Source organism: Pseudomonas sp. AK181, assembly GCF_051122975.1.
Classification (GTDB): Bacteria; Pseudomonadota; Gammaproteobacteria; order Pseudomonadales; family Pseudomonadaceae; genus Aquipseudomonas; species Aquipseudomonas lactis.
In genome coordinates, this window is record NZ_CP146348.1 from 4,914,516 (window position 1) to 4,972,186 (window position 57,671).

At 58.7% G+C, this 57,671-nt stretch carries 42 protein-coding genes, 1 tRNA gene and 1 pseudogene (1 of these 44 only partly in view); 13 read left to right on the forward strand and 31 right to left on the reverse strand.

The window, feature by feature from the left end; translation table 11 throughout:
* The first annotated feature begins 81 nt into the window (after positions 1-81).
* The 4 genes from V8689_RS22530 (at position 82) to V8689_RS22545 (ending at position 3,817) form a co-directional block, all read left to right on the forward strand.
* Entirely contained in the window at positions 82-1,458 is a 1,377-nt protein-coding gene (locus V8689_RS22530; RefSeq protein WP_032895533.1) for an L-serine ammonia-lyase, read from the forward strand.
* Positions 1,459-1,497: 39 nt separating this feature from the next.
* The gene (gene gcvT / locus V8689_RS22535) at positions 1,498-2,622 is read left to right on the forward strand and encodes a glycine cleavage system aminomethyltransferase GcvT (protein ID WP_056791406.1); all 1,125 of its coding nucleotides are present in this window, start codon (positions 1,498-1,500) and stop codon (positions 2,620-2,622) included.
* 393 nt (positions 2,623-3,015) lie between these two features.
* Positions 3,016-3,234, forward strand: coding sequence for a cold-shock protein (locus V8689_RS22540; protein WP_003193835.1), 219 nt, complete (start codon positions 3,016-3,018; stop codon positions 3,232-3,234).
* A gap of 94 nt (positions 3,235-3,328) precedes the next feature.
* Positions 3,329-3,817 (forward strand): RDD family protein, encoded by a 489-nt coding sequence (locus V8689_RS22545; protein ID WP_014719703.1) that lies wholly within the window; start codon positions 3,329-3,331, stop codon positions 3,815-3,817.
* 666 nt (positions 3,818-4,483) lie between these two features.
* Here V8689_RS22545 and nadA read toward each other — a convergent pair.
* Complete coding sequence (gene nadA / locus V8689_RS22550; protein WP_003193840.1) at positions 4,484-5,542, reverse strand: quinolinate synthase NadA; 1,059 nt, start codon at positions 5,540-5,542, stop codon at positions 4,484-4,486.
* Between the two features lie 470 nt (positions 5,543-6,012).
* On the opposite strand from nadA, the gene V8689_RS22555 reads away from it, so the two are divergent.
* The 3 genes from V8689_RS22555 to V8689_RS22565 all read left to right on the forward strand — a co-directional run bounded on the left by V8689_RS22555 (position 6,013) and on the right by V8689_RS22565 (position 15,818).
* Positions 6,013-7,728: a ShlB/FhaC/HecB family hemolysin secretion/activation protein gene (locus tag V8689_RS22555; protein ID WP_056791402.1), complete on the forward strand. Its 1,716-nt coding sequence runs from the start codon at positions 6,013-6,015 to the stop codon at positions 7,726-7,728.
* A 120-nt stretch (positions 7,729-7,848) separates the two neighbouring features.
* A complete protein-coding gene (locus tag V8689_RS22560; protein ID WP_056791397.1) occupies positions 7,849-12,804 on the forward strand; it encodes a hemagglutinin repeat-containing protein in 4,956 nt (1,651 codons plus the stop codon).
* A 584-nt stretch (positions 12,805-13,388) separates the two neighbouring features.
* A complete protein-coding gene (locus V8689_RS22565; protein WP_056791391.1) occupies positions 13,389-15,818 on the forward strand; it encodes a hypothetical protein in 2,430 nt (809 codons plus the stop codon).
* Between the two features lie 179 nt (positions 15,819-15,997).
* Here the strand turns inward: V8689_RS22565 and V8689_RS22570 are convergent, their stop codons facing one another.
* The 5 genes from V8689_RS22570 to V8689_RS22590 form a co-directional block, all read right to left on the reverse strand.
* Positions 15,998-16,459 carry an SRPBCC family protein gene (locus V8689_RS22570; protein ID WP_056791388.1) on the reverse strand — a complete coding sequence of 154 codons (462 nt, stop codon included), beginning with the start codon at positions 16,457-16,459 and terminating at the stop codon, positions 15,998-16,000.
* A gap of 87 nt (positions 16,460-16,546) precedes the next feature.
* Positions 16,547-18,094 carry an MDR family MFS transporter gene (locus tag V8689_RS22575; protein ID WP_056791385.1) on the reverse strand — a complete coding sequence of 516 codons (1,548 nt, stop codon included), beginning with the start codon at positions 18,092-18,094 and terminating at the stop codon, positions 16,547-16,549.
* Complete coding sequence (locus tag V8689_RS22580) at positions 18,087-19,238, reverse strand: HlyD family secretion protein (RefSeq protein WP_056791382.1); 1,152 nt, start codon at positions 19,236-19,238, stop codon at positions 18,087-18,089. Before V8689_RS22580 ends, V8689_RS22575 begins: the two co-directional genes overlap by 8 nt.
* Positions 19,235-20,716, reverse strand: a complete 1,482-nt coding sequence (locus V8689_RS22585) for an efflux transporter outer membrane subunit (protein WP_056791380.1) — start codon at positions 20,714-20,716, stop codon at positions 19,235-19,237. The genes V8689_RS22580 and V8689_RS22585 overlap by 4 nt, the downstream gene beginning before the upstream one ends.
* Before the next feature lie 283 nt (positions 20,717-20,999).
* Complete coding sequence (locus tag V8689_RS22590; RefSeq protein ID WP_056791378.1) at positions 21,000-21,740, reverse strand: AraC family transcriptional regulator; 741 nt, start codon at positions 21,738-21,740, stop codon at positions 21,000-21,002.
* Positions 21,741-22,071: 331 nt separating this feature from the next.
* Here V8689_RS22590 and V8689_RS22595 point away from each other — a divergent pair, with 331 nt between their 5' ends.
* Positions 22,072-23,460 (forward strand): lipid II-degrading bacteriocin, encoded by a 1,389-nt coding sequence (locus V8689_RS22595; RefSeq protein ID WP_056791376.1) that lies wholly within the window; start codon positions 22,072-22,074, stop codon positions 23,458-23,460.
* A gap of 80 nt (positions 23,461-23,540) precedes the next feature.
* Positions 23,541-24,095: a hypothetical protein gene (locus V8689_RS22600; RefSeq protein WP_056791373.1), complete on the forward strand. Its 555-nt coding sequence runs from the start codon at positions 23,541-23,543 to the stop codon at positions 24,093-24,095.
* 206 nt (positions 24,096-24,301) lie between these two features.
* Here the strand turns inward: V8689_RS22600 and V8689_RS22605 are convergent.
* A pseudogene (locus tag V8689_RS22605) lies at positions 24,302-24,412 on the reverse strand (hypothetical protein); the annotation flags it as partial.
* Between the two features lie 453 nt (positions 24,413-24,865).
* On the opposite strand from V8689_RS22605, the gene V8689_RS22610 reads away from it, so the two are divergent.
* On the forward strand, positions 24,866-25,114 hold the full coding sequence (locus V8689_RS22610) for a DUF6124 family protein (protein WP_056791367.1): 249 nt from the start codon (positions 24,866-24,868) through the stop codon (positions 25,112-25,114).
* A 256-nt stretch (positions 25,115-25,370) separates the two neighbouring features.
* Here V8689_RS22610 and V8689_RS22615 read toward each other — a convergent pair whose 3' ends face one another.
* From V8689_RS22615 to V8689_RS22710, 20 genes are all read right to left on the reverse strand, one after another.
* A complete protein-coding gene (locus V8689_RS22615; RefSeq protein WP_056791364.1) occupies positions 25,371-25,904 on the reverse strand; it encodes a DUF2247 family protein in 534 nt (177 codons plus the stop codon).
* A complete protein-coding gene (locus V8689_RS22620) occupies positions 25,901-36,514 on the reverse strand; it encodes a filamentous hemagglutinin N-terminal domain-containing protein (protein WP_230962036.1) in 10,614 nt (3,537 codons plus the stop codon). Before V8689_RS22620 ends, V8689_RS22615 begins: the two co-directional genes overlap by 4 nt.
* 30 nt (positions 36,515-36,544) lie before the next feature.
* Positions 36,545-38,266 (reverse strand): ShlB/FhaC/HecB family hemolysin secretion/activation protein, encoded by a 1,722-nt coding sequence (locus tag V8689_RS22625; protein ID WP_056791360.1) that lies wholly within the window; start codon positions 38,264-38,266, stop codon positions 36,545-36,547.
* Positions 38,267-38,666: 400 nt separating this feature from the next.
* Positions 38,667-38,742 (reverse strand) — tRNA-Lys (locus V8689_RS22630).
* A 123-nt stretch (positions 38,743-38,865) separates the two neighbouring features.
* Complete coding sequence (gene queE, locus V8689_RS22635) at positions 38,866-39,513, reverse strand: 7-carboxy-7-deazaguanine synthase QueE (protein ID WP_056791161.1); 648 nt, start codon at positions 39,511-39,513, stop codon at positions 38,866-38,868.
* A 164-nt stretch (positions 39,514-39,677) separates the two neighbouring features.
* A complete protein-coding gene (gene ybgF / locus V8689_RS22640; protein ID WP_056791158.1) occupies positions 39,678-40,508 on the reverse strand; it encodes a tol-pal system protein YbgF in 831 nt (276 codons plus the stop codon).
* Positions 40,509-40,514: 6 nt separating this feature from the next.
* Complete coding sequence (gene pal / locus V8689_RS22645; RefSeq protein ID WP_003193861.1) at positions 40,515-41,015, reverse strand: peptidoglycan-associated lipoprotein Pal; 501 nt, start codon at positions 41,013-41,015, stop codon at positions 40,515-40,517.
* A gap of 55 nt (positions 41,016-41,070) precedes the next feature.
* Positions 41,071-42,351: a Tol-Pal system beta propeller repeat protein TolB gene (gene tolB / locus V8689_RS22650; RefSeq protein WP_056791155.1), complete on the reverse strand. Its 1,281-nt coding sequence runs from the start codon at positions 42,349-42,351 to the stop codon at positions 41,071-41,073.
* 17 nt (positions 42,352-42,368) lie between these two features.
* Positions 42,369-43,442, reverse strand: coding sequence for a cell envelope integrity protein TolA (gene tolA, locus V8689_RS22655; RefSeq protein ID WP_003193863.1), 1,074 nt, complete (start codon positions 43,440-43,442; stop codon positions 42,369-42,371).
* Complete coding sequence (gene tolR / locus V8689_RS22660) at positions 43,442-43,894, reverse strand: protein TolR (RefSeq protein WP_161793227.1); 453 nt, start codon at positions 43,892-43,894, stop codon at positions 43,442-43,444. Before tolR ends, tolA begins: the two co-directional genes overlap by 1 nt.
* 23 nt (positions 43,895-43,917) lie before the next feature.
* On the reverse strand, positions 43,918-44,613 hold the full coding sequence (gene tolQ, locus V8689_RS22665) for a protein TolQ (protein WP_003193865.1): 696 nt from the start codon (positions 44,611-44,613) through the stop codon (positions 43,918-43,920).
* 1 nt (position 44,614) lies between these two features.
* Positions 44,615-45,070 (reverse strand): tol-pal system-associated acyl-CoA thioesterase, encoded by a 456-nt coding sequence (gene ybgC / locus V8689_RS22670; RefSeq protein WP_003193866.1) that lies wholly within the window; start codon positions 45,068-45,070, stop codon positions 44,615-44,617.
* A 238-nt stretch (positions 45,071-45,308) separates the two neighbouring features.
* Complete coding sequence (ruvB, locus tag V8689_RS22675) at positions 45,309-46,367, reverse strand: Holliday junction branch migration DNA helicase RuvB (protein ID WP_003193867.1); 1,059 nt, start codon at positions 46,365-46,367, stop codon at positions 45,309-45,311.
* Positions 46,368-46,979, reverse strand: a complete 612-nt coding sequence (gene ruvA / locus V8689_RS22680) for a Holliday junction branch migration protein RuvA (RefSeq protein WP_003193868.1) — start codon at positions 46,977-46,979, stop codon at positions 46,368-46,370.
* 70 nt (positions 46,980-47,049) lie between these two features.
* On the reverse strand, positions 47,050-47,574 hold the full coding sequence (gene ruvC / locus V8689_RS22685; protein WP_019821257.1) for a crossover junction endodeoxyribonuclease RuvC: 525 nt from the start codon (positions 47,572-47,574) through the stop codon (positions 47,050-47,052).
* Between the two features lie 160 nt (positions 47,575-47,734).
* On the reverse strand, positions 47,735-48,481 hold the full coding sequence (locus V8689_RS22690; protein ID WP_003193870.1) for a YebC/PmpR family DNA-binding transcriptional regulator: 747 nt from the start codon (positions 48,479-48,481) through the stop codon (positions 47,735-47,737).
* A 304-nt stretch (positions 48,482-48,785) separates the two neighbouring features.
* Entirely contained in the window at positions 48,786-50,561 is a 1,776-nt protein-coding gene (gene aspS, locus V8689_RS22695) for an aspartate--tRNA ligase (RefSeq protein WP_032895509.1), read from the reverse strand.
* Between the two features lie 108 nt (positions 50,562-50,669).
* On the reverse strand, positions 50,670-50,891 hold the full coding sequence (locus tag V8689_RS22700; protein WP_003193872.1) for an FmdB family zinc ribbon protein: 222 nt from the start codon (positions 50,889-50,891) through the stop codon (positions 50,670-50,672).
* Positions 50,892-51,053: 162 nt separating this feature from the next.
* Complete coding sequence (locus tag V8689_RS22705) at positions 51,054-51,407, reverse strand: ribbon-helix-helix domain-containing protein (RefSeq protein ID WP_056791152.1); 354 nt, start codon at positions 51,405-51,407, stop codon at positions 51,054-51,056.
* 181 nt (positions 51,408-51,588) lie between these two features.
* A complete protein-coding gene (locus V8689_RS22710) occupies positions 51,589-52,062 on the reverse strand; it encodes a Dps family protein (protein ID WP_003193874.1) in 474 nt (157 codons plus the stop codon).
* Between the two features lie 427 nt (positions 52,063-52,489).
* Here V8689_RS22710 and V8689_RS22715 point away from each other — a divergent pair, with 427 nt between their 5' ends.
* Positions 52,490-53,092 carry a cold-shock protein gene (locus V8689_RS22715; protein ID WP_003193875.1) on the forward strand — a complete coding sequence of 201 codons (603 nt, stop codon included), beginning with the start codon at positions 52,490-52,492 and terminating at the stop codon, positions 53,090-53,092.
* A gap of 75 nt (positions 53,093-53,167) precedes the next feature.
* On the opposite strand, the gene V8689_RS22720 is transcribed toward V8689_RS22715, so the two are convergent.
* The gene (locus tag V8689_RS22720; protein ID WP_056791149.1) at positions 53,168-53,374 is read right to left on the reverse strand and encodes a SlyX family protein; all 207 of its coding nucleotides are present in this window, start codon (positions 53,372-53,374) and stop codon (positions 53,168-53,170) included.
* A gap of 3 nt (positions 53,375-53,377) precedes the next feature.
* Positions 53,378-53,803, reverse strand: a complete 426-nt coding sequence (locus tag V8689_RS22725) for an HIT domain-containing protein (RefSeq protein WP_056791146.1) — start codon at positions 53,801-53,803, stop codon at positions 53,378-53,380.
* Positions 53,804-54,542: 739 nt separating this feature from the next.
* On the opposite strand from V8689_RS22725, the gene V8689_RS22730 reads away from it, so the two are divergent.
* Positions 54,543-55,841, forward strand: a complete 1,299-nt coding sequence (locus V8689_RS22730) for an OprD family porin (RefSeq protein WP_003193878.1) — start codon at positions 54,543-54,545, stop codon at positions 55,839-55,841.
* Between the two features lie 181 nt (positions 55,842-56,022).
* Here the strand turns inward: V8689_RS22730 and V8689_RS22735 are convergent, their stop codons facing one another.
* Together V8689_RS22735 and V8689_RS22740 are read right to left on the reverse strand one after the other, a co-directional pair.
* Positions 56,023-56,865 carry a mechanosensitive ion channel family protein gene (locus V8689_RS22735; protein WP_056791140.1) on the reverse strand — a complete coding sequence of 281 codons (843 nt, stop codon included), beginning with the start codon at positions 56,863-56,865 and terminating at the stop codon, positions 56,023-56,025.
* Between the two features lie 136 nt (positions 56,866-57,001).
* Entirely contained in the window at positions 57,002-57,487 is a 486-nt protein-coding gene (locus V8689_RS22740; protein WP_003193880.1) for a YajQ family cyclic di-GMP-binding protein, read from the reverse strand.
* 123 nt (positions 57,488-57,610) lie between these two features.
* Between V8689_RS22740 and V8689_RS22745 the strand changes: the two genes are divergently transcribed.
* A protein-coding gene (locus V8689_RS22745) for a putative 2-dehydropantoate 2-reductase (RefSeq protein WP_056791634.1) crosses the window boundary here: on the forward strand, positions 57,611-57,671 show its start. The gene runs 857 nt beyond the window's last position; only the first 61 of its 918 coding nucleotides appear in the window; it begins with the start codon at positions 57,611-57,613; its stop codon lies beyond the right edge, outside the window.

A 57,671-nucleotide genomic window follows, 5' to 3' on the forward strand; every position in this document is an offset into this window, starting at 1 on the left:
CCACCGCTATCGCGGGCAAGCCCGGCTCCCACATTTGACCGAGTCGGCTTTCAGAAAATAATAAGAAACCGGAGAACAACCATGTCCCTTAGCGTGTTCGACCTGTTCAAGATTGGCATCGGCCCCTCCAGTTCCCACACCGTCGGCCCGATGCGCGCCGCCGCTCGATTTGTCGAGGGGCTCAAGCGTGACAACCTGTTGGAAGCCACCACCGGCATCAAGGTGGAACTCTACGGGTCGCTGGGCGCCACCGGCAAAGGCCACGGCAGCGACAAAGCCGTGTTGCTGGGCCTGGAAGGCGAACACCCAGACACCGTGAATACCGAAACCGTGGCTGCACGCCTGGCGCAGATGCGCAGTGACGGGCGCCTCAACCTGCTCGGCGAACACAGCATTGCGTTCAACGAGAAAGAACACCTGGCGATGATTCGCAAGCCCCTTGCCTATCATCCCAACGGCATGATTTTTCGTGCCTTCGACGCCGCTGGCATCCAGATCCGCAGCCGCGAGTATTACTCGGTCGGTGGCGGTTTCGTGGTCGATGAAGACGCCGCAGGCGCCGACCGTATCGTCGAAGACGCCACACCCCTGACCTTCCCGTTCAAACACGCCAAGGACTTGCTTGGCCATTGCACCACCTATGGCCTGTCTATCAGCCAGGTGATGCTGACCAATGAAAGCGCCTGGCGCCCGGAAGCGGAAACCCGCAGCGGTTTGTTGAAGATCTGGCAGGTGATGCAGGACTGCGTCGATGCCGGCTGTCGCAACGAAGGCATCTTGCCCGGAGGCTTGAAGGTCAAGCGCCGGGCGGCGGCCTTGCACCGGCAGTTGTGCAAGAACCCCGAGTCGGCGCTGCGCGACCCATTGTCGGTGCTCGATTGGGTCAACCTGTATGCGCTGGCGGTCAACGAAGAAAACGCCAATGGCGGGCGCGTGGTCACTGCGCCCACCAACGGCGCGGCCGGGATCATTCCCGCCGTGCTGCATTACTACATGCGTTTTATCCCCGGCGCGAACGAAGACGGCGTGGTGCGCTTTTTGCTCACCGCCGCTGCCATCGGCATTTTGTACAAGGAAAACGCTTCGATCTCAGGCGCCGAAGTCGGGTGCCAGGGCGAAGTCGGCGTGGCCTGTTCCATGGCCGCCGGCGCACTCTGCGAAGTGCTGGGTGGCAGTGTGTCCCAAGTGGAAAACGCCGCCGAGATCGGCATGGAACACAACCTCGGTCTGACCTGCGACCCAATTGGCGGGCTGGTGCAGGTGCCGTGCATCGAGCGCAATGCCATGGGCTCGGTGAAGGCAATCAACGCGGTGCGCATGGCCCTGCGTGGCGACGGGCAGCACTTTGTGTCCCTCGACAAGGTCATCCGCACCATGCGCCAGACCGGCGCCGACATGAAAAGCAAATACAAGGAAACCGCCCGCGGCGGTTTGGCAGTCAACATTATCGAGTGCTGACGCCCATAAGCGCGTCGGCACGTTTTTCAGGAGCTGAATATGTCCACCGAAACCCTGTTGAAAACTCCTCTGCACGCCTTGCACCTCGAACTCGGCGCACGCATGGTGCCCTTCGCCGGCTACGACATGCCGGTGCAGTACCCCTTGGGCGTGATGAAGGAACACCTGCACACCCGTGAACAGGCCGGGTTGTTCGACGTGTCCCACATGGGCCAGATCCGCCTCACCGGCGCGAATGCCGCCAAGGCCCTGGAAACCCTGGTGCCCGTCGATATCATCGACCTGCCGGTGGGCATGCAGCGCTATGCGATGTTCACCAATGAGCAAGGCGGCATCCTCGACGACCTGATGGTCGCCAACCTGGGCAACGACGAGTTGTTCCTGGTGGTCAACGCCGCCTGCAAGGACCAGGACCTGGCGCACCTGCGCAAACATATCGGCGACCAATGCACCATCGAACCGCTGTTCGAAGAACGCGCCCTACTGGCCTTGCAAGGCCCGGCGGCAGTGAAAGTGTTGGCGCGCCTGGCCCCTGAAGTCACCCAGATGACGTTCATGCAATTTGCCACCCTGCGTTTGCTGGGCGTGGACTGCTACGTCAGCCGCTCCGGCTACACCGGTGAAGACGGTTTTGAAATCTCCGTGCCAGCGGCCAATGCCGAGAGCCTGGCCCGCAGCCTGTTGGCCGAAACCGAAGTGCAGGCCATCGGCCTGGGCGCCCGCGATTCGCTGCGCCTGGAAGCCGGCCTGTGCCTGTACGGGCATGATATGAACACCGACACCACGCCAATTGAAGCCAGCCTGCTGTGGGCAATCTCCAAGGCCCGGCGTGCCGATGGCGCGCGGGCCGGCGGCTTCCCCGGCGCCGACCGCATCTTCACCCAGCAGCAAACCGGTGTGGCGCGCAAACGCGTAGGCCTGCTGCCACAGGAGCGTACGCCGGTGCGTGAAGGCGCAGAAATCGTCGATGCACAAGGTACGGTTATCGGCAGCGTGTGCAGCGGCGGCTTTGGCCCCACCTTGGGCGGCCCATTGGCAATGGGTTACCTGGACAGCGCATTTGTCGCATTGGATACCGAAGTTTGCGCAATGGTACGTGGGAAAAAGGTGCCACTACGTGTAAGTAAAATGCCATTCGTTCCGCAACGTTACTACCGTGGCTGATTGACTGTTTCTATAAGTAACGCGGTTGCGTTAACGTGCACTAAACTGTAACGCAACCGCCATAAAACAGTGCATTCACGATAGGCATTTTTATAGCTGACGCCCTATAACAAGTGAATAACTCTATCGAATAAGTCGGTATCAGAACATTCAACAAAGTGTCATGAGACCCAGCAAAATCAGGGCCTGCGCCAGGGCTTGTTTTTTTCATCTTAGTTGGCGTAGAGTTTGCCCACTGTGTTTGCATGGGTCGCTTGGAACCTGGACCTGGGCAGTAGCTGAAGTAGTTGCTACAACCCGTTCGACGTCTCTTAACTTTCCTGCAACCCAGCCCAGTACTCTTTCGTGTGAAAGGGGCTGTCATTAATTTTTAGCGTCAAAGGAAAGAAGAAAATGTCGGATAGCAAACGTCAGAGCGGTACCGTCAAGTGGTTCAACGACGAGAAAGGGTTTGGTTTTATCACTCCTGAAAGCGGCCCGGATCTGTTCGTGCATTTCCGCGCTATTCAGGGCAACGGCTTCAAAAGCCTGAAGGAAGGCCAGAAGGTCACCTTCGTTTCAGTTCAAGGCCAGAAAGGCCTGCAGGCTGACGAAGTCCAAGCAGAAGGCTGATCCTTCCTGCGACAAAAAGCCCCTGATATGACATCAGGGGCTTTTTTATGGGCGCCATTGCGTAAACTGCGTGCTTTCTCCAGAGAGCCCTGCCATGTCCAAACCCCTGTTGAGCCCCCAGGGCGAATTCCCCGCCGTTGGCCTGGGCCGTCGCCTGGCAGCGATGTTCTACGACTTTCTTTTATGCACCGCCCTGCTGATCGTCACGGCGTTTATCTACAAGCTGGTGTGGATCGCCTTCGTGGGCGAAGCGAAGATGCGCACGCTCACCGAGTCCGGCGCGCTGGACGGCGACCCATTGCTGTCGACTCTGCTGCTGTTCGTGCTGTTTGGCTTCTTCGCCAAATTCTGGACCCATTCGGGGCAAACCCTGGGTATGCAGGTGTGGGGCGTGCGCGTGCAAAACGCTGACGGCTCGCGGATCAGCCTGTGGCAGGCACTGCTGCGTTTTGTGGTGTCGATTGCGTCATGGTTGTGTGTGGGGTTGGGGTTTATCTGGTCGTTGTTCGATAAACACAAACGCAGCTGGCATGACATCTATTCGGATACCCAGTTGGTGCGGATTCCGAAGCCAAAGAAGTAACTCAAGCGCATCACAGATCAACTGTGGGAGCTGGCTTGCCTGCGATAGCGGTCTTGCAGTCAAAACACCTGCGACTGTTACACCGCTATCGCAGCATAGGTATCTACATCACTTCGGTATGACGCCGAAACTGTGGCGAGGGAGCTTGCTCCCGCGACGGCCTGACAGCCGACGTTTATCTACCTGACGCGCCGCAGTCCAAATGTGGGAGCTGGCTTGCCTGCGAAGACGGCCTCACAGTCAACGCAGCTGGATTGTGTACATATCCATTGCTGCGGTAACGGCCACTTAGGGTCCCGCCCTGACGGCGGCTCACTTTCGAAAAGCGCGAAAGTAAGCAAAACGCTCTTGCCCCACCACTCGGCACCTCGCTTAGGCTCGGTGTGCCCGTAATCCGCCAGGGATTTGGGGGGCCGCCGCCACGCGCCATCCATGGCGCGGGGCGGCTAAACCGGCATCCCTGCCGGTTTACCCCCCAAATCCCTGTCGAATTCCGGCCAGCGTGGTTTAACGGGGCGCCTAAGATCCAAAGCAGATCAAGATCAAGAGCGGCTCGCTTCGCATCGTGGTTACCGTCGGCTGCTACAGGCTACAAAGTTGTGTAGATACCTATGGCTATCGCAGGCAAGCCAGCTCCCACATTTTAATTTGTGCTCAGCCTGAGGATCAGGCGTTTCCGGCCAGTTTCAACCGTGCAGCCTGGGTAAAGTCAAGCATGCGCTTGAGCGGCCGTACCGCCTGCGGAATCACCGCCGGTTCCACGAAGATCTCATTACTGCCCTCACGCAAACACTGCAGCGTACGCTCCAGCGTATTCATTGCCATCCACGGGCAGTGCGCGCAACTGCGGCAGGCTGCGCCGTTACCGGCGGTGGGCGCTTCGACGAAGACTTTGTCCGGGCACAGCTGCTGCATCTTGTAGAAGATGCCGCGGTCGGTGGCGACGATAAAGGTCTTGTTCGGCAAGCGTTGCGCAGCGGCGATCAGTTGGCTGGTGGAACCTACCGCGTCCGCCAGTTCGATCACCGAGGTTGGTGACTCCGGGTGCACCAGGATCGCCGCATCCGGGTACAGCGCCTTCATGTCTTCGAGCTGCTTGGACTTGAACTCTTCGTGGACGATGCAGGCACCGTCCCACAGCAACATATCGGCGCCGGTCTGGCGCTGGATGTAAGTGCCCAGGTGTTTGTCCGGGCCCCAGATAATGGTCTCGCCGTTGTCCATCAGGCTCTCGACGATTTCCAGCGCGCAGCTGGAGGTCACCACCCAGTCGGCACGGGCTTTGACTGCTGCCGAGGTGTTGGCGTACACCACCACGGTGCGCTCGGGGTGCTGATCGCAGAACGCGGAAAACTCATCCACCGGGCAACCCAGGTCCAGGGAGCAGGTAGCTTCCAGGGTCGGCATCAGGATGCGTTTTTCCGGGGTGAGGATCTTGGCGGTCTCGCCCATGAAGCGCACGCCGGCTACCAATACGGTTTTGGCCGGGTGGGCGGCGCCGAAGCGGGCCATCTCCAGGGAGTCGGAAACACAGCCACCGGTTTCTTCGGCCAGGGCCTGAATCACCGGGTCGCAATAAAAGTGGGCAACCAGCACCGCGTCCTGAGCCTTGAGCTCGGCGGCGATGGCGGTTCGCAGGCTCGCCTCTTCGGCAGCGCTGAGCACCTTGGGCTGCTTGGCGTCGAGGTGGGCTTGAACCAGTAGGCGTTCGGAAATGTGCGTCATGTTCGCAAGACCTGCAGGCGCAGTAGCGCGAAAGTCGAGTGTACCACCGGCTCCGGAGCCCTTCGGGCGCCGCCGGACGAAGTGTTTTTGTTCATCAAGCACGGGTAAAGCTAAAGCTGCGCAAGGCTACAGAATATCCAATGGATTCAAAAGCCTAATCTGGTGACCCGACAATTGCTCAATCCCTGGCCGTGACACGCCGATTAGGTGACACCCGAACAACAATCAAAACCGCCCCGCCCCCTCTCCCGCCTCTTAAAAATCAGGAATATCAGGCCCTCCCACTCCGACACGCACTAATTTTGTGCATTAACACACTTAATTACGCGATTTTTCTTACGTCTTGTGTAATAAATCCTACAGCGATGTAACAAACCGTCGACCACTCACTCAAGTAGGGCAATTACCGCTGAGTTCAACGCTGGCTCAGACGGTATGGATCGTGTGTATTTCTACGTTAAGGATGTCGAGTGCCAAATCTGCTCTCAACCGGACACTTGTGTTGTACCCGGAACCTGGGCATCGCCCTGCTCTGCTTGTGGGCGCTGCCCGTGGCTGGCGCCGAGGCGCCGCAGCCAGGCCAGGAAGCCCTGCGCTTGCAGCAGCAACAGCAACGCGACCTGCAGCAACTACAACTGGAGCAGCGCCAACGCCAGATGCAGCGCGGCAGTTTCGGTACGCCAGCGGCCACACCGGCCTTGCCCACGGACATCGCCAAGGATGAACACTGCTGGCCCTTGAGCGGTACGCGCCTGGCCGGGGTCACGCTGTTCAGCCGTGCCCAGTTGAATAAACATATCGAGCCCTACGTGGCGCCTTGCATGGGCGTCACGCAGATCAACCGCCTACTGGCCGAGATCACCCGGCTGTATGTCGAGGCCGGTTATATCGCCAGCCGCCCCTACCTGATCAGCGCGCCCGCCGCCGGGCAACCGCTGGATATTCACATCGAAGAAGGCTACCTGGAAGCCATCGAACTGGCCGACCAGAGCCTGCCCGTTTCATTAGGCGGGGCATTCCCCGGCATGCTCGGCAAACCCCTGAACCTGCGAGACCTGGAACAGGGCCTGGACCAGCTCAACCGCCTGCGCTCGGTGGACCTCACCGCCGACATTGCCCCAGGCAGCACAGCGGGCGCGTCGCGCATCATCCTGCGCTCGCGCAGCAGTGCCTCGCGCTGGGCCCTGGGCCTGGGGGTGGATAACCTCGGCAGCGCCGGCACCGGGCGTGATCGCAATTCCATCAACTTGAGCCTGGACAGCCCGCTGCAAATCAACGACTCGCTCAACCTGAGCTTCAGCGACACGCTCAACCATGGGCCGCGCTACAGCCGCAGCCACAGCCTGTTTTATTCCATGCCCTACGGCTACTGGACCTACAGCCTGTTCGCCAGCCATGCCGAGTACCGCTCGCCGTTCAAGCTCAGCCGCACCACGTTTTACAACAGTGGCCGCACCGATCAGGTCAGCCTGCGCAGCGACCGTGTGTTGTGGCGCGACCAGGGCCATCAACTGAGCGCCAACCTGCAACTGGCCTACAAAGACGTCGACAGCTACTTGCAGAAGGTCCACCTGGACATCCAGAGCCCGACGCTGACCGTGGCCGAAGCGGGCCTGAACCTGTTCTGGCTCAACAGCGCGGTGTGGAACCTGGACGTCAATTACGCCCAGGGCCTGACCTGGTTCGGCGCCGATCGGGATGCCGATCAGGTACAGAAAAACCGGCCCAAGGCGCAGTTCCACAAGTACCGCGCCAACCTCACCCAATGGCGCAACGGCCAATGGGCAGCACAACCGTGGCAATGGCAAAGCCAGTTGTCGGTGCAGTACAGCCCGGATGCATTGCCCGCCATCGAACAGCTGCTGATCACGGATGACTCGGCCGTGCGCGGCTATCGCGAAAACAGTAGTTCCGGCGCGATTGGCGCCGTTTGGCGCAACACCTTGCGCCTGCCGCTCAACACTGATTTGCCGGTGAAATTCACCCCGCGCCTGGGCCTGGACAACGGCTGGGTCAAGCACGAACACGGCGCCCAGAGCCAACGCCTGAGCGGCGCCAGCGCGGGGCTCAACCTGAGCTGGAAGAACGTGCAGCTCGACGTCGATTACCAACGCAACCTCAACACCCCCACAGGTTTTCGCCAGGAGCCGGAGGTCTGGCTGACGCGCCTTAGCGTACAGATATGAGCGTGCAGATATGAGCCCACACCCGTTTTTAGCCTGAGTCACCGCCGTACCTGACCACCCCAGCAGCGTTGCAACGCACAACGCACGTCGTGGATCAGCCAACACAGAGCGAGATTATTTATGCCGACTACTCCACACAGTTTCCACCTTTCGCCCCAGGGCAAACTGCGCTGGGCCATTGCCAGCCTGTTCCTGCTGCCACAGCTCGCGCTCGCCGCAGGCTTGACCGTCGTCGAAGGCCCTGGCGGCACGCCGCAACTGCAAAACCAGGGCGGCGTGCCCATCGTCAACATCGTCGCGCCGAATGCCGGTGGCCTGTCCCATAACCAGTTCCTGGACTACAACGTCGACCGCCAGGGTGTGGTGTTGAACAACGCCTTGCAGGCCGGCCAATCCCAACTCGCCGGGCAACTGGCGGCCAACCCGCAGTTCCAGGGCCAGGCGGCGAGCGTGATTCTCAACGAAGTGATCAGCCGCAACGCCTCGACCCTCAACGGTGCCCAGGAGATTTTCGGCCAGGCGGCCGATTACGTGCTGGCCAACCCTAACGGCATTTCGGTGAATGGCGGCAGTTTCATCAACACGCCCAATGCCAACCTGGTGGTGGGCCGCCCTGAACTCAACGACGGCAAGCTGCAAGCCTTGAGCACCCGCGATGCCAACGGCCAACTGACAGTGCAAGGCCAGGGCCTGCAAAACCGTGAAGGCTCCATCAACCTGATCGCGCCGCGTATCGACAGCGAAGGTCGCCTCAGCGCTCGCGATCAACTGAACCTCACCGTCGGCCGCAATCAGGTCGACTTCGCCAGCGGGCAAGTGCGCCAGGTGGACCCGGCCAGCAAGACCCAGGACCAACGCATCGACGCGCGCCTGTTCGGCGCCATGCAGGCCGGGCGCATCAACATCATCAGCACCGCCGACGGCGCCGGGGTACGCGTGGGCGGCGTGCAAGTGCAAGGCACCGACGGGGTGAAGATCAGTTCGGCCGGCGACCTCGACATCAGCGGCCAGGTGCATGCCGACAGCCTCGACGCCACCCGCGCTGGCGTGCACAGCCGCCAGGGCGATATCGACTTGCACAGTGCCAAGGACTTGAACCTGGCCGCCACCGACGTCAGCGGGCGCAACGTCAAACTCGACGCCAGCCGCAACCTGACCCTCAGCAGCCTGGAAAGCCGCAAGCTCCAGGAAAAGCGTGAGCAGTGGAACAACAGCAATTTCCTGTTCACCTACGAAACCTACGACCGCACCACCACCGACAAAGACTCGCGCCAACACGGCAACAAGGTCGTGGCGCAACAGGATGCGGCGCTGTCTTCCGGCGCCAACACCGAGATCAAAGCCAGCCATGTGGAAGCGGGCAACACCCTGCGCGTCAACAGCGGCGCCGACCTGCACGTTAACGCCGCCACCGAAACCCATGAAACCCGCGACCAGGGCAACCATCGCAAACACCTGTGGAAAGCCAACTGGGATAAATCCAGCAGCGAACAACGCAGCATCACCAGCAGCCTCAAGGCCGGCAACACGCTGGAGCTGACCAGCAAGCAAAAACTGCAATTGCAAGGCGCCGAGCTGAAAACCCCCGGCGATATTCAACTGGCCGCCCGGCACGTGGAAATCACCAGCGCCAGCCGCACCCAGAGCAGCCGCGACAACGCCTACTCCGGCGACCTCACCGGTGGCAGCTTCTTCGGCAAGAACGGCGACGGCAACCAAGGCAAGACCTTGAACACCGGTAGCAAGGTCAACGCCGACGGCAAGCTGATCGTCAAGGCCGACGACGTGCGCATCAGCGGCAGCCAGGCCCGTGGCGGCAAGCAGGCCAGTGTCATCAGCGACAAAGGTTCGCTGGTGATCGACGGCGTGCAGGACACCTCCCACGACAACCGCTACAGCAATGACAGCAAGTTCTTCGGCATCTCCAAGGATGAAAGCCGCAAGAACCTCAAGGACAGCACCGTGGTTGCCAGCGACCTGCGCTCGGACAGCAACCTCAAGCTGCAAAGCGCCCAGGACATCCGCGTCAGCGGCTCACAGGTGTCGGCTGGCGGTGAACTCCAGGCGGATGCCAAAGGCGATATCAAGGTCGTTGCCGCCGAGAACACCACCCACGACACCACCCGTACCCATACGCGCGGCTTCGATGGCTACGCCAAGGAAACCGAGGGTGTCAGCCGCCAGTACCGTGCGGGGTTGAGCTATGAAGACCAGCAGCAAACCCGCAAGACCGACACCACCGAGCAGCAGGCTTCCAGCCTCAAGGGCGGCAGTGTCGTGGTAAAAGCCGGTGGCGATGTCAGCATCCAGGGTTCGGACCTCAAGGCAACCGCAGGCGATGCCACCGTCAGCGGCAAAAACGTCGAGCTGTTGGCCGCCCACGACAAGCGCACCGAAGCTGTCGACAAAACCACCACCGGCGGCAGTTTCTACTACACCGGCGGCATTGATCGGGCAGGCAGTGGCGCTCAGTTCAGCCACCAAAGCAGCCAAGACACCGCTGAAAAAACCACCGCGCACACCAGCACCGTGGCTGCGACCGGCAAGCTGACCATCAACGCTGGCAACACCTTCACCAGCGAGGGTGCACAGGCCAAGGCCGGCGCCGAGCTGCTGGTCAACGCGGGCCAGATCAACAACCAGGCCGCCCATTCCACCGACACCAGCACCCACAAGGAAAACGGCTGGACCGCCGATGTTGGCGCCAATGTGGAATACAAAGGCATTACCCGCCCGATCGAAAAAGCCGTCGAGGGCGTGGCCCAGGCCAAGTTCCATCAGCCCGGTTTGCTGGACGCGTTCGAGCAACCCAATGTCGGCCTGGATGTGGAAGTCGGCCACACGAACAAAACCGGCACAACGCAGGACAGCACCGCCGTGGTCAGCCAGTTCAGTGGCGCCACGGTGCAGGTCAATGCAGCCGGCAAATTGCAGGACGAGGGCACCCAGTACCGCGCCACCGAGGGCGGGCTGAACATCAAGGCGGGCGAGCACCTTGCCACGGCAGCGGCCAACACCCACAGCAGCAGCGAGCAAGGCGTGGACGCCAAGGCTGGCGTGCGGGTCTACACCACCACCGGTGAAGACGTGAATGTGCGCGGCAGCGGCCTGGGCGGCAGCAGCGATGTGCGCGAATCAAACAGCACAGCAGTGGTCGGCAGCTATACGGCCAGCCAAGGCGTGAGCATCGAGGCCAAGGGCGATGCCCGTTATGAAGGCAGCCAGTTCGACGGCGGCCAGGCTGGCGTGAACCTCAAGACCGGCGGTGAGCTGGCGCTCAATCAGGCCACCGACACCCAGAGCAAAAACAGCAGCACACTGCGCGGCAACGGCTCACTGACAGTGGGCACCGCACCCGGCGCCAATGGCAGCAACGTCAACCTCGGTGCCGGTGTGCAGCTGGATAACAAGCGCCTGGATACCCAGGACAGCCAGGCCCATGTCGCCACGATTCAGGGCAGCGGCCCCGTGCAGCTCAGCAGCGGCAGTGACATGACCCTGCAAGGCACGCAGATCGGCAGCACGGGTGCGAAGGCTGGCGATATCAGCCTCAGTGCCGGCGGCAAGCTGGACCTGCAAGCCGCCACCGACAGCCACGTCAGTAACGGCAGCAACCTGGGCGGCGGCCTGACCCTCGGCGCCGGCAAGACCAGCAGCGCCGAAAGCAGCAGCAAGACCGGCAGCCTCAGCGCCAACTTCAACATTGGCAAAGTGGCGGAAAACGACCAGAGCGCCGTCGTCGGGCAGTTGCACAGCAGCGGCAAGGTCAGCCTCGCCAGCGGCGCTGAGGCAACCGATGCCATCCACTTGCAGGGCACTCAGGTCAGCGCAGCCAGCGTTAGCCTGGACGCGCAAAACGGCGGCATCCTGCAAGAGTCCGCACAATCGACCCAAACCCATAACAACTGGGGCGTCACCCTGGGCGCAGGCGGCAGCGTCGGCAAAACCACCTTGGCCGACGCCGGTGAACATGAGACACCCAAGACCCAGCGCGGCATCAATGCGCGGGCCACGGTCGATGTGGATCACCTGCAAGGCACCACCCAGCACAACAGCCTGATCACAGCGGGTGACGTCACCCTCAACAGTGCCGGCGATACCCATCTGGCCGGAGCGCGTATCGACGCCGACAAGGTGAACGGCACGGTGGGCGGCAACCTCGTCGTCGAAAGCCGCAAGGACCACGTCAACAGCACCCAGGTGAATGTCGACGCCAGACTGGACGTCGAGAAGAACCAACCGGGGGTGGTGGATAAGCTGGCCAAGGCCAGCGGCCCGCTCAAGGACAAGGTACAAGCCAAAGCTGAAGGCGCGTTCGACAAGCATCGAGACAAGCTGGAGAACGTCGTCGACAAGGGCACCGGGCACCTGGCGTCGGCCAAGGACAGCGTGGTCAACGGCGTGGTCAATGCCAAGGAACGCCTGGGCGAAAAACTCACCCGCAGTGGCAGCTACGACGTGAACCCAGAGCCCCGTGGCGCCTTCGGCACTCGCGTGGACAAGGCCAAGGCTTACCTGGCAGACAAGACCGATGCCCTGGGCACGCGCCTGTCTGGCTTCAAGGATAAGGTCTGGCCAAAAACCAGCGACAGCTACACCGTCAGTGGCAAAGACACCACCGGCAGCACCGTGGCCAATACTGCCGAGAACGTGTTGTTCGGTGACAAGAGCGGCAACACCAGCTACACCCCGACCCTGTATCTGGATGTCAGCCATGTGGCCAAGGACAGCGTCACCCAGGCGTCAGGCATTCGCGCAAGCCAGGGCGTCAACCTGCAGGTCAAGGGTGATACGCAGCTCACGGGCGCGCGGATCAGTGCGCCCAATGGCAAGGTCGAGCTGGGTGGCTCCAAGGTCACCGCAACCACACTGGCTGGCAGCGACTACCGCGCCGATGTCGGGCTGAACGTTTCGAAGTCACCGGTCAACCTGGCCCTGGGCGCCAAGGACGAACTGACCCAGAAGCACGACGACGCCACGCGCAAGGACCAAGCCTTCAACCTGGGCCCGCTGCGCGCGGGTGGGCACAGTGAAAGCCAGGCCTTGCAGGCGGGCATTGATCAGGCCATCAACTAAAGGGTAATGCCTACCCCACTGTAGGAGCGAGCTTGCTCGCGAAGAACGTCAACGATGACGCTGGCATGCTGAAAGTACGCGGCGTCCGCTGGTTTTTCGCGAGCAAGCTCGCTCCTACACATAGGCACATTCTCAGCGTGCCGGCCTGCGCGCTATATCAGTTGAAAAGTGCTCGACTCCAAAAAAAACAACACAGCCTCGAAGTCTCGAGTGGTTATTTTTATTATTGGCTCTCTAATACCACCCGCTGTACGCTTTTTCTCTAACCGCGGTAAGTCGGTCCTTATGATCGCTTTCTTCCGAACAAAGCCCACCCAGTAAGCGGAACCTTTCGCAGGCATCAACCACCCAACTAAAACTCTCTTCATGCGAATATTTTTACACTATAAAAAATATCCCAACATTACCGATACACCAGAAAACTGAGCGCTTCCCTTTGGCTTCAATAAATTATGCAACCGTAAACAGGGTACATCATTTAACCCACTAAATGCCGACATGGCGTAATAGTGCAGCGTGTGCACGCCGGCCGAGCCATTTCGCTTAAAGCTAATATCGTTGACATCACATAAAGCGACCCAGCAATGAATATACTCTCGCCTGCGCTACAGCCATCTAACAACCCCACCAATGCACCGAATGCTCAACACAGTCCCCCAACGCGGGCCATTGACGTTGGGCCGCCACTGGAAAGCTCACCCGCGGAAGCGCCGAGCGCCTCGGAAGATAAAAAGTTTGGCCTGGGACAAAAACCGGTCTCTGCGTCTACCCCCAACCATGAGCTTGATTTCGCCAAAGAAGTCATTTACGGGTCTGTCAGCGTTTCCCCGCCCACGGCGAGCTATACACAACAGGAACGGCTACAGCGGATCGACGCTTACGCCGGCCGTGTAGCCACGCAAATCAAGAACATAGAAAGCGGTGAAGAAAACGAAAGTAATATCAGATTCCAAAAGACTCGTCAGTTCCTAGAACCTGCCGGTTACTTTAGCGGCGGGTTATTGGCTGCCGGGTTCGACCCGCATGAAAAAATCACTGTAACCTTCAACAGTTACGTTGGGAAATGGAAGCCGGAAGTCAAGACCAACACCAATACACGCACCTATTTTGCATGGGAAATTGCAGCCGGTGCTCTTAAGCACGATAGACCACCGGGAGGTGGCCTGCTCAACTTCCAAACCATGGAAATCAAACCGCAAGATCGGAGCAAGATCAACGATTTGGAAGCGCTGGGTGCAAAGCTACAAGATCACTGGAAGGATGACGTCGCCAACCCCATGAGCGACGAGACTGGCGCATTGGCGAAGCGCTCGGGGAAAGCCGATGCTTATGCTGTGAGGGGGACTTTGCAAGGCCTGCGTAACGACAAAGATGCCTATAAAATGCTATCGCCTGAAGGTCGATCAGCCGTTGAACGCACGTTAGACAATAATGGAAATGTCGTCATACCCAACCTATACGGTTATCCGATGGCCGGGTATGCGTTTATCCCTTACGTCAATTATCACGGCAATTATGATACCCGTCCCAATCAAGGCCTGATGCTCGACTTGAAGACCGGTACAGTCAGTGAAATACACGGAGATGATGATTTTGCTCGCTGGGCCAAAGAAAACCATGATGCATTACACGCCAGCTTTAATGCCGAAGACAGACAAGGCGGAAAAGATGCTCATTGGCCACCGGCGGGCAATGTACTCGAAAATTTGATTGAGGGTAATCATGCGCACTACCCGGGACGCAAGAATCTGGTCAGCGACAAACAGGTTCCGGTCAGGGAGACATTCAATTACACCCAATCGCGAAAGCAAGATTACCATTTAAAGTTTGGAGACCTGAAGTCTGGCATTGCCGCCAGTTATCAACAGGTCAACGCCAATAATGCTGTATGGGCCGACCAAACAGAGGTATTTGGCTCCTCGCAGCAAACTTGGAAGGAAGCCAAAAAATTGTGGGGGCGCACCTTCGGCTACGTGCCCATCCTTGGAAACGCGGGCAATATTGTTTTCGGTGTCCATGATTCCATTTATGGTATGAGCGCCGATGATCGTGTTGGCGGCACAGCGACCGCCGTGATATCGGGCCTGCAACTGGCGCACGAAATTGCAACAGCGGGAGCGGAGGCCGGGTTGGGTGAAGCGCCCAACATACCTGATATCGTCGGCAGCGAACATTACGGCTGGAAATACAATGAGCAAAGCAACCGCTTTGATTTCGTGAGAAAAGTAAACGCGTCAAATGAAAGCGACGTGCCCTCCGTTACCAATACCGCACCAGGCGAACCGAGTACGCCGCACGTCGGTGAAACAGAAGGTGTCCATCCGACAATCGAAACAACCAACAGTAAACGTTCACTTCTAACATCCTTAGAGAACTTACCAACCGGCGAAGCTCTTTTTTCCACTGCCGAAAAACACGTAGTGCTCAAGGGAGAGCTTAATGAGCTAATGGGGCTTGACGAAAAACTTCATACATTTACTGACATCAACAAAAAAGGCAGTGAAAAACGACTCAACATCCTGGTGCACGGAAGAGTCGACCCTGCTACCGGCATCTCAAAAGTTTCATATAATGGAAAGCTCAATACGCCACAAGAGTTACTTCAAACACTTCATGACGCGGGCATTGACCTAAACAAGTTTGACAATGTGCGACTACTGTCATGTGACTCGGCGAGTGGTGGAGACGCCTCCTTCGCGGCTAAGTTTCAGGAGCTCATAGGGCGCCCTGTCAAAGGCTATAGCGGCACCCTCACCGCGAACCTCGCACCGGAAGATATAAATGCAGCGATTGTAAAAGTAGAAAATGCTTATCTGGACGCCCTGGAAAAACATCAGAACACGCCCCTGACTGACGCCGATAAGGCATTGGCCAGGTCCGAAGCGGAACAGTACGTCTACAAGGACATGGCGAAAAGCGGAAGAAAATTCGAACCGTCAAAGAAAAACCCGCATTGGGATCCATTTAAATGGTGGGCTTTTAATTATAAACCCGAGACCTTTCCAAAACCGTAACGGTAGGTACATTGAAAGCCAGGCCTTGCAAGCGGGCATTGATCAGGCCATCAACTAAAGGGTAATGCCCACCCCACTGTAGGAGCGAGCTTGCTCGCGAAGAACGTTAACGATGACGCTGGCATGCTGAAAGCACGCGGCGTCCTCAGTTTTTTCGCGAGCAAGCTCGCTCCTACACATCAGTTGAAAAGTGCCTGTAGGTTCTTCATCGCATCATCGGCAAAGCCTTGCAGGAAGGCTTCGAACGCCGGTACGTCTTCCTGGCTGCCCGTGCAGGGCTGGCCAATGATCGTCCAGGTCGCCAGGCTCTGGGTCGGGCCTTGTGGCACCACCTCCATCAGCGCCCACAGGTTGCCAATGTTCAGTGAGGTGTAAATCAGTGACCAGGTCATGGTCATGGCTTGGTCGTCATGGCTGTTGAGTTGCTCGATCACCACATTGCCGTCCTTGAACAACTTCTTGCGGACCGACCGCACGCCCTCGCCGGTCATTTCGATATGGGACAACGCAGGAATAAACTTCGCAAAACCGGCGAAATCGCCGACCACATTCCACACGCTGCGAGCATCGCCATTCACGCTGACGCGGGCGACGACAGGGTTGCCTAACGGGTTACGGACCAGGGTATCGGGTTGTTGCATAAGAGAGCTCCTTTTTTCCGGGGAGGCGGATAGTGGGCTCCTACCCAACGCAGTGAGCTGTACACATTCAACACCTGCTTGGCGTGGTTATGCGTTTTTGGCTGACTGCCGTAACGCCAAGGCCGCGACACCGCACACGATCAACGCGACACAGGACACGTAGAACGCATCGCTGTAGGCCATCAGGTACGCCTCGCGCCGCACGGTGTGGATCAAGCCGTCGATCACCTGCTGTTGAGCGGGTAATAACTGGTTGAAGATGAAAGCCTCGCTGTCAGCCATGCTGGCGCGCAGGCGTTCCTGCAAGGACGGGGAAAACAGCGTGATCGACTCCCCTACTCGCTCAGAATGAAAGCGCTCGCGCATGGCGACGATCTGCGTCAGGCCCGCCGTGCCCACGGCGCCCCCCAGGTTACGCAGCATGGAGAACAAGGCCGAAGCCGAGCCCGCTTCATCCTTGGCCAAGCCAGACACCGCCAGTACGGAAAGCGCCACCATGATCAGCGGCTGGCCGATACCCCGCACCACGGTGGAGGGAATAATCACGTTGGCGGCGCTGTCCGCGTCCAGGTGCGCGCCGAGGTAGCACCCCAGGGCCATGATGAAAAAGCCGCTGGCGACCATCAGTTTCGGGTTGAGCCACTTCATCAGGCGCGGCATGAACGGCGCCAGTACCAGTTGCACCATGCCGTAGGCGATCAGGCTGATGCCAATCTCCCGGGCGTTGTAGCCCTGCAATTGGGACAGGTAATTGGGCACCAGGAACACCAGGCCGAAGGTGGCCGCGCCGAAGATAAACATCGCTGCGCTGGCCACGCCGAAGTTGTAGCTCTTGAGCAGGCGCAGATTGATGAAGGAGCGGCTGCCATACAACTGCGACAGCACGAAGTACACCAGGGCAACGCCGGCAATCAGTGACATCCACACGATGAAATCAGAGCCGAACCAGTCCTTGCGGCCGCCTTCTTCCAGCACGATCTGCAAGCCACCCAGGCCGACGATCATGGCGACGATTCCGCCCCAGTCGCCGCGCTTGAGCAGGCTTAGTTGCATGGGTTTGGCATCGATGGACCATGCCACCGCCAGCAGCAAAAGAATGCCGGGGGCCAGTTGCAGGTAAAAGATCCAGCGCCAGGAATAGGCGTCGGTCAGCCAGCCGCCAATGGACGGCCCGGCGGCCTGGGCGACGCTGTTGGACAGCGCGAACAAGGCCATGCCCATCGCGATCTTGCTGGGCGGCAGTTCGGTGATGATCAACTGGAATGACAACGGAATCAGCACTGCGCCAGCAGCGCCCTGGATCACCCGAATGATGATCATCACTTGCAGGTTGGGCGCCCAGGAGCAGGCAATCGACGCCACCAGAAACACAAACGAGCCCACGAGCATCACACGCCGCAGAGAGAACACCTGCACCAGCCAGGCGGTCAGCGGAATCATCACAATTTCTGCGACTAGGTAGGCGGTGGAAATCCACGAGCCTTCCTCGAACGTCGCCCCCAGGGAGCCTTCGATCTCCGGCAGCGCGGCGCTGGTCACGTGCACGTTCATGCCGGCCATGAAACAGCCGAACAGCCCACCGATCACCGCCACCCAGGCGCGAAAGGAGACGCTCTTTTCAGCCGCTTCAGTCATGTGTAACGCCCTGCTCATCTGGACGGGTGTCCACCGTGGTGATGACCGACATGCCCGGCAGGATAGGCCCGCCCGCGTCATGCTCGTCGATGACGATCTTCACGGGAAAGCGTTGCACGATCTTGGTGAAATTGCCGGTGGCGTTGTCCGACGGCAACAGTGCGAACACCGCCCCGGAACCTGGCGAAAAGCTCACCACATGGCCTTTGAGCTTGCGCCCCGAATAACTGTCGACGCTGATATCCACCGGTTGGCCGGCACGCATATCGCGCAATTGGGTTTCCTTGTAGTTGGCCACGACGTAAGCCTGCTGCACGGGCACCACCGCCAGCAGCGGCAACCCTGGCGCGACGTATTGGCGGGTTCGCACTTTGCGCTGCCCCACCACGCCGTCGATGGGCGAGCGGATCAAGGTGTCTTCCAGGGCATGCGTTGCCAGGTTCAACTGCGCCTCGGCCTGGCTGCGCCGGGCTATCTGTTGCTGGAGCGAAGCCTGGGCCAATTGACGGCGGGTGACGGCCACGGTCAAGCGGGTTTCCTGCTGGCGTTGCATGGCCTTGGCCATTTCCACTGCGGCACTGGCCTGGGTGTAACTGGCGGCGGCCGTTTCCAAGCGCTGGGCGCTGGCGGCGTGTTCGCGCACCAAGCCTTCGTAGCGGCGCTGGTCCAGGCTAGCGCGGCGCAGCTCGGCAGCCACACTGCGGCCGTGGGCCTCGGCCTGGGCAACGCTGGCCTTTTGCTGGGCGATCAGGCTGTCGGTGACGTGCAGGTTGGCGTCTTGCGCCGCCACCGAGGCTTGGGTTTCGGCCAGTTGTGCGCGGGCCTGTGCCAAGCGGGCCTGGTAGTCACGGTCCTCGATGCGCACCAGCACATCCCCTGCCTTGACCGGCTGATCGTCCTCTACCATCACCTCGGCCACATAGCCTGAGACCTTCGGGCTGATGGGAATCCAGTCGGCCCGCACATAAGCATCATCGGTCTGCTCCAGGTAGCGGCCGACCGTCATCCAGTACAGGCCGAACACCACCGCGGCGATCAACAACCCAGCGCCGCCCAGCAAGAGCAGATGCCTTTTGCGGCGTGAGTTGCGCACAGGCACCTGTTCATCCTGGACAGCAGTTTTTTCATCAACGGCGATATTCATGGCTGGGTACCGGAAAAAGGGGTGTAAGCGTGGGTGGACGCTGAAGGCTGCCAACCACCGCCAAGCGCCCGAAACAGGCTGATCTGGCGTTGCAGTAACTGGCCATCGGCGTCGGCCCGCGCGGCCTGCAAGCGGATCAGCTCACGCTCGCTGTCCAGCACGTCGAGAAAGTCGATAGCCCCCGCCTCATAGTTGAATTGGGCCAAGGTGTAGGCCTGGCGGCTGCTCTCCAGCGCCTGGCTCAGGGCCGCGTGGCGCTGGCGTTCACCGTCGTATAACGCCAGGGCCTGGCGCACCTCCTTGAGGGCCTTGAGCACGCTGGCCTCGAACTGCGCCACCTCCCCTTGCTCAAGCGCCCGCGCCTGTTGGACCCGCGCACGGTTGGCCTGCCAATTGGGGAACTGCCAGGTGATCAGTGGGCCGATGCCGAACATCAGCGCGCTGCTGTCGCCCAGTTCATGGGGCTTGTTGGCCGAGGAAGACACGGAAGCGCCGAAGGTGACCTTGGGGTACAGGTCGGCCTGGACGATATCCACTTGCAGCGTGGCCGCCTGCAACGTGCGCTCGGCCTGACGGATGTCGGGGCGGCGCGCCAACAATTGCCAGCCATCGCCCACAGGCAATTCGGCATTGAGTTGGGGCACCCCTTCACAGGTCGCGGCGCCAGCGCCTTGGTCCAGATCCGCCACGCCGGTGAGCATTGCCAGCTCGTACAACGCGGCTTGTCGACGCGCCTCCAGCATCGGCAACAGCGCCTGGGTTTCGCCTTGCAGGGCGTGCATGCGGCTGTATTCAAGGTCGGTCACCACACCGGCCTGGCGCTGGCGATCAATCAACGCCAGGCTGCGCCCGACCACGTCCAACGAATGGCGCTGGACCTTGGCACGCGCACCCAGCGCGCAGGCATTCACATAGGCGCGGGTGGTTTGCGCCACGACCGTGATGCGCAGCAGGTCTTCGGCAGCCTGCGCCGCCGCGGCTTGCACCTGGGCCCGTTCAATGGTGCGCTGAACCTGGCCCCACACATCCACTTGATAAGCCAGCTCCAAGCCTGGGTTGAATGCCCACTCTGACGGCGCATGGCTGTCGGTGGCCTTGGCCAGCGTCTGGTCATCAGCCGTCTTGCCGTAAGCGGCACCCAGTGACGCCTGGGTAGACGGCCAGCGCTCGGCATCGGCCTGCAGGATGCCGGCCAGCATCGCCTGCACATGGGCCTGGGCCGCCGCGAGGTCGCGGTTGTGCAGCAACGCCTTTTGCACCAACGCATCGAGTTGCGGGTCGTTGTACAACTGCCACCAACGCTCGGGCAATGCCTGGGCCGACACGCCTTGCGGCAAACGACTCAGGGCATTGATGCGTTCCGGATGGGGCTGTGCCGGTGTATGGGCGACCCAGGACGAACATCCCGCCAACAACGCCACCGCAACGCCGAGCAGCGAGAGACGGCCATGCCGTGGGAAAAAAGAAGGCGAACCCATCGAAAAAATCCAGAAGGCCAAGTAGAGACGCAGGGTAAAAGCGCAACGGGGTGTGAATCTCCCGAGTTCTGGACAACCATCGTTTTGATTGGGACAAGATGGGGCGGCGCTTCTGAATCGCGCGTCGAACTCGTTCAGAAATGTGGGAGCGGGCTTGCCCGCGAAGGCGGTGTGTCAGTCGGTGCATCTGTTGCTGCACTACCGCTTTCGCAGGCAAGCCAGCTCCCACATTGGACCTTCGTCGCCCCTCGCCAAAGGTCCAGTCACGGTTATCGCAGTGAATTCAGACCAGGCGGCAGTGACTCGGGGTGTAACCCAGGGTGCGCTTGAACATCGCGGTAAATGCACTCGGGCTTTGATAACCGTGCTCCAAGGCCACCTCCAAAATGGAGGCCCCACTGGCCAGCCGCTGCATGCTGAGCAGCAACCGCGTGCGCTTGCGCCACTCGCCGTAACTCATGCCCAGCTCTTTCTGGAACAGCCGAGCCAAAGTGCGTGAACTCATATTCAGTTGTGCCGCCCAATGCTCCAGTTTCGACTCCTGGGAAGGGTTGTCGATAAAGTCCGCACACAGCGCCTTGAGCCTCGGCTCATCCGGGATCGGCACATGCGCCAGCACCCTTTGCGCACGGTCGAGCTCCGAGAAAATCAGCTCGACAATCTGCACATGACGCAACGACGCCGACTGACTGTCAGTCTCATCACCCGCAGCCACAATCAGCTCGCGCAGCAAGGGCGAAACCCTGATCACCTCACACGCCTGCGCCAACCGACCGTGCGCCCCCGGCGAGATCAACAAAGTGCGCATACGCACCTCGCCGGTCATGCGGATCTGATGCTCCATCGCCGGTGGCACCCACAGGGCATGCCCAGAAGGCAGCACCCAGGTTGCCTGCTGCACCGACACCAGCATCACACCGTTGATGGCATAGACCAATTGGCCCTCGTCATGTCGATGGGCAGGCACGATGTCGCCGTGAAGATAGTTACCGGCGAGGGCTGCCAAGGGGGTATGCGCGTTCATCTCAGGAGGCCACCGCAGCGTTCGCTCGTCGTGAGGGAAGCGAGCCATGTCGGAAATTGCAGGAAGAGGCTGTGAGCATCGTATCGTTCCTCCTCTTTAGGACAAATCGCCGGGTGCGCGGGGCGTTCGTGAGCACGGAAAATAAACCACACATCAGAAAAATGCATAAATGCATATAATCGCCTTGCAAATAAAGCTGTACGGATACACAGTATTGATAGGCCTCATCTTATGCCGATTCTTCGCTACCAACGAGCAGCGCGGCGAGGCCGAATCAGAGGGGTAATTCCCAACCATTGACCGAAATATATATCGATAAGGATATCGACTCATGACTATCGTTCTTCCACCAATCGTCGTCACGGCCACCGAGCCTGGTTACCCGGCCAATCCAGGAGGCCTGCCGTTTCCTGCGCCGAACCCGGCAGTTGTGTTCCAAGGGCAGATGCTGGAACGCTTTGCTTATTATCGCCAAGGGCTATGGCGCGAGATGCTAATCAAAATCGCCAACGAGCAGGTCACCTGGGGGATGACCGGTGGGCCAGCGCCAGGGATCGTCCATGACTTGCAATCGGTGCCGTTTGCAGACAGCTACCTTTACTTTAATCCGGGTCTGACTTCTGGCCATGGTCTCAATTACGCCCAGCAATATTTCCATTCAGGTGGCGTAACCTCCTCCCCAGGCCTATCGGGCGGTGACCTGACTCCGGTCGCAGCCGTTGGACATTTTCTTTATGGCAAAGGCACTCCAACCGAGACCTCAATCAACCTGTTCGGGCTGAACTCACCGGGCATCTCAAGTGCTGTGTTCAATGATGTTCTCGCCACAGCGCCAATTGGAACGTCGCCGATTTCCATTGGCAACATTCCTTTTACCCCAGACGCTACGTCCTGGCAGCTTGCAACATGGATAGACAATCTTTCCCTGACCTTGCAAGGCACCCTCAATAAGAGTCCGGACGGTAGTTATCAATTTACCGGCTCCGTGTCCGCAGCCAACCACACGTACGATTCGATGCCTGCCGGTTTTAAAGCGGCCATCGGCGAAGCGGCTGCTAACACGCTTCAAAGCGTACTGGACGCTCATGGCGCTATGCCCTTTGAGGTTGTGATAAAAGGCGAAACCGCAGTTACCGTTACAAAAGAACTCACACCCGACGAAAAGGCTGCCTATACAGATGCTGTCAGCTTCGTATCGACTGCCAATGAACACATGCTTCAAAAATATGGTGCCAACTTGAGCAAAGTCGCCCAAGACATGCAAGCTGAAATCTCTGGCAAGAAAATCAGAAGTTATGCAGAGGCAATGGCCACCTTTGAGAAAGTCAGCGCCAACCCCAGAATGAAATTGAATGCGTTGGACACGCAAGCAGTAGTCGATGCGCTAAATGCTCTGGATAAAGCGACGTTCGCGGATAACATCACCCGTTTGGGGAAAGCATTCGGTGTAGTCGGTAAAGTAGTACAAGCAGAAGCCATCCGAGAAAAAACCGTCTCCGGTTTTCAAACCGGCGACTGGAAGCCTCTCATGCTTGAGCTTGAAGCAATGGCGGTCGGCACCGGTGCGGGAATTTTGGTCGCCACCAGCATGGCGTTCTTTTTCCCCGTTTTTGCGTCGGCTGCCGCAGGAGTCGTCGTGGTTGCCTTGATGATGGCAGCAACGGCTGCCTATTTTGATGCTGCCAAGGTCGATGAGATCAACAACATGATTCTTAACTAAAACAAAGGGTCCGGGCAGGCCGAGCCTTGTCCGGACCCAAGCGTGTTAGCATTAAAAATCGTACATCAGGACTCCAAGAAATGAACAAAAAAATCAAACAATCCATACCGCTGCCCTATTTGTTCATTGCACTAACCATGGCACCTATATTTCTCATAGCTTTTTTCTTTCCTGCAAACGCTACATCCGCACCCTTCACAAGGATTGAAAGTTTTATAAACACCTACCTGCTCGGCCTGGTAGGGTTTTGGTCGTCTAACTTCCCTTTCAGCTCCAAGATTATAACAAACTACATTGGCTTGCTCGGTCCAATATTTGCGGTGATCTTTTTCTTGAAAGTACGCAAGGGGATGGTCATTGATGCTGATCAATATGAAACCATGACAATCACCAAATATCTATTCAGCTCAATAGTTTTATTGTGTTTTATCTACATGATCGTATCCGTGAGCTATTTTTACCCGCATGACCTAGCCGCTCATAATTTTAAATGGGGGCTATTCGGAAAAAACATACTTACATATGCACTTTTCTCCTCGGGCATGCTCTTCATCACCTACTTCATTACTTTGATTTTATATTTCACACTCTTATACATACCAAGAATATTGATAAATAAAAACAAAGGACTTTAGCTTCACGTCTTTAGGCAAAAAAACCATTTTATTTTACAGGGACTCATTCACTGCCTCTAAAAGGCCTTGCCAAAAACTTAAATCTCAAAAGATACATCTGCGGCCAATTCTGCCCTTTGGATACGATAGCGTTCCTGAGCCTCTTTATAACTCAGCTCACCTTTTTTGACCTGGTCGACGAGCGACAATTTAAAAGTCAGCGGGTAGACTTTCTGGCCGTTGACCTCGGCTTCTTCCATCCACACGATGTCGTGGGTCAGCGCCGCGACTTTTTCGGCGGTTAGGGACACGCCCAGTTGCAGGTTGAGTGAGTCCTTGCTTGAATCATTTTTGAAGACGTAATGCCGTGTTCCCGAGCTTCGGACTTTTCCCACGAACTGACGAGGTTGAGCCATAGGAACTAACTTGGCTAGGATTCCCCGTCGCAGTAAATCCTGTGGCCGGGTGTCGCAACCTGAAGTAGTCTGAGGCGCGGTAGCGCCATAGCTCTGTAGCAGGCGCTTTTTTTATGCCTGCTTACCGCATCTATGGTGGACCGTGTGAGGCGGGCTTTTGCCCGGCCGGTACCCTCGGACACCGGTTTGCGACCCTCGCACGGTCCACCACCCACTCGTGTCGCAACGACGGTGGTGGTCTCTTAACTGTCTGAGGATCGAGTGGATGTTTTCTACAAATCGAAACTGTCGAGTTATTGAAGTAAAAGTCGTGATGAGGTGTTCGCGCTCTACCGTTGACGCTCATTCAATGTGTGGCGCAGTGGAGTATCGCTCATGAACACGCAAATAGTTGATGACGATTTGCCTACCAGTGTTTTCACTGTGAGGTCAGACTTGAGTTCCGAAGACGCATTAGTGAATGCCAGCGAGCTTTTGGCCTCGGTGTCAGCAATGGCTAATGAACAAGCATTTTCCTCAAGTGGAACACAGCGACTTCAAACCTTCGGGTTGGCCCAGCTAATCGAAAGCGCGCACCTTCTAGTGAACGACGCTCTGAAAAAAACGAACCCAGTAACTTTCTGATTATTAACAGAGGAGATGAGGGTAGGTTACCCAGTTTTACTCGAAAATCGTGGCCTACCCCACCTATAACTTACATTTAAACAATTGAATTTTCACAAAAAAGATGATGCCTATAGACATCCATCTTCGCCAAACATAAAACTAGCAGGCACAACAAAAGAACGTTATTAAAGAACGAACCGCCAAAAGAACTCAACAATAAATCTGTTCCTTTTCCCTCCAAAGCAAGGCCGGCATCGAGATTATTAAAGTAGGTTTAAGCTTTACTAGAGCGCAAAGCAGCCAGTTCATCTTTCAACCATTGCTCATGTTCGTGAACAACGTGATCATAGTTCGATGCAGAGTGGTATTGATCTTCCGGCAAAGTCATCGCGTCAAGCGTCATCGACAGTGGAGCATCAGCAGGCCACTCCCAACTTGACCAAAACTCAGTCAACTTTATCAACCCATAGAGCGGGTCTGAGTCTAAATTTGTTAACAGTTCTTCCAATGCAACAGCTCGCCATATTCTCCTGGCCCGTTGCATGTCCGCGTTTTGAAGTTTGCTCATTTTTTGCAATTGCGAGCATAGCTCAGATATAGGCAGGTCACTATCGTTAGCCAAGCTAACAATCACATCAAGCAAGGGATTATTCCCAGTCGCCTTTTCAAGTTCAGCGTTTGCAAAGTTTTCCACACAAAACGCTGGTAAGCGCCCAAAAAGGCTAGGGATGCCACAGACGCCCTGGAGCAAAACGGCCCAGTCAATCAAGCCATATTTGGTAATTCGTTCAAAGACTGCTTGAATCATGGTTTCACCGGTATACCGTTAACAGTTCCATTTGGCACAAACATTCTGTGTGTTACACCACCCAACTTCGGATCTACAATCCATTCAAACCTACCCGCCACCCCGTTGTAGCTACCTGATGCTTGGTAAAGCGATGAGCCGTTGCTGAGCGAAAATTTAGTCGCACTGTTTGCATAGTTATCGACAACATCGGGAAAACCATGCGCGACTGAAGTCGATGGAAACTCTTGTGTGGCATAAGGACCATTGGGCCTCTCCGAGTACACAGGTATTGGTTTTCCGTCAGCACCAACAACTTGTTGGTTCGGGAGTTGGTCGACTTTATTTCCGCTACCTTGACCCTTCGTACCATTGCCAATACGCGTTTCGACTAGAACATCATTTGATAGCGCTGTTCCCCCTTTTGCACCCGCCAACTCTACCTTAACAACCTTAGCAGTGACCTTTTCGACGAGCAAGGCCCCGCTTTTTAGCGCTCCCCCAACTCCCGTCCCAAGCGCCACCACATCGCTTATCAGCTTCCCGGTTTCACGCCCTGCGTTAAATGATCCACCCGCCCCAGCTCTTTCATACTCCGCTTCCAGATTGTCAATTCGTGCGATGTAGGACTGCTTCACCGCGTCCGAGACATTACCCAGCACATCCCCGCTTTCAAGCACGGATCTCAACGCCTGATACGTCTCTATCGGGCTGACGGCAACTTCTAAGATACCCTTGACCGTATCCAGTAGCCCTTCCGGCACCCCAACCACTGCCCCACCCGCAAAGCTGGCGTCCTGCCCGGCGTCGATCAATTCCCACTTCGTATTGATCCTGAGTGTTTCCAGTGAATCTTTGCTTTCTTCCAGCTCTTTCGCTCTCTGAGCCTTTTGATGATCGCCCAGGTAGTTGTATTGCGTGGCATTCTTTGCCACCCACGCCCCAGTTTGCAGGCTATCCGCATCAGCATTGCTCTGTACCGATGCCGCAAGCACACCAAGCAACTGCGAGTTCATGACCAGCAAACCTTTCTTCTGGTCATCGGGCATGTCGGCGTAATTCTTGGCGAGGCTATCCAGCAATGCCTCATTCACACCCGCTGCCAGAGCGCCTGTGCGGAAATCTCCTCCAGAAGCCTCAGCGGCCAACCCACCCATCAACGCATGTAGCCCAATCTTGGTAATGCCACCTTCTGCAAACCGGTTCTTGGAAATATCCCCGACCAGGTTGAATCCATAAGCCGCAAATGCGTTAGCCAAACTACTCTGCAACGCGTCGCCAAGACGGGCTTCGCCCCCGAGCGCCCGATCCACCAATAGTGATGTTCCGTTTTGCAGTACTTGGTTGGCCGTGAACTGCCCCACGCCTTGCCAAGTGCTCAACGGACTTACGGTGGCAACTGCACCTGAGTTGGGGAGTGCAGTGGAAGTACCTGTCTGAGTGCCGGTCCATTTGTCATAGACACCTGCAGTCAAGCCCGCAGTGACGCCGGACACCACGTAGCCTTTCATCGCGTCGCTGGAAGTGACATCCTTTAAGACGGTGCTCAGGTTTCCACGGTTATTGATGGCGCTGATCGCACCGTTACTCGCCATGCCAGCAAGCACGGTACTGCCCGCAGCATTGGCCCATCCGGCAGACGTGGCCGCAGTCCCAACAGCCGTGGCACTCGCCATCGATGTCCCCGAACCCGCTGCGGCAATTGCACCGCTGGCGGCCCCCATCGTGAAGTACGTAACGATGATCGCAATGATGATTTGCGCGCCGGCGCCCAAGCCTGAATTGCTGTATTTGAAACTGTCGTGCAGCTCTTTAACCTGGCGCCAATTTACGTCCCCGCGCTGCTCGGCCTCTTTTAGCCAAGCCAATTGCGGGTCGGCCTTGACCATCACATCAATGGTCTGGCTAACCGTATTTTGATCGATCTGCTTGATGTCAATTTTCAAGCCATCGACGGCTTTAATCACGACGCTGCCTTCTGCAATCATCTGCGTCTGGCGTAGCGTCTCGTCGGTATTCCCCTTGCCCTTGGAACTGGTCCAGGCGAGGTCGCCCTTGCTCTTGGTGTGGCTCTCGTCGTGCAGATCCTTCACCGCCTCAAACGTCACCGCCCCTCCACTGACAATCGCAATATCCCCCCCACTCTCAAGCTTCGCCGCCTGATACTTCTGATCCCCACCACTCTCCAGCGTCAGATCACCCCCAGTCTTGATTTCACTCCCGACATTCTTCACATCGGTCACTTCATCACGCTGAGTCTTCTTGCTGCCCCAACTGCCCTTCTTGCTCATGTCGTACAGCGAGTAATGGCTGTCCTGTGCCGCCAGCATTTGCAGTTCGTTATCAGCGTGCACATAGGCTTCATTGCCGGCGCTGATTTTGCTGGCGACTAGCGTGAGGTCGGTGCCAGCGATGGCGATCAGGTCGCCGCCAGCTTTGAGTTCGGCGCTTTGTTGGGTGACGTCGTCCAGTTGGGTGGTGGTTTTGGTGCCGCCTTTTTTGCCTTTGGAGTAATCGTGCTGTTCGTTGGCGGCGGCGGCCAGGGTCAGGTTTTCGCCGGCTTTGACGCTGAGGTCTTTGGCGGCGCTAACGGTGCTGGCGACCACGGCGATGTCGCGGCGGGCGTCGATGGCGAGGTTGCCGCCCACGTCCACGGCAGAGGTGTGTTGCAGGATGGTTTGCTCGGTGCCGCTGATGCGGCGGCGTTGGTAGGCGTAGTCGTCCTGTTCGGTCTGGCTGGCGATTAGCACATCGCGCCCTGCCGTTACGCTGGCGTTGCCACCGGCCTTGAGGTTGCTGCCGAGGTTGAGCACGTCGCGGCCGGCGTTCAGTTTGAGCGTGTCGGTGGCTTCGAAGCGTGAGGCTTCGCTGGCCACGTCGTTGCGCAGTTGGTAGTCCTGGCCGTCCTGTTTGAAGGTGGTGACGGTGCGTTCGTTGATGATGTCGCCGGTGACAGCGGTGGCGCTGATGTCGCGGCCATTGATGATGCCGCCGCGGCTGTTGCGGATCGAGTCGGTGGCGAGCATTTCCAGGCGGTTGCCGGCTTGCATTAGGCCGCTGTTGTCGATGTTGCCGGCGACCATGTTCAGGTTGTTGGTGGCGCGCAGGGTGCCGCTGTTGCGCAGGTCGCCGCCGGTGACCAGGCTCACGTCCTGGCCCTGGATCAGCGCGCCGTTGGGGGCCAGGCGGTTATTGGCCTGGGCCAGGTAGAGCACTGGGGTGAGGACTTTCTGGCCGTTGACCTCGGCTTCTTCCATCCACACGATGTCGTGGGTCAGCGCCGCGACTTGTTCGGCGGTCAGCGACACGCCGAGTTGCAGGTTGAGTGAGTCCTTGTAGGAGATGGCGTTGTCCATCAGGTAGCGGAACAGCGCATCGTCGCTGGCGAGGCCGTTGATGTAGCGTTGGCCGGTACGGGCCACCACGGCTTCGCGGATCAGGCGCTGCTCGTAAAGGCCGTCGCCCAGGCGCTTCCAACTGGCGTCGGGGTTGTAGCCGAGTTTGCCGAGCAGGTAGTCGGAGCTCATGAACTGCTTGAGGTCGGTGAGCGCCGGGTTGGTTTCGATCAGGTATTTGTGGCTGTTGTCCACCGGAGCGATGTCCGGCATCCCTTGAACGCGGGTGACGGAGGGCGCGCGGTTGTCCAACGCCAGCGGGCCCTGGCCGTTGATTGCGCCGCTGACGGGCTGGCCGTCGAGGCTGAAACCGCGTTCTTGCACGGCGGTGTAGTCGAGGGTTTTCTCGCGGTCGGCGGCGGTGATGACACGCCCGTTGACATTGAAGTCACCGGTAGCGGTATCCGCTTTACCCGCTGCACCGCCCTTCGCGGCCTGGCCGCTGAGGCGGAATAGGCCGTTCTCACCCGTTGGCAGGCTGAAGCCCGGCAAGGTCACCGGGTTGACCTGACGTTGGGCCAGGTCTGGCGGCAGTTGCGCGGTGATCGCCGGTTTTACCGTGGAGGCAAATACATCCGAGTTGGTGTTGCGGTTGGCCGCCGGCGTGTCGATGTTGGTGGCGTTCGGGCGGATGACGCTGTTGTTGATTTCTTTGGTGGCGTTAACGGTGACCGAGCCGGCTGCCTGGATCACCGCTTGAGCAATCACGCTGCCAGAGGTGGGGACGGTGTAGTCGATATCGGAGGTGAAGTAGGTATCCGAGAACCTTGTCTTCTGAATGAACTGGTCATAGGTGTACTCACCCGGCTTATAGTCACTTGAATTGGGATCGTTGCTGCGGTTGAACAGCTCGATTTCGCTCATCAGCAACGAGTAAGCCGAGCGGTTGCGTGTGTAGTAGGCGTAACCGACATTACGCTGCTCACCACCAGCAGCGCCGGTGTTGTTCAGCACGTCGGTGTTGATCAGGATATTTTTAGCGGCCGATACCGAGCTGTAGAGGTTATCGAAGGTCTGGCTGCCCACCGTCAGGTCGCCACCGGCATTGATGAAGGCGGAGGCGGAGCTGCCTTTGATGACGTCCTCATAGGTTTCGACGCCGCTGAACTTCAGCTCGCAGCCTTTGCCTTTGCAGTAGTCGTTGCCGTAGACACTGATGCTCCCGGAAACCAGGCTTTTTTCGGTGGTGAACTGGTCGCGCCGGTTGCTCAGGGTATCGGCCAGCAAACGCATATTGCCGTCGCTCTCCAGCGTACCGGAGACGTTTTCGATCAGCGCACTGCGCCCATTGGCATCGTCGCGGGCGATGTCGAGACCGCCCAGGCTGTAGACATCGCCAAAGCGGTTGCTGAAGTCGTTGACCCGCAGGGTCATGTCCTTGCCGCTGAACAGCAGGCCTTTTTCGTTGAGCAGATGGGTGGCGTTGAGGCGCACGCCCTCGGAGCCGCCCAGGGTGCCGTAGTTGTTCAGCGTGGCGGCGTTGACCGTCAAATCGCCTACTGATGTCAGGCGACCACGGTTGTTCAAGACGTTGGTGCTCGTGATTTGAGTAAGCGCGCCACCGGCAATACAACCATTCTCGCCCAGGTCCAGGTTGGCCGCCGCGAGGGTCATATCGCCCAGGCTGCTGACCCGCCCGTTGCCGCTGTAGCCACCGGTGAGGGTCAGCTTGAGGGTGCCGTCACTGGCCAGCAGGCCGTCGTTGGTCCAGGTGTCGCCCGTGCCGGTCAGGCTTTGTGCGCCGAGCAATTGCCCGCTGGCGGTCTGGGTGAATTGGCCGATGTCGAGGTTCAGGCGCCCGGCCTGGATCACGCTGCTGTTGGTCCAGCTGGCAGCCTTGATGTCCAGTTGGCCGTTGGTGACGAAGCTGCCGCCGGCGCGGGTGACTTGATCGGACGTGAGGTCGAATTTACCGCTGCCAGTGTGGACGATACGCCCGCCGTTGTTATCCAGGCTGGCCGCTTGCAGGTTGAGGGTTTCGTTGGCGCTTTCCAGCGCGCCGAAGCGGTTATCGAGCAGGCCCGTGGTGCGAATATCGGTGGTGCCAACCCGGCCCATGGCGCGCAGGTTGCCGCTGACGTTGTCGATGCTCTGCGCGACGAGGCTCAGGGTGTCGTCGCTTTCGATCAGGCCATTGCGGTTGCTCAGGGTGCCGGTGAGGCCGAAGTCAATGGTGCGTGCACCGACCTTGCCACCGTTGTTGGCCGCTGTGCCCTGGTTGTCGAAGTCCTGGGCGGTGACTTTGAGCAAGGTGTCGGCATACACACCGCCGCCCTGGTTATTCAGGGTGGTGGTGACAATCTGGCTGTCGCCGCCAAGGGCCGACAGATGCCCCAGTTGGTTGAGCAGCCCGCCTTTGGCTTCGATGTTCAACGACTGCGCCTGGGTGATGCCGCTGCCGTTGTTGAACAGCCCAGTGACCAGCTTGATCCAGCCTTTGCTGCTGTTGAGGATGCCACCTGCGGTATTGGCGACGCTGGCCGTTTCCAGGTCCAAGTTGCCACTGAGGCTGTCGACACGGCCGCCCTGATTGTTCAGGGCGCCACTGAGGCGCAGGCGGTTATCGGTCTGGCTTTGCAGCGTGCCCTGATAGTTGGTGAGGGTACGGGCGGTAAGGTCGAGATTGCCCTTCTGGCTGAACATCAGGCCGTCTTGCTGGTTGTGAACGTCACCGGCCAACAGCTTGATCACCAGGTCTTTCTGGCTGGCGAGTGTGCCTTTGGCGCTGTTATCCAGGTCGCCCTTGGCGAGGGTGAGGTCAAGGCGGTCCTGGCTGACCAGTTGACCGCCTCGGTTGTCCAGGCTGGCGGCGTTCAGCAACAGGGCTGCGCCACTGGCCAGGCGGGCGTTGTTGGCGTTGATCAGCGCACCACTGAGGGTGCCTTCAAGGGTGCCCTGGCTGATCAGTTGACCGCCGCTGTTGTCCAGGCTTTCACCGAGCAGTGAGAGGCTGGCAGCGTTGATCCGACCACCACGGTTGAGTATGTGGCTCTGAGCGTTGCTGAAGTCCAAGTGCTGGGCTGCAGAGATCAAGCCGTTGTTGCTGTTTTCCAAGCGGCCGGCCACGTTGAGGCTGACATCAGCCTGGCCGGAGATGATCCCTTGATCATTGTTCAGGCTGCCCGCGATGAGGGTTTGTTTGCCCTGGCTGACCAGAGCACCCGCTGCGTGGTTATCCAATACACCTTTGAGGTCGGTGTGCAGGGTGCCGCTCTTGCTCGACAACGTGCCTTCGCCGCTGTTGTCGAGGCTGTCGCCGACCACCGTCAAACCATTCCAGCCGGAGATCAAGCCCTTGTTGGCGTTGACCACAGCATCTGCTTCAAGGCGCAATTGATCGGCACTGAGGATGACCCCGCGATCGCCGTTATCGATGCGTTTGGCGGCCACGGTGAACGCCGTCTGGCTGGAGATTTCGCCTTGTTCGCGGTTGGTCAGGTTGGCCAGGCGTGCGAACGTCAGTGGGCCTCTGGCGCTGATCAAGCCTGCGCTGTTATCGAGGTTCCCGCCTTGCAGGTCGAGGGTTACGGCGCGCTCGCCGATCAAGCGGCCCTGGCGCAGGATCAGCTGTTGGACGATGAGCGTCAAATCACCTTTGGCTGAGATTTCCCCATCCTGGCTTGAGTCGACTGTTTGCCCGGTCAGGGTCAGGTCCGCCTGGCTATTGATCAACCCGGCAGTGTTATCGAGGTTGGCAGTGGTCAGGTTCAGCGCCTGTTGGCTGCCGATCACACCCGTGCGGTTATCCACATTGGCGGCAGTGACTGTCTGGCTACCGTCGCTGACGATTCGTCCGCCTTGGTGGTTATCCAGCGCGCCGGTGTTGAGGGCCTGGTGCGTGCCCGCCGAGAGGCGGCCCTTGTCGCTGTTGTCCAACGAGCCTGCGTTAGTGGTCAAGGCTGTAGCAGCGGAAATCAGCCCTTGGTTATGGTTGTCCAGTGCGCCGGTGACCTTCAGGTCCAGCGCGCCCTGGCTGGCAAGTGCGCCACCGGCCTGGTTGTCCAGGCTTTCGGCTGCCACTTGCAGAACGCTCTTGGCGGACAGTACACCTTCCACGCTGTTATCCAGCGCTTTGGCAATACGTACCTGCAGGCTGTCGCCGCTGATGACTTTGCCGCCGCGGTTATTCAGCGCATCGGCCATCAGCAGGAATGACTGGGTGCTGGAGATTTCACCGCCCTGGCTGTTGTCGACGCTGCCCAGGTTGTTCAGTAGCAGTTGACCCGGTGTTGCGATCAGGCCGTGGTCACGGTTGATCAGTTGCCCATGGTTCAAGTCCAGTTCGATGCCGGTATTGCTGACCAGCTCACCACGGTCATGTTGGTCCAGCCCATTCAGGGTTGCCTTGACCGTGGACTTAGCGAAGATCGTACCTTGTTGGCTGTTGTCCAGTTGCCCTGCGTTGAGGGTGATACCAGCGTCACTGCTGATACTGCCACGCTGGCTGTTGTCCAGGCCGGCACTGCGTACATCAACCTGTTGCTTGGCGCTGATCACGCCGCCCTGACTGTTGTTCAGCGCAGCGCTCACCAACGTGGCCGTGCCATCGGCCAGCAGTTTGCCGGCCTGATTGTTCAGTTGGCCTTGCGTGGTGATCGACAGCGCATTGGCTGCGGACAGAATGCCGCCCTGGCTGTTATCTAGGGTGCCAGCCTTGACGGTCAGCCCGCCCTCGCTAAGCAGCGTGCCCTGCCCTTGGTTGAGCAAGGCGCCGGTCAGGGTGATGTTCAGGTCTTTTTGGCTGGTAACGCGGCCACCTTGGCTGTTGTCCAGTTGGGCACCGTTGAGCACAAGGCTCTCACGCCCCGCCAGCAAGCCTTTGCTCTGGTTGAGCAGGCGTTGCACCGTGAGGGTCAGGCCGCTGTCGCCAATGACTTTGCCGGTGGTGTTGTTTAGTTGGTCGGCAACCACCAGCACCTTGGCCTGGCTGGAGATCTCGCCCTGCTGGTTAAGGATGGTCTGGCTGCGCAGGTCCACGCCGTGGGTGGCCGCGACAAGGCCGCCGTTGCGGTTGTCCAGCGAAGTGCCGCGCAGTGTCAGGGCACCGTCGCTGACGAGTTCGCCCGCTTGTTGATTGAGCACACCGACCGTTGCCTGCAAGTCGCCCTTGGCGCTGATACGACCGGTGCCGTTTTCGAGCTGGTTGGCGTTGAGGGTCAGCGCACCATCGCTGCCCAACTTGCCGCCGCTGCTGTTGTTCAACTGATTCAGTTGTACCTGCGCAGTGGCCTTGGTGCTGATCACACCCGCGTGGCTGTTATCCAGATCGCCGCCGGTGAGAGTCAGCGCATCGTCAGCAATCACCAAGCCGCCTTGGTTGATCAGGGTGTCGCCGCGCAGCGTCATTGTGGCTTTGCTGGATACCAGCCCGCCCTGGCTGTTGTTCAATTGCCCGGCGGTTATTTGCTGAGCGCCCTGGCTGGCCAGGTTGCCTTCATTGCGATTGTCCAGCAGCCCAGCGACGGTCAGGTTCATCAGGCCTTGGCTGGCGATGGAACCTTTGTCGCGGTTATCCAGGTTGGCCGCCTGTACCGTCAGCAGGCTGGTGGCAGAGAAAATCCCCAGGCGGTTATCGATGGCACCGCTGGCGGTCACGTTGAGGTTGCTGCCCAGCAACTTGCCGGAACGGTTATCCACGGTCGTGGCGGCCACCGTGGTCTGGTTGGCGGAGATTTCACCCGCTTGGTTGCTCAGTTGCCCAGCGGTTACATGGGCTTGCGCCTGGCTGGCGACCAGGCCGCTATCATTTGTCAGTTGGCCGGCGTTGAGCGTCAGGTTTTTCAGGCCGATCACGCGACCGCTCCGGTTATCCAGCGCAGCGGTCACCGCAACGTCGGTGCTGTTTTCGCTGTGCAGCAAACCGTTGGTGCGGTTATCCAGGCTGGTCGCAGTGACCTTGAGCGAGTCGGTACCCAGTACACGACCGCCGCGGTTGTCGAGTTGACCGGCGTTAATCACGGCGGTGGTACCGCTCAATGTGCCGCCTTGATTGTTCAAGGTTTGGCTGGCTGTCGCGGTGAGGGTTCGGCTGGCAACCACGCTGGCGCTATTGCTCAGGTTCGCCGCGTGCAGGCTGACATCGCCACTGGCATTGCGGCTTTCATCGGCGTTGACGCCAGCTTCGATGATGCCGCTGTTGATCAGCGCCCCACCGCTGGTCACGGTGATGCTGTCGCGGGCCGCCAGGCTTTTCTGGTTGCTCAGGCCTGCCGTGGTTTGTACATCGATTCGCGTGCCGGCATACACAGCCCCAGCAGCGTCCAATTGACCGGCCTTGATCACCACCGCTTCGCTGGCTTTGGCATTGGCCAAACTCAGTCGTCCATTGGCATCGAGCTGAATATCACCCCCACTGGCCATTAACGTACCGTCGAGCTTCACGCCCACCCCGGCCTCGGTGCCCACCAGCTTGATCGCCCCGGCGTACATCCCACCCAACGCCGTCGAGTCAATCGCCAGCTCCGGCTTGACACTGCCGTCATCGGCGCGGGCAGTGGCTTGCAGGCTTTTAGCGTCGACGTCATTGCGCCCGGCAACCACGCTCAAGTTGCGCGCGTTGATCTGTGCATTGATCCTGGCCGAGCGAGTGATGATTTCGAAGCGGTCGACGTTGTCGGCATTCAAGCCCTGGCCGTCGATGGTCACGGCGCCGCCATCGACCTGGTAACGCTGCAGTTGGCCGCTTGCATCGAGTATCGGTTTGCCGGTGGTCAGGGTGACGTTGGGGGTGTTGATGAAGCCGCAGCCGTTGCAACTGATGCCGTAGGGGTTGGCGACGATGACCTTGGCCGACTGGCCCGCCACTTCGGTGTAGCCGCGCAGTTGGCTGGGGCTGCCGCCGTTGACTTCGTTGAGGATGATATTGGCGGCGCGGCCTTGCAGGTTCGGGTTGCCGAGGATGAGGCCGCCCAGTTGCGTCGATTGAGTGCGTTCGGTGGCGTTGTTGAGGATCACGCCGTTGGCGCCGACGTTGTAGTCCTTGAACTGGTTGTGGGACAGGCCACTGCCATTGGGAGCGGCGATGTTCACCACCGGCACGCCATTGCCCGCCGCGCCCACGGTGGTGCCGGGGGCGCTGACCACGATGCCTTCGGCCTGGGCCAGCAGCGGTTGCCAGAACAGGGCGTTGGCCAGGATCAGTGCCAAGCCACGTTTGGGCAGGCCGAGGAACGCGTCACGGCTTTTCAGGGCAGCAGAAGGCTGGCGAACCAGGAAGGCAAATTGGCGAACATCCATTTCAAATTCTCGTTGCAACTGGGCGTTGAATTACAGGAAGAAATCCAGGCGGAAGTAGATCGGCGCTTCGCGCTCAAGCAGCGCGGCCGGTCGTTCCAGCGAGTGGGCAAAGGTCACGCTGGTGCTCACGTGTTGGCCGCGGGCGAACAGCTCGAGGGAGTTGCTTGAGACGCGGCCGTGCACTTCGCCGTTGTAGCGGCCGTTGCGGATCACGCCCTGGTCGTAACCGACGCTGGCGCCGTATTCGCCAAACACCGGGCGCAGCCAGCCGAGGGTCACCGGGCGGCTCCAGCGCAGGTCATTGCGCCAGTAGCCGCCGCTGTCGCCGGTCAGCTGCTGGTCCTTGTAGCCGCGAACTGAGGCTGACCCGCCGAGGCTCATGCGCTGGGGGCTGAACAGTACGTCTTCGCTGCGTTGGCCGGTGGCCAGGCTGGTGAAACTGAACGACTCGCCCCACAGCGTGAAGGGTTGCAGGTAGCTGACCGTGGCGGTGTATTTGCGGTAGCGGGAATTGGCCAGTCGATTGCCGTTCTGATCGCGCTCATGTTGCGCCTGGGCATCGAGCAAACCGATGCCGTCCTGCATGCCGAGGTCAACGTTGACAAACGCACTGCCAACTCGCCGACCGTGGTTGATGCCCCACTGCAACTCGCTGAGGCGATTGCTGCTGACGGCCAGGCGGCTGTCTTCGATGTAGTTATTGGTGCGCAGGTGGGACAGGCCGACGTTGAGCGAGGTTTTGCTCAGGGCGTCGCGGTGGATCACCCGCTCAGCGCGCAGTTGGTGGTTTTCACTGTCACCGGTTTGCTTGAAGTCAAAGCCGTCGCCTTGGGCAACCGAGCGGTAATCGCTCTGGTTGTAGCTGTAGCTGAAGTTCCACCAGCCCCAGGGCACGTTGTAGTAGAGCATCGCGTTCTTGGAGGTTTTCTGGTGGTCACTGATGGCGTCGTGGCCGCCGCGCAGAATCAGTTGGTCGGCCAGGCCCAAGGGGCTGTCCCATTCAAAGCCGGTGCCCCACTGCTGTTCGCCGGTGCTTTTCTGGCCATCGTTGTTGCGCGACAGGCTGGCGCGCCAGGGCTTCTGCGGGTTGTTTTTGACCAGCACCGAACTGCCGCCCACGGCATCGCCTGGCGTCAGTTCCATTTGGGCTTGGTTGGAGGGCAAGCGGTTGAGCTGGTCGACGGCCTGCTCGATTTCCCGCAGGTTCAATATCTCGCCGCTTTTGCCGGGGAAGGCCATGGCCAGCTCGCGGTCCGACAGTTTGCTGTTGTCAGCGCCCTTTAGGCCTTCGAGTTTGCCTTCCACCACCAGCACTTGCAGATGCCCCTTGGACATATCTTGCTGGGGCAAGTAAGCGCGGCTGGTGACCAGGCCTTTGTCGATGTAGAAGTCGGTGAGGTCTTTGAGCAAGGCGTTGAGTTGTGAAACGCCCAGGCATTGATTGGTGTACGGCTTGAGCAGACGCTCGCGCTGAGTGACAGGCAGGTGCTCGGCACCTTGCAGTTCAATGGTCTGGATCGGGAAGCAACGGCTGTCCACCGGGGCCGCCGGCGCTTCGGGCCTGGCCTCTTTGCCGGGCAGCTCTTTGAGCTGTTCCAGGCGCCGCTGCTGATCTTCCAACAGGCGGTTTTGCCGCTCGCGGATCAGGTCCTGATCACCCGGGAGGGTTGCCGCCATCACGCTGTGGGAAACGAGGCAGGCAAGCAGGGCAATACTCAGTGAATACCGAGTCCGTGGCAGTTGGGAAGACATGTTCGATCCATCGAATTTACGAAGGGTGGCAAACTAACATCGTCCGCCCCTCACGCCAATAAACCGACTGCACTTTAGGAAATATCTCAAAAAATTCGTAAGCAGCTGACACATAAGAAAAAACAACCAAACAGGAAAGAATTTCGTTTGGAGTTCTGAGCTGGTTTCCGACCAGCGGTATCAGGTTTGATACACATGAGGGCGCACACGAACGACCGGACTCTTCGGTCAGCACCGGTCCGCGTATGAATATTAGAATTTAAGGAATGCTTTTTGGACGGTGACAGAATCTGAGCAAGGGATGACTCAGCGTCGACTTGGACCTGCCAAATGACAGGCAAAAAAAAACCCGGAAATCCTCACTTACGTGGGCCTTCCGGATTTTCTAAACCGCCAAAAATGGTGGGTCGTGTGGGATTCGAACCTACGACCAATTGGTTAAAAGCCAACTGCTCTACCAACTGAGCTAACGACCCGCTGTGTGGTGGCGCGTATAATACTGATTTCTAAGGATTATTCAACACCTTATTTTAAATAAATCAGAAAAAACGCATTTGTACGGTAATTCGGTGGGTAGAACGCCTATCGCAGCCGCCTGATCAGCGCCCTGGCTCGTCGTTCCACAGGTACTTGTGCAACTGCAATTGCAGGCGCACCGGCAGGTTGTCGGCCACTACCCAGTCGGCCAGGTCGCGGGCGTTCAGGTCGTGATGGCTGGGCGAGAACAGTACCTCGCCCGCCCGCCGCTCCAGGCCATACTGGATCAGCTTGGAAGTGGCCCAGTCGTAATCGTCGCGAGAACAGATGACGAACTTGACCTGATCGTTGGCCGTCAGCAAGTTGATGTTCTCGTAGCGGTTGCGGTGGGCTTCCTTGGAGTCCGGCGTCTTGAGGTCGACCACTCGGCTGACGCGCGAATCGACGGCAGAGATGTCCAGGGCGCCGCTGGTTTCCAGTGACACCTCGTAGCCGGCGTCGCACAGTTGCTTGAGCAAGGGGATGGCGTTGGGTTGCGCCAAGGGCTCACCGCCCGTCACGCAGACGTAGCGCGGCCGGTAGCCGGCAACCTGTTCCAGGATGTCGTCGAGGGTGCGCACTGTGCCGCCGCTGAAGGCGTAGGCGCTGTCGCAGTATTGGCAGCGCAATGGGCAGCCGGTGAGCCGTACAAATACGGTGGGCAGGCCAGCAGTGCGCGTTTCACCCTGCAACGAGTAAAAGACTTCGGTAATACGTAATGTGTCTTGCATAGTCGCCACGGGCGTAACAGCTAAACAGGCTGTCCGCCTCCGTCAGGCACTTCAAGGGATTGCGCCAACGCGTCAACCCCAGGAAGCGTGTTTCATAAAAGGGCGTGGATTCTAACGAAAAAACCCGCGACAAGCGCGGGTTTCTTCCAAACGGGCTGCATTGCTTACAAGCGTTGCAGGTCCCGCTGGGCCAACTGAGCCGCGGAGGTACCCGGGTACTGGGCAACCACCTGCTGCAGAATGCCTTTGACCTTGTCGGTATGACCCAGGCGGCGTTCTACATCAGCGAGCTTGTACAGCGAATCCGGAACCTTGGCGTGCTTGGGGTACAGCTGGCTGACCTTGGCAAAAGCCTGGCCTGCCGCTTGTAAATCACCCTTTGCCAGGTTGACCTCACCCAACCAGTACTGGGCATTGCCCGCGTATTGGCTGTTAGGGTATTTGCGCAGGAAAGCGGTAAAAGCCTGGCTGGCTTTATCGAAGTCCTTGGCCTTGATCAGGTCGAAGGCTGCATCGTAATACAGTTTTTCCTTCGCTGGATCACCCGGCTCGCTGCTCGCAGCAGGGGCAGCAGCAGCGGCCCCCGCTGCGGCGCCACCGGCAGCGGCACTGGGTGCGCCACCGGCAGAAGAATTATCAGGAGTAGCGGCAGGTGCAACACCGGCTCCAATACGACGATCAAGATCCTGGTATCGCTCCAGGCCTTCTTGCTTCAGCTGACGCACTTCATTTTGCAGAACTTCAATGGTGCCTTGTTGCTGCGCCAATTGATCCTGCATGCGTTGCAGCTGGTTGAACAGCTCGCCCTGTGCCGAGGGAGCGGACGTAGCCGCTCCCCCCGCATAGGCGCCGTTCGTGCCATAACCTGCTGGCGGATAACTGCTCCCGCTATTGTTATAGCCTGAGTTGCTATCCGTTACAGGAACCGCAGCCCACACCGCAAGCGGTGCGAAGCTGAGAGCCAATACAGTTAGAGCACGACGGCACGTTCGCATGACGAATTACTTACGCAGTTCGACGCGACGGTTCTGAGCCCACGACTGTTCGTCGTTGCCAGTTGCAACTGGACGCTCTTTACCGTAGGAAACCAGTTCCAGTTGGCCTGGAGCAACACCTTGCAGTACCAGGTAGCGCTGAACGGCTTTCGCACGACGCTCGCCCAGAGCCATGTTGTACTCACGAGTACCACGGGCGTCAGTGTTACCTTCCAGAACAACGCGAGCGCCGTTAGCTTTCAGGTCCTTGGCGTGAACGTCCAGAGCGCGCATGGCTTCTGGCTTCAGGTCCGAACTGTCGTATTCGAAGTAGAAAGTGGTGATAGCGCGCAGAGCAGCTTCTTCGCTCAGGGAGCCGTCGACCGCACCAGTGTTGGCGCCGTAACCAGCGTTTGGATCAACAGCTGCGCCTTCACCGGCATTGTCGCCGCCTTTAGAGGAGCAACCAACGGCTACGGACAGAGCCAGAGCCAGAGCAGCAAACTTACCAAACTTCAGCATTTCCATCGTGAAACTCCTAATGAACCCCAGTGTGTTAAGTACTTCTTTTTGTAGCGCCGCGTCAGTTCAGGTAAGGGGACCAGGATGGTTCTCTGACTTCGCCTTGTGCGGTAGGAAGTGGGAGCCTTACGCGTCCATTGATGGACACGAGCATCAAGACTCCCCGGCCCTGCTGGCGGGTGGCGTAGATTACCATGGTGCCGTTGGGCGCAACAGTGGCTGACTCATCAAGGTTGGTATCTGTAAGGATTTTTACGGTTCCGCGCTGCAAATCCTGGGCCGCAACCCGGAAATTAGTGAAACCATCCTGACGGTGAATCATCACCAACGTCTTTTCATCGGCCGAAAGCTTGGGGTTGGCGTTGTAGTTACCAATAAAGGTCACACGTTCCGCACCGCCGCCGTTCACACTTGACTTGTAGATCTGAGGCTTGCCGCCACGGTCGGAGGTGAAGTAGATGGTCGAACCATCTTTACCCCAGAACGGTTCGGTGTTGATGCCCTGGCCGTTGGTCACACGACTCAGCTGGCGCGAGGCCATGTTCATCACGTAGATATCCGGGTTGCCGTCCTTGGACAGCACGAATGCCAGGCGCGAACCATCCGGCGACCAGGCTGGCGCACCATTGAGGCCTTCGAAGTTGGTGATCTGCTCACGACGGCCAGTATCGATGTGCTGCACAAAGATGCGCGGGCGACGCTGCTCGAACGATACGTAGGCAATACGCTTGCCGTCCGGCGCAAAGCGCGGCGACAGGATTGGCTCACGGGACTGCAGCAAAGTCACTGCACGTGCACCGTCGTAGTCCGAACGCTGCAGGGTGTAGCGGGTGTTGTCTACAGAGAAACGCTCAGCCGTGACATACAGCAGGCGCGTGGAGAACGCCCCTTTGATACCGGTGAGTTTTTCAAACGACTGGTCCGAGATGTAGTGGGCCATGTCGCGCAGTTGTTCGGCGGTGCCCGATACGCTGCCGGTCAAAACCTGCTGCTCGGTGGCCACGTTGAACAACGTGTACTGGATCTGCAGGCGACCGCCGGCCGGCGTGATGCTGCCGACCATCAGGTACTGGGCACCGACCGCCTTCCAGTCACGGAAGATGACTTCGCTGGCCTGAGTCGGCTGGCTGATCATGTTGCCTTTTGGAATCGGCGCGTAGTAACCGGAGTTACGCAGGTCGTCGCTGACGATCTGGGCCATGTCGTCCGGCAGCACGCTGCCGCCCTGCCAACCGAACGGCACAACTGCAATCGGGGTGGCCCGATCACTGCCGCTGGTTACCAGGATGTTCTTTTCATCCGCCGCCGCTATCCCTGCCATACAGCAAATAACGACAAGCATTCCTCGAAGAAGGTTTCTCACAAGGCTAAATCCTCAGGTGTGAATGTCATCTTGAATGAACGATAGGGAGCGAAGTCACTTGGTTTCATTCCCTGCATCTCGGTCAACCGGCCAATATTCTTGACCGCGGCAACCGCCGAACTGTCGAACGAACCGTCACCACTGGACTTGGCCACGCTGACCGAAGTCACCGTACCGTCCGGCAACATGCCGATCTGCAGCACTACTGTCATGCCTTTACGTGCCGAAGGTGGACGTGTCCAACCTTCTGCTGCCCGCGCCCGAATCAGGTCGTCGAAACTGCCCGCGACTTCATCGCCACGCTCATCGGCCAAGGCTTGCTGACGCTGCGGCGTGTCGGAAAGCAAATCTGCCAGGGCCTGGGCCTTTTTCTCTTCGGCGGATTTGCGTGCTGCTTCCTGGGCCTTTTTCTTGGAGGCGTCGGCGGCAGCTTTCTTCTTCGCTTCGTCGGCGACTTTCTTCTTCGCCTCGTCTGCTTCAGCTTTTTTCTTGGCGTCTTCGGCGGCTTTCTTCTTCGCGTCTTCGACGATCTTTTTCTTGGCTTCTTCAGCGGCCTTTTTCTTGGCCTCTTCTTCGGCAGCCTTCTTGGCTTCTTCTTCCGATTTCTTCTTGGCTATATCAGCCAATTGTTTCTCTTCGGCCTTTTTCGCTTCGGCAGCTTTCTCGGCTTTCTTGGCTTCATCAGCCTTTTTCGCCTCGTCGGCCTTCTTGGCTTCGTCAGCCTTTTTCGATTCCTCGGCCTTTTGAGCCGCCTCTTCTTTCTTTTGTTCCGCAGCAGCCTTCACCGCTTCCTGCTCGACCTTCTTCTGTTCCATCTGCTCGACTTCAGTCTGGCGCGCGGCCGACTTCTGGGCCTCACCCGCAATCTTCTGATTGGTCTGGGTGGTGGCCTGGCTTTTCGATTTCAGCTGATACAGGGTCGCCTGCACGATCGGCTTGGCTGGCGGCAAATCCGGAGTCATGGCAAAGCTGACGAACAGCATGCCGAACACCAGGACGTGCAGGGCAATTGCCCACACGCCAGGCCAGAAGTAGCTTTCCGAGGCGGACGGCTCTCGCTGTTGCTGCATCAGGGCGCCTCGGTAATCAAGCCAACGTTACCGACGCCGGCCTTCTGCAGCCCGCCCATGGCACCCATGACGGAGCCGTAGTCGACCGATTTGTCACCCCGGATAAATACCTGGGTGTGCTTGCCGCCTTCGTTGCCGGAGCGAATGATCTTGGTCACCGCGTCGGTCATGGCCGGCAAGGTCAGGGCCTTGTCCTGCTGCTTTTGCGTGTCGACTTCGCTGCCAAGGTTCCAGTAATAGGTCTTGTCAGCCTTGATCGAAATGGTCAGGACCTGAGTGTTGTTGTCCTGCGGCAAGGCTTCACTGGAAACCTTGGGCAGATCAACCTTCACGCCCTGGTTGAGCATCGGCGCGGTCACCATGAAGATCACCAGCAGTACCAGCATCACGTCGATGTAAGGCACTACGTTCATCTCGGCGACCGGCTTGCGCTTTTTGCGAGCTCGAGCGATTAAAGCCATTGGGAATTACCTGCTTATTCTTCGCTGGTGTGCACTTTACGGTGCAGGATCGCCTGGAATTCATCGGCGAAGGTGTAGTAACGGCCGATCAAGGTTTCGCTGGTGGCGGCAAAACGGTTGTAGGCGATTACTGCGGGGATAGCGGCGAACAGGCCGATCGCGGTGGCGATCAGGGCTTCGGCAATACCCGGGGCCACGGTGGCCAGTGTGGCTTGCTGCGCCTGGGCCAGGCCGCGGAAGGAGTTCATGATGCCCCATACGGTACCGAACAGGCCGATGTACGGGCTGACGGAACCCACGGTGGCAAGGAACGGCAAGCCCTGCTCAAGTTTCTCTTCTTCGCGGGAGATGGCAACGCGCATGGCACGGGCCACGCCTTCCATCACCGCTTCCGGGTCTACACCAGGCTGCTGGCGCAGACGAGAGAATTCCTTGAAGCCGGCACGGAAGATCTGCTCGACGCCCGAGTCCGGGTCCGGGTTGCTGCCGGCCTGGCGGTACAGCTTGGACAGGTCGATACCCGACCAGAAGCGCTCTTCAAAGCTCTCCAGGGCACGTCGACCGGCACGCAGCATGTTGCTGCGCTGAAAAATCATGACCCAAGAGGTAACCGATGCGGCTACCAGGGTCAGCATGACCAGTTGAACCACGACACTGGCATTGCTGACCAGGCTCCACATGGAGGAATGGTCGACGACGGTAGGTTCCACGCTAAATCTCCTGCTTTGATTGTTGACCCGCGCCGCTCACGGCGGCAAAGGCCGCGCGTAGAGTTTCGGGAATGGCCCGAGGTTTCAAGCTGTTGGTGCGCACACACGCCACCAGGAACTGCCCCTCACAGAGCAGCGTTGCATCCGTGGCCCGCCTGACCTGCTGTTTGAAACGCAGGCTGGCACGGTTCAATTCGATGACTTCGGCACTGACCAGCAATTCGTCGTCCAGTCGCGCCGGTGCGTGGTAACGCGCCTCGCTGGAATGCACGACGAATAACAGGTCCTCGCCTACAAGCTCGGACTGGGCAAAACCCAACTCCCGCAGCCGCTCGGTTCGAGCCCGTTCCATGAATTTCAGGTAATTGACGTAATAAACGATGCCGCCGGCATCGGTGTCCTCGTAATAAACGCGACAGCGATGTGCGAACGACTGATCCCCGTTTTGCGCGCGCATACTCTAGTGCTTACTCCTCAGGTTGCCAATTGGCTGGGCAACTGTTTTTTCATTCCTGAACGCTTTCAAATGACGACGCCAGACACTGGGACAGCACAAAGCTCGGATAAATCACCCCACATGACAAATACCCTGTAGGAGCGAGCTTGCTCGCGAAGAACCTGAGCACGCCGCGTATAACCAGACATACCGCGTCATCGTTGGCGTTTTTCGCGAGCAAGCTCGCTCCTACAATTTTTTAATCGTCTACTGCATCGAGGAATTCGTCTACCACGGGCATCTCTCCCAATCGTGACGGAATGTTTAGCCCAAAGTGCAGGTAAGCATGCCGCGTCACCACCCTGCCCCGCGGGGTTCGCATGATGTAGCCCTGCTGGATCAGGTAGGGCTCCAGCACATCTTCAATGGTATGGCGCTCTTCACTGATGGCCGCAGCCAAACTGTCCACGCCGACCGGGCCACCGTCGAATTTCTCGATCATGGTCAAAAGTAAGCGCCGATCCTGGTGATCAAAACCATGCTCGTCCACGTCCAGCAGGTTCAACGCCAGGTCCGCCACCGCCTTGGTGATGTGGCCCTTGGCACGCACTTCGGCAAAATCGCGCACGCGGCGCAGCAAGCGGTTGGCGATGCGTGGCGTACCGCGGGCGCGTCGAGCGATCTCAAACGCGCCTTCCGGGTCCAGGGGCAGGCCAAGGATACTCGCCGAACGGCTGACAATGGTCGCCAGATCGGCGGTGCTATAGAACTCTAGACGTTGAACAATGCCGAAACGGTCTCGCAGCGGGTTGGTCAACATGCCTGCGCGGGTGGTCGCGCCCACCAGCGTGAATGGCGGCAGGTCGAGCTTGATCGAGCGGGCCGCCGGGCCTTCGCCGATCATGATGTCGAGCTGGAAGTCTTCCATGGCCGGGTACAGCACTTCCTCGACAATCGGCGACAAGCGATGGATTTCGTCGATAAACAGCACGTCATGGGGTTCTAGGTTGGTCAGCAGCGCCGCCAGGTCACCCGGCCGTTCCAGCACCGGGCCGGAGGTGGACTTGATCGACACGCCCATTTCCTGGGCGATGATATTGGCCAGGGTGGTCTTGCCCAACCCCGGCGGGCCGAAGATCAAGGTGTGGTCCAAGGACTCACTGCGCCCGCGCGCGGCCTGGATAAACAGCTCCATCTGCTCGCGCACGGTGGGCTGGCCGATGTATTCGGCCAGGCTCAGGGGGCGGATGGCCCGGTCCTGGACTTCTTCACGGTCACGCGGGCCGGTGGCCGCGATCAGACGATCGGCTTCAATCACTTAAATCATTCCCTTCAGGGCACGGCGAATCATGTCTTCAGCGCTCAGGTTCTTGTCCTTGATGGCCGATACGGCCTTGCTGGCTTCCTGGGGCTTGTAGCCCAGGGAGATCAGCGCATTGACCGCATCGCTTTCTGCGCTGGCGACCTGGGCCGCCGGCATATCCGGCTGGTTCGGTACCAGGGCGAACATGCTCGGTACCACCTCCCAGGCTTTGAAGCGGTCCTTGAGCTCGACCAACAAACGCTCGGCGGTTTTCTTGCCGACGCCCGGCACCTTGGTCAGGGCCGAGGTGTCCTGGGCGGATACAGCACGCACCAATTCATCCACTTCCAGGCTCGACATCAGGGCCAGGGCCAATTTGGGCCCCACGCCATTGAGACGAATCAGCTCGCGGAAGAAATCGCGGTCACGCTTGCCGATGAAACCATAGAGTAGTTGCGCGTCTTCGCGCACCACTAAATGCGTGTGCAAGGTTATCGGCTCGCCGACCGACGGCAGGCGATACAGGGTGGTCATGGGCACTTCCAGCTCATAACCCAACCCATTCACATCCAGAATCAGGTGCGGCGGCTGTTTCTCAGCCAGGGTGCCGCGCAAGCGTCCAATCACGGTTCAGATCCTTAAAGCTTGGGGGTCAGTGCAAGGCCTGACCGCAAAAATAACGATTGCGCTGATGCTATCAGAGACGCAGGCGCCCGCCACGACTACGTGCTGCGCCCAAGCCATGAGGCAGCAGGCTGGAGCGGGTATGGGCATGGCAAATGGCGATGGCCAGGGCGTCCGAGGCGTCGATCTGCGGCTTGGACGTGAGCTTGAGCATGTGCATGACCATCATCTGCACCTGCTCCTTGTTGGCGCCACCGGTGCCGACCACAGCCTGCTTGACCTGGGTCGCGGTGTACTCAGCGATCTCCATGCCCTCCTCGGCACCCGCCACGATGGCAGCGCCACGGGCTTGGCCGAGCTTCAACGCCGAGTCGGCATTCTTGGCCATGAAGACTTTTTCGATGCCCATGGTGACCGGGCCGTAGGTCTGGATGACTTCACGCACGCCGCGATAAACGATCTGCAGCCGCTCGGCCAACTCGCCGGCACCGGTGCGGATGCAACCCGAGGCGACGTACACACAGCCGCGCGGGGTTTGCTGCACTACGCCAAAACCGGTGATGCGCGAACCGGGGTCGATACCTAGGATTAAAGTCATAACGCCTGCGGGTTTATCAGTTGAGGCGTCAGAAGCGACGCTATTCCACTGTAGGAGCGAGCTTGCTCGCGAAAAAACCCGATAGCGACGCGGGGTGCCAGATACCCAGCGTTATCGTTAACGACCTTCGCGAGCAAGCTCGCTCCTACAGTGGTGGGTGTCAGGTGAGTTGTTCGGCTACCGATTCCGGGATGTCGGCATTCGAATACACATTCTGCACATCATCCAGGTCTTCAAGCATGTCCAGCAGCTTCAGCACCTTTTGCGCACCGTCCAGGTCCAGTTCAGCACTGGTGGTCGGCAGCATCACGATTTCCGCGTCGGTGCCGTTGAAACCAGCGGCTTCCAAGGCGTTACGCACGGCGTAGAAGCTGGCGAACGAGGTAAATACATCGATGGAGCCGTCTTCGTTGGTCACGACGTCATCGGCATCCGCTTCCATCGCGGCTTCCATCAGCGCGTCTTCATCGGTGCCGGGTGCGAAGGTGATCTGCCCCTTGCGCTCGAACAGGTAGGCTACCGAGCCATCCGTGCCGAGGTTGCCGCCGCATTTGCTGAACGCATGGCGCACGGCTGCCGCGGTACGGTTGCGGTTATCGGTCATGCATTCGACCATCACCGCCACGCCGCCCGGGCCGTAGCCTTCGTAGGTCAGCTCGACCATGTCGTCGGTATCGGCTGCGCCGGCACCACGGGCCACGGCGCGGTCAATGATGTCGCGGCTCATGTTCGCGCCCAAGGCCTTGTCCAGCGCCAGGCGCAGACGCGGGTTGGAGCCCGGGTCACCGCCACCCTGGCGGGCTGCGACGGTCAGTTCGCGGATCCACTTGGTGAAGATTTTGCCTTTCTTGGCATCCTGACGCTCTTTGCGGTGCTTGATGTTCGCCCACTTGGAATGGCCAGCCATAACACAACTCCGAATTCTCTAAAAAACTTATCAATCCCGCCCCCCCGGCGTAATGCCGTTCAGTTAAGCGTATATCACCCTCTGTAGGAGCGAGCTTGCTCGCGAAAAACGTCAACGATAACGCGTGTTTCCTGATAGAACACGGCGCCTGTGGGTTTTTCGCGAGCAAGCTCGCTCCTACAAAAAGCCTTAACTGAACGGCATTACGCCCCAAGCGAGATTTCCCTCTTTTAAACGCAAAGGCGCATCCGAAGATGCGCCTTTTTGACTGCCTACCACTTTATCGCGCTTTCACGCAGCAGCCTTACTCAGCCTTCGGCGTCTCACGCAGGCGGATGTGCAACTCGCGCAAGGCCTTGGCATCCACCACACCCGGCGCCTGGGTCATGACGTCCGCAGCGCTCTGGGTTTTCGGGAAGGCGATCACTTCACGGATCGACTGGGCACCGGTCATCAGCATCACCAGACGGTCCAGGCCGAACGCCAAACCACCGTGCGGCGGCGCGCCGTATTTCAGGGCGTCGAGCAGGAAGCCGAATTTCTCTTCCTGTTCCGCTTCGTTGATGCCCAGCAGGCGGAATACCGCTTGCTGCATCTCTTTGCGGTGGATACGGATCGAACCGCCACCCAGTTCAGTACCGTTGAGCACCATGTCGTAGGCACGGGACAGCGCGCCGGCCGGGTTGGCTTCCAGCTCCTGCGGGGAGCACTTCGGCGCGGTGAACGGGTGGTGCAAGGCGCTGAAGCTGCCGTCGTCGTTCTCTTCGAACATCGGGAAGTCCACAACCCACATCGGTGCCCATTCGCAGGTCAGCAGGTTCAGGTCGTGACCGAGCTTGATACGCAGCGCGCCCAGGGCTTCGCTGACGATCTTGGCCTTGTCGGCGCCGAAGAACACGATGTCGCCGTCAACCGCACCGACGCGATCAAGGATCGTGTTCAGGTTGGCTTCAGGGATGTTTTTCACGATCGGCGATTGCAGGCCGTCGACACCGTTGGCGCGCTCGTTGACCTTGATGTAGGCCAGGCCCTTGGCACCGTAGATGCCGACAAACTTGGTGTAGTCGTCGATCTGCTTGCGCGGCATGCTCGCGCCACCAGGCACGCGCAGGGCGGCGATACGGCATTTAGGGTCGTTGGCCGGGCCGCTGAACACCTTGAAGTCAACGTCCTTGAGCTGGTCGGCCACGTCCACCAGTTCCAGCGGGTTACGCAGGTCTGGCTTGTCGGAACCGTAGCGGCGCATGGCTTCTTCGAAGGTCATGTGCGGGAATTCGCCGAACTCCAGGCCCAGCACTTCCTTGAACAGGTTGCGGATCATTTGTTCGGTCAGGCCCATGATCTCTGTTTCATCGAGGAAGCTGGTCTCGATGTCGATCTGGGTGAATTCCGGCTGGCGGTCAGCGCGCAGGTCTTCGTCACGGAAGCACTTGGCGATCTGGTAGTAACGGTCGAAGCCGGCCACCATCAGCAGTTGCTTGAACAGCTGTGGCGATTGCGGCAAGGCGAAGAAGCTGCCGGCGTGGGTGCGGCTCGGTACCAGGTAGTCACGCGCGCCTTCCGGGGTGGCCCGGGTGAGGATCGGCGTTTCGACGTCCAGGAAGCCGTTTTCGTCGAGGAAGCGGCGGATGCTGGTGGTCATGCGCGAACGCAGGCGCAGCTTCTCGGCCATTTCCGGACGACGCAGGTCCAGGAAGCGGTAGCGCAGGCGGGTTTCTTCGCCCACATCGGAGTATTCGTTGAGTGGGAACGGCGGGGTTTCCGACTCGTTCAGCACTTCCAGCTCGTAGCCCAGCACTTCGATGCCGCCGGACGCCATGTTCTTGTTCACGGCACCGGCCGGACGCAGGCGTACCTTGCCGGTGATCTTCACCACGTATTCGCTGCGCACGCGGTCGGCGGCGGCGAAACTCTCGGCGCGGTCCGGGTCGAACACCACCTGGGCCAGACCATCACGGTCACGGATATCGAGGAAGATCACCCCGCCGTGGTCGCGGCGACGGTGAACCCATCCGCAAAGGGTGATTTCCTGACCTTCCAGGGTCTCGTTCAGTTGGCCGCAATAGTGGCTGCGCATCATGGTCGTGGTTTCACTTCTCGTAATTCGAAATTCGGTGGCAGGCCTGCCTCGTCACCGTACAGTTAAGCAGGGGACGGATAATGCAGGAGCCTGCGCGTAGAGTTCAACTCAGTCTGCTTTGTCGCCGCCCGCCAGGTTCTTCTTGGCGCCGGTCTTGAAATCGGTCTCGTACCAGCCGCTGCCGCTCAGGCGGAAGCCCGGCATGGACAACATCTTCTTCAACTCAGGTGCCTGGCAGGCAGGGCAATCGACCAGCGGCGCGGCGCTGATCTTCTGAATGGCTTCCAACTGATGACCACAGGAAGCGCATTGATAGTCGTACATGGGCATGGAGATGTCTCGGCGATCAGATCGTTACAGCGCCACGCCCTGCCCTGTGCATAAAGCCCGGCATGCGCAGCAAAGCGCGGGATTATATCTGGTAAATCAACACAGCGCAGCCGGCTTTGTGCCCAGGGCCCGGCCCGCCGGGATGACGGGCCGACCACCGGACTACTGCGCGAGCGTGTCCCCGGACGCGAGGGCGCCCCGGCCTTTGAGCACGTGGACCACGCACACCACCCTCACCAGCCCACTGAAGTTCTTCACGCCTCCGTAACGCAAATGCACTTCCCGATCGACATAGGACAACAACGCACTGACCGAACAGGTATTGAGCCTGGCGATTTCCGTCAGGATGTTCCAATAGATCTGTTCAAGGCGCAGGCAGGTAGAAAACCCATTGAGCCTGACCGACCGGGACAGTGGCTTGGCCAGTCCCATATCAAAACCCTTCGAAAAAGGGTCAACTTTTATCTTGTGAAAACCACAGGCTTCCATCACTCCCTTACCCACTCCACGTGACATACACCTGACACTCCATTGCCAAACAGCAGCCAACAGGTTTCTCCCATTGGACGATGGGCCTATAAAACAGCAGCCAGCGCAGAGCAGCCAGAAGACGGGGAGTAGTTAGTCGTAGGACAACGCCAGGAAGCGCAGGGAAACCAGCAGGCAGCGCCCAAAAGGCGCCGCCTGGGTTTAACCGTTACTGGTTTTCGAGCAGGGAGCGCAGCATCCACGCGGTTTTCTCGTGAACCTGCATACGCTGGGTCAAGAGGTCCGCCGTCGGCTCATCACTGACTTTGTCGAGCAATGGGAAGATACCTCGCGCGGTACGCGTGACCGCTTCCTGGCCGGCCACCAACTGCTTGATCATCTCTTCGGCGCTCGGCACACCCTCTTCTTCCTTGATGGAAGACAGGCGCGCGTAAATCGAATAGGCACCCGGCGCCGGGAAGCCCAGGGCACGGATACGCTCGGCAATGGAGTCCACTGCCAGCGCCAGTTCGTTGTACTGCTCCTCGAACATCAGGTGCAGCGTGCGAAACATGGGGCCTGTGACGTTCCAATGGAAATTGTGGGTCTTCAGATACAGAACATAGGTATCGGAAAGCAGGCGGGAAAGTCCGTCGACGATGGATTTACGGTCTTCTTCACTGATACCAATATCGATTGCCATGTGTTTCCCCTTCAATTGACGAGCATTCATTGATCAGGTGCAGCTCCACTCTAGCAAGAGAGTGCGCCATGTGCAGCCCGGCACACCCGGGCGACATGCGGCAAATCGCCCCGCACCGCCTGCGGGATCTGACTTGGCAAGCCTGTTTACCTGTGGGAAGAGTCTCGGCACGCCAGTGAAAAATCCCGCACCTGTCTAGGACAAGCGTTTGACGCAGAAATGCCATGGCCGTGGCAACACCCCGAAATGCTTGATTTGAGTAGGCACAGCCTTTGCTGTTAAATAGACGCGGTGTGGCTGCCGTTTATTCCTGCGGCACGTCACATAGGCTGATACCCGCGCACGTGCTCAACGCCTCCCATTGTTCAGAAGCGAACCGTGCCAGTCAGCTCTTCCTTGTGATCCGTCTTAACGTGAGTTAACCAAAATGTTGAAAATCGTCCACCTGCTAACGGGCGTTGCAGCGTTGCTGCTGTCCTTTATTCCGAGCCTGCAGCCTGAAAGCCTGCCCTATCTGGAACAACACGACGCCCTGTACCTGGCCTTGTTCGGCCTTCTTAACCTGACGCTCGCACCGGTAATCCCTTACTGGAACAAAGGCACGCGTCATCAACTGCAAAACCTGGTCAGTGCGCTGCTGGTGCTGACTGTTGTCGTACAAACCCTCACCCTCCTGGCGCCCATGCCTGAAGTCGGGGGCCATCCGGCCATCCTGCTCAGCCTGGTGATTGCTGTGGTCGCCATCGTTCTTCACCTGGCCATCAGCTTCTACCGCTCGTCTCCAGCGGCCGCGTCGCAAAACTATGACATGACCAACCGGGATACCGGGACCGTCAAGTGGTTCAACACCTCCAAGGGCTTCGGCTTCATTTCCCGCGATTCGGGCGACGATATCTTCGTCCACTTCCGAGCCATTCGTGGCGAAGGCCATCGCGTCCTGGTCGAAGGCCAGCGCGTGGAGTTCTCGGTGATGAACCGTGACAAAGGCCTGCAAGCCGAAGACGTCATCGCTGCCCTGCCGCGTCGCTGATTCCCCAGCCTTCGCAGCAAAAAAAAACCGCGATCCAGCCTTGGCTGGGTCGCGGTTTTTTTATTGCGTGCGCATTCAATAGTGGGGCGGCGGCGCTTCTTCTTCGGATGTCTCGAACTGCCCGCCCATTTCTTCCTGGCGCTTGAGCAGTGCAGTCATCTGCAATTGCAGGCGTTCGACGGCTCGCTGCTGGGCAACCAGGATGTCATTGAGGGTTTCAATGGTGTCGTCCTGGAAGGCCAGGCGGCTTTCCAGGTCGGTAACGCGTTCTTGCAGGTCCATGGTTCAGTCCTGGGTGAAAATGAAGTCGGCAGGCAATAGCTCGCGCAATCGGCTGCGAATCGCGGCGATCTGCGCTTCGGTGTAGGGCCGGGCTGGATGCTTGCCCCACACCGGGGCTGGCCAGGCGGCGTCATCGCGCTTGCGCACAATCACATGCACATGCAACTGGCTGACCACGTTACCCAGCGCGCCGATGTTCATCTTGTCGGCCGCCAGCCCCTCGTTGAGCAACTGCGCCAAGGCTGTCGTTTCTTGCCACAAGGTTTGTTGATCTGCGACATCCAGTTGAAACACTTCGCTGATACCGTTGATGCGCGGCACCAGGATGAACCAGGGGTAATTGGCGTCATTGGACAGCAGCAGGCGACAGAGCGGGAAGTCCCCAATGGCCAAGGTATCTTGTTGCAGGCGTTGATCTAAGGCGAACACGTGGCACTCCGTTCGGCAGGTCAGTAACAGGTGCCCAGCATACCTTCGAATGCCCAAGGCTTCACGGGCAATGCTGGCGGCCTTGAGGCAGCCGGGCAAAAAAATGCACCCTTTAGAGGCAGTAACTCAGGATAGCAACGCTAGGCCGGGGCTCAACGGGATGCACCAAAATGACCCACCTGTGCCTCAAAGAGATCCGCCGATTACCCACTGATAAGGGTCAACCGGTAACGTTTTACCCAGGTACAGGATTCAGGTACCACCGAACCGGGGTAACACCTTGGCGTCAAGCTAAAGCCAAATGGCGTAAAACCCCCGTGCTTATGCGGCTTTTACAGGTTCATCACACTTTTCACGAAAAAATGACATTCGGTCAGCGGTTTGAGCACGCTTGTTGCATTCACCCCCATATCGTCGGCAACGGCACCCGTTTGGATACAGGTGTTTCGCGATAAAAACAGTGGCGTTTCAATGTGTATCAGGGAAGCGTTCAAACTTTGAAAGAAGTCTGAAAACAGCATTGAAGTTGTCAGCCTGGATACATTTGGGCTGTGAATTTGCGACATGGATCTAGCGATTTACGACAGCCTCGTAAAGAAGCTGAAAGGATAGTTGAGTAAGTATCGTCAATAGGGTCTGCGTGAGCTAACTTTGCGCCGACACAAAAAGAAAGAGCCGCCCAGATAAAAATACAGGTGGGACGGCAGTACTCTTCCTAAAACCAAAGGAGCAAATCACGATGCGCGTGATGAAGTGGAGCATGATCGCCCTGGCTGTTTCAGCAGGCACCTCGCAGTTCGCAATGGCGTCCGCCCAGGACGATTCCAAGGGCTTTGTTGAAGACAGTACGTTCAGCATCAATACTCGCGCGCTGTACTTCAGCCGTGACTTCCGTAATGAGCCAGGCGGCGGTTACAGCACCGTCAACGGCAAGCGTAAGAGCCGTGCTGAAGAAACCGGCCTGGGCTTCAATGCCCTGTACGAATCGGGCTTCACCCAGGGCACCATTGGTGTCGGTGTTGATGTGATCGGCCTGATGGGCCTCAAGCTCGACAGCGGCAAGGGTCGCGCCGGCACCGGCCTGTTCCCTACTGGTTCCGACGGTCGTTCGCAAGATGACTATTCCAAAGGCGGCGGCGCGGTCAAGTTCCGCATCTCCAACACGGTGCTGAAGGTGGGTGACCAATACACCACAGCCCCAGTGTTTGCCTCCGACGACAGCCGCTTGCTGCCAGAGCTGCCACAAGGTATCTCGATCACCAGCAACGAGATCAAGGGCCTGAAGCTTGAAGGCGGTCACTTCACTTCCAGCGTCGCGCAGAACCAGACCTACCACGACAGCCTGGGCCTGACCAAAACCGACTTCGTCGGTGGCGTGTATGCCTTCACTCCAGAAGTCACCGGCAGCCTGTACTACGCGAAAACCGAAGATTACTTCCGCAAGTACTACAGCAACCTGAACTGGACCCACGCCCTGAGCGATGATCAGTCGTTCGCGCTGGACTTCAACATCTACGACACCAAGAGCGACGGCGCCGGCCTGCAACGCGCAGAGAAAGATGGCGTGACCAAGCTCGACAACCGCGCATTCAGCTTGCAGGGTGCGTACACCATCGGCGCTCACACCTTCACCCTGGCAGCCCAGAAAGTCACCGGTGACGGCGACTACGGTTACGGCGTAGACGGCGGCGGCACGGTGTTCCTGGCCAACTCCATCGCCCGTTCCGACTTCAACGCCGAAGGCGAAAAGTCCTACCAGGCGCGTTATGACATCAACATGGCAACCTTCGGCATTCCGGGCCTAAGCTTCATGACCCGTTATGTCACCGGTAGCGGCGCCAACACGGGCACCACCAGCAACGGCAAAGAGTGGGAACGCGACATCGAAGCCAAGTACGTGATCCAGAGCGGCCCGGCAAAAGACCTGAGCCTGCGTCTGCGTCAAGCGACTTACCGTTCCGGTGATGGCGTGTACTACGGTTCGCCGTCGATCGATGAGCTGCGTCTGATCGCCAACTACCCGCTGAACATCTTGTAATTGCCGGTTTAATTACAACGATGACTTGAGGCTTAGGCCTTAAACAAAAAGCCGCTCCTCTGTTCAACAGGGAGCGGCTTTTTTATTGCAGTTTTATTTCAATCAACAAAACAACTAGCAAGCTAAGTAACTAGTTTGTCAAAGCTGACCTTTCGGCCAAGTCTGATAGCGTCACGCCAAGTTATTTCGTGGCACTTTCCTGCATCACCCGAATAACCCGTTGCGGAAACGGAATATCAATCCCGGCCGCTTTCAAACGGTCACGCGCCAGTTCATTGAGCATAAACACCACGTCCCAATAATCCGGGGTGTTGGTCCAGCAACGCAGGGAGACGGTGATAGAGCTGTCGCCCAAGGTCGATACCACCGCGACGGCGGCAGGGTCTTTAAGTACACGCGGGTCTTCAGCCAGAGCCAGCAGCACTTCACGGGCCTTCTGCAGGTCCGCCTCATAGTCCACACCCACGTCAAATACAACCTTGCGGGTCGGCTGGCGGTTGGTGTTGGTGATAAGGCCGTTGGACAGGCTGCCGTTGGGAATGATCACCGTCTTGTTGTCGCCGGTGCGCAACACCGTGTGGAAGATCTGGATGCTGTCCACGGTACCCGAGGTGCCTTGGGCTTCGATCCAGTCACCGATGCGGAACGGACGGAACAACAGAATCAGCACGCCGCCGGCAAAGTTCGCCAGGCTGCCTTGCAAGGCCAGGCCGATAGCCAGGGTAGCGGCACCGATCGCCGCCACGAACGAGGTGGTGGCCACACCGATCATCGAGGCCACGTTGACCACCAGCATGACTTTGAGCGCGATGTTGGCAAGGCTGGTGATGAAGTGTTGCAGGGCCATGTCCGCGTTACGCATGGCCAGCAGGCGGCCCACACGTTGAGTCAAGACATTGATCAGCCACCAGCCGATAGCCAGGGTGACCAACGCCAGCAATACGCGGCTGCCGTATTCCATGATCATGGGGATCCAAGACTGGGAGGTCTTGATCAGGTGATCCATTTCAGCGTTCAAATCCATCTACTTTCTCCTGTTGTGCGGCGATAAGGCTCGACTGACTGCCTGAAAACGCAATTGAGCCCCGAAGGGCTCAATTGTAGGCAATGATGCTGGGGCGTGGGACGTCAAAAGTGCCCACAGGTTCCCCAAAGTGCCATCAGTCGCGGAAGTTATTGAACTGCAGTGGCATGTCAAACGTCTTGGCGCGCAGGGCCGCGATGGCCTCTTGCAGGTCGTCACGCTTCTTGCCGGTAACGCGAACCTGCTCGCCCTGGATGGCGGCCTGGACCTTGAGCTTGGCGTCCTTGATGTGCGCCACGATCTTCTTGGCCAGCTCTTTGTCGATGCCTTCCTTGAGCACGGCTTCCTGCTTCATCAGCTTGCCGGAGGCGTAGGCATCCTTGACTTCCAGGCACTGCACGTCGATCTTGCGCTTGACCAGGGCCAGCTTGAGGATCTCGATCATCGCTTCCAGCTGGAAATCGGCTTCAGCGGTCAGGTTGACGGTCAGTTCCTTTTCCTTGAATTCGAAGCTGCCCTTGCCTTTCAAGTCGTAGCGACGGTCCAGTTCCTTGACGGCGTTCTCGACGGCGTTGGTGACTTCGTGTTTGTCCAGTTCAGATACCACGTCGAACGAAGGCATGTGATTTCTCCAATATAAGGGGCGGGCTCAGTAGAGATGGAGCGCGCCCGAGCTAAAATGCCGGAGCATTATAGCGGTTCTTTCGCGCCGTTCACCGCTGGCGAGCTTATGGAGTACACACTGATGTCGACCCCCTGGCACATTCTTGGCGCCGGCAGCCTGGGCACCCTCTGGGCCGCACGAC

Excerpts from the sequence above, each read along its gene's own strand:
- V8689_RS22590 (WP_056791378.1), bottom strand. The coding sequence starts at position 21,740 with ATGAACGCGCATACCCCCTTGGCAGCCCTCGCCGGTAACTATCTTCAC.
- V8689_RS22585 (WP_056791380.1), bottom strand. The coding sequence starts at position 20,716 with ATGGGTTCGCCTTCTTTTTTCCCACGGCATGGCCGTCTCTCGCTGCTC.
- V8689_RS22690 (WP_003193870.1), bottom strand. The coding sequence starts at position 48,481 with ATGGCTGGCCATTCCAAGTGGGCGAACATCAAGCACCGCAAAGAGCGT.
- nadA (WP_003193840.1), bottom strand. The coding sequence starts at position 5,542 with ATGACGCACATTTCCGAACGCCTACTGGTTCAAGCCCACCTCGACGCC.
- V8689_RS22615 (WP_056791364.1), bottom strand. The coding sequence starts at position 25,904 with ATGATTCAAGCAGTCTTTGAACGAATTACCAAATATGGCTTGATTGAC.
- ybgC (WP_003193866.1), bottom strand. The coding sequence starts at position 45,070 with ATGCGCGCGCAAAACGGGGATCAGTCGTTCGCACATCGCTGTCGCGTT.
- V8689_RS22710 (WP_003193874.1), bottom strand. The coding sequence starts at position 52,062 with ATGGCAATCGATATTGGTATCAGTGAAGAAGACCGTAAATCCATCGTC.
- V8689_RS22735 (WP_056791140.1), bottom strand. The coding sequence starts at position 56,865 with ATGGATTTGAACGCTGAAATGGATCACCTGATCAAGACCTCCCAGTCT.
- V8689_RS22595 (WP_056791376.1), top strand. The coding sequence starts at position 22,072 with ATGACTATCGTTCTTCCACCAATCGTCGTCACGGCCACCGAGCCTGGT.
- V8689_RS22625 (WP_056791360.1), bottom strand. The coding sequence starts at position 38,266 with ATGTCTTCCCAACTGCCACGGACTCGGTATTCACTGAGTATTGCCCTG.
- V8689_RS22740 (WP_003193880.1), bottom strand. The coding sequence starts at position 57,487 with ATGCCTTCGTTCGACGTGGTATCTGAACTGGACAAACACGAAGTCACC.
- V8689_RS22730 (WP_003193878.1), top strand. The coding sequence starts at position 54,543 with ATGCGCGTGATGAAGTGGAGCATGATCGCCCTGGCTGTTTCAGCAGGC.
- V8689_RS22565 (WP_056791391.1), top strand. The coding sequence starts at position 13,389 with ATGAATATACTCTCGCCTGCGCTACAGCCATCTAACAACCCCACCAAT.
- V8689_RS22700 (WP_003193872.1), bottom strand. The coding sequence starts at position 50,891 with ATGCCCATGTACGACTATCAATGCGCTTCCTGTGGTCATCAGTTGGAA.
- gcvT (WP_056791406.1), top strand. The coding sequence starts at position 1,498 with ATGTCCACCGAAACCCTGTTGAAAACTCCTCTGCACGCCTTGCACCTC.
- V8689_RS22545 (WP_014719703.1), top strand. The coding sequence starts at position 3,329 with ATGTCCAAACCCCTGTTGAGCCCCCAGGGCGAATTCCCCGCCGTTGGC.
- ybgF (WP_056791158.1), bottom strand. The coding sequence starts at position 40,508 with ATGCGAACGTGCCGTCGTGCTCTAACTGTATTGGCTCTCAGCTTCGCA.
- tolB (WP_056791155.1), bottom strand. The coding sequence starts at position 42,351 with ATGCTTGTCGTTATTTGCTGTATGGCAGGGATAGCGGCGGCGGATGAA.
- V8689_RS22600 (WP_056791373.1), top strand. The coding sequence starts at position 23,541 with ATGAACAAAAAAATCAAACAATCCATACCGCTGCCCTATTTGTTCATT.
- pal (WP_003193861.1), bottom strand. The coding sequence starts at position 41,015 with ATGGAAATGCTGAAGTTTGGTAAGTTTGCTGCTCTGGCTCTGGCTCTG.
- V8689_RS22715 (WP_003193875.1), top strand. The coding sequence starts at position 52,490 with ATGTTGAAAATCGTCCACCTGCTAACGGGCGTTGCAGCGTTGCTGCTG.
- V8689_RS22610 (WP_056791367.1), top strand. The coding sequence starts at position 24,866 with ATGAACACGCAAATAGTTGATGACGATTTGCCTACCAGTGTTTTCACT.
- V8689_RS22560 (WP_056791397.1), top strand. The coding sequence starts at position 7,849 with ATGCCGACTACTCCACACAGTTTCCACCTTTCGCCCCAGGGCAAACTG.
- ruvC (WP_019821257.1), bottom strand. The coding sequence starts at position 47,574 with ATGACTTTAATCCTAGGTATCGACCCCGGTTCGCGCATCACCGGTTTT.
- V8689_RS22580 (WP_056791382.1), bottom strand. The coding sequence starts at position 19,238 with ATGAATATCGCCGTTGATGAAAAAACTGCTGTCCAGGATGAACAGGTG.
- queE (WP_056791161.1), bottom strand. The coding sequence starts at position 39,513 with ATGCAAGACACATTACGTATTACCGAAGTCTTTTACTCGTTGCAGGGT.
- V8689_RS22705 (WP_056791152.1), bottom strand. The coding sequence starts at position 51,407 with ATGTCACGTGGAGTGGGTAAGGGAGTGATGGAAGCCTGTGGTTTTCAC.
- V8689_RS22575 (WP_056791385.1), bottom strand. The coding sequence starts at position 18,094 with ATGACTGAAGCGGCTGAAAAGAGCGTCTCCTTTCGCGCCTGGGTGGCG.
- tolA (WP_003193863.1), bottom strand. The coding sequence starts at position 43,442 with ATGCAGCAACAGCGAGAGCCGTCCGCCTCGGAAAGCTACTTCTGGCCT.
- V8689_RS22540 (WP_003193835.1), top strand. The coding sequence starts at position 3,016 with ATGTCGGATAGCAAACGTCAGAGCGGTACCGTCAAGTGGTTCAACGAC.
- V8689_RS22720 (WP_056791149.1), bottom strand. The coding sequence starts at position 53,374 with ATGGACCTGCAAGAACGCGTTACCGACCTGGAAAGCCGCCTGGCCTTC.
- V8689_RS22530 (WP_032895533.1), top strand. The coding sequence starts at position 82 with ATGTCCCTTAGCGTGTTCGACCTGTTCAAGATTGGCATCGGCCCCTCC.
- V8689_RS22570 (WP_056791388.1), bottom strand. The coding sequence starts at position 16,459 with ATGCAACAACCCGATACCCTGGTCCGTAACCCGTTAGGCAACCCTGTC.
- V8689_RS22620 (WP_230962036.1), bottom strand. The coding sequence starts at position 36,514 with ATGGATGTTCGCCAATTTGCCTTCCTGGTTCGCCAGCCTTCTGCTGCC.
- aspS (WP_032895509.1), bottom strand. The coding sequence starts at position 50,561 with ATGATGCGCAGCCACTATTGCGGCCAACTGAACGAGACCCTGGAAGGT.